A 48,394-nucleotide genomic window follows, 5' to 3' on the forward strand; every position below is an offset into this window, starting at 1 on the left:
AATCGGGCGCAATTCTGGAGTAAGGAAAGCCCGTTTTTTATTTATCTTGATATATTATAACCTCTAGGTTTAACTGGATATTTGTATGTTATAAGAATTGAATTAGTTGTGAGAAAATGTACCTATACTAAGGGCTAGTTGAGTTAAAAAGAGAAGTACGAAATGTGGTGATGTTATGAATGATAATTCTTCCTATCAATGTTGTTTTTGTGATAAGAGGATAATATCAAAAAAACCAGATATTACTTCAATTATAGTAGTATCTAATTGGGATAAGGCTAGTGATACTCAGCAGGAACAACAAATGTTTTGTCATATGGAATGTTTGAAGAAATCAGTTTCAGACAATTTCCCTTTATATATCGCTGATTTAGAAGATTAAAATGTGTGAAAATGAATTTAAACTATTTGGTTAGGGTAAACGTTCATTTTGATAATTATCTTGAATTCAAGTGTTCATGATAAGGGCGCAAATATGGAGTAAAGAGGATTTGCGCCCTATCTTATTTAGGGGAGAACTATTAATTATATAATTACGTAACAAAAATGGGGAACCTTTAATAACTGTTTCCCAAACGTTGTATGTTTGAAATAATTGGTATTAAAGTAGGTTTCTGATTGGTGGATGAGAGAACATGAGAAAAGGTGTTTACATAATAATTTTGCTTTTATTGATGATGGGCTGCTCCTTAAACGATGAACAAGAAACCTTGAAAAGTGAAATTAAGAATTCGTTTCCAGAGTCAATTCAAGTACAAAAAATACATCATATAGAAGTAGTAAGAGATGGTGTGCTTGTCTTTTATAGTTCCTTAAATAATGGATTGGATGCGGGGTTCCTTCGTAAAAAATCAAGCAAATGGAAGTGGGTTATGGGGGCAGGTACTGTTAGATTTGGGGAAGAATTCAATTGGATTATTTCTAACGATAAAGAAATCCCCCTTTCCTATGTATATGGTTTTATTAATAATCCTGATATTGAAAAGTTAACTATCGAATCAACAGAAGAAAAGAAGAAAGTTGCAAAGATCGTAACTCTTCAAAATGGGCAACGTGTATGGTTTGCATTTTATGAATATGGAATTGACGGTAGATTTGATTACGTTGGTTTGGGTGAAAATGGGGAGATTGTAAAGGAATATTGATATGTAAGATTTTTATTTAATCTTGAATTCAAGTATTCCGCACTAGGGTGCAAACCTAGAATAAGGTTGTGCCCTTTATTTTTGTATTGCTCGTATAATTAGGGGTTAATAAATGTTTTTTTATGTTAAAGTTTTAATTCGATTGTGAAGAAATCTATTTTGTATAACGAATAGGAATGTTTAAAAAACAACTAGACCTTCCTGGAAAGTTAAAGAGAATATTCTTTGAAAAGTTTGGAGGGAAATTTGGTGAAGAAATTAATTAGTCTTTTCTTCTTTTCATTATTGGTGCTACTCCTCTTAAGCGGTTGTGATTCAAATAATGTAAATAATGATATTTTTAAGTATAAAGGTTCGTACATAGGAGATAACAATGCAGTTGGAGACATTGTTTCACACTTACCAGGTGGTGACCTCTTACAAGGTTTTGAACTTAAAACTGATACAAGACCTTATGGAATGATTTTAATCTATCAAGGAATAAAGGGAGAAAGTTTTGTTAAAGAAAGGGCAATATGCAATGCAACCTTTATTTTTGCTTTGATTCAAAATGTAGAATGGATTACATTTAAGTTTGAACAACAGGAATATGAATTAACAAAAGAGAATTTACAAGATTGGTATGGTAAGGATTTAAGCGATTTTTCAAGTGAAAATGAGCTAAGAGAATTAACGCAAAATTATTTAGGAGATGAAAGTAAAGTAAATCAGTTATTTAACTAACGTTTGAATTAACTCGGACCATTATACGATCAAGACAAATAAAAAGTCTGAATGGAAATTTGTAGGAGCAGTAACACATGTGAGTGTTACTGCTCCATTTTTTTTGAAAAATAAATAGAGTTTTCCAAATAGGAGCTATATAGATAAGAGGGTTAATAGTCAGTTTTTAAAAATCCATACTTATCCTATTGTACTAGTCCAAGCGAAAATAGCATCTATGAAATACCTTAATAATAGGTCGAAGATTAATGGTATTGATGGGGGTATTTGGGTGATTTCAGGTGCGGGCGCAATATTTTAAAAAGGTTTTGCGCTTTTTTAAATGACTAGAATAACTCATCTCTAAATTTTATGGATAATTATGTTAAAATGAAGGGAGCTTTTGGGTAAATGCAAAATGATGGGATGAATGTTGAAGAAGTTTATGTTGCATCGAGCGTTAGAAGTGAATTTTCATACATATACTGGACAAAAAATGAAAGAGTTTCACAAATAAGGATATAAAAAAAGATAGGAGAGCCAGAAAGAAATGCTGTAATAGGAGCAGATTTTATTACTAGCATGTGTTAAATGCAATGAAATTAACTTTTATTTGGGGGGATTTTTTGAAGAATAATATAAAGAAAAATAGAAATCCAATATTTTGGGTGATTGTTATATTAATATTATTCTTAATATCATGCGACACTCAAAAAAAGACTAAAGTGGCTGAAACGAAAGAAATAACTACTACGAAGAAAAACAATTTAGATTTAGAAGAGCAAGAGGGGGAACAGAGCAACAATAATAAATCTTTGGATAAATTTTCAAAAAAATTATCCTTATCTAAAGATGATTTCTCTGACCTAGAGTTTTTAAAAGAAACACTTAGTGATAAACGAGTTGTTATGCTTGGGGAAAGCTCTCATGGTGTATCGGAATATAATGCAATGAAAACTCGATTAATAAAATTTCTTCATCAAGAAATGGGCTATCAAGTTCTTGCATTTGAAAGTCCTATGGCTGATGTGTGGACTGCTCAGCAAACAAGTAGCCAATACTCATCTAAGGAATTGGTAAGACGTTCACTCTTCGTTGTTTGGCACACAAAGAATGTGGATACTTTGTATGACTATATAAAAGGTTCTCATCAAAGTGAACCCCCTTTGAATCTAGTTGGTTTTGATATGCAAGCACCAATTGGAGCCTATGGTGTGTATTTTAAAGAGAAGTATAAAGGTACGAACCCTGAATTAGCTATGAGTGTTTACGAAAGTGAAATTCAATTTAGAGACTTATATAATAGAGGGGAATTAAATCAAGAGAAAATCAATTCCCTTATAAAAGGTTATAAAAAGATTGAGGAAATGTTACCCGATGCGCAAAATGAATTGGCGAACTTTGAGGTTCATAAACACTTTATTGAAGATAGAGTCAAAAGTTTAGAAGGTTATTATAGTTTACCTAAAGATTCAAACGATCGAAGTATCATCCGCGATAAAATCATGGCAGAAAATTTGGACTGGTTATTATCAGAGTTATATCCTGACCAAAAGATCATTGTATGGGCACATAATGAACATATTCGTAATAATGTTTCTAATGGTAAGAAAAATGCTTCCATGGGAGAATTACTAGAGCAATCCGGCAAATATTCAACATATACACTTGGCTTATATTTGGTGGACGGTGATCTGGCGAATAATTATGGGGAAATATATAGTGCAAGGGTATTTGACAAGAATAGTTTAGAAAAACGAATTGCTAAGAGTGGATACCCCATTACATTTTTGGACATCAATGGAGCGACAGAGTTTGAAGAGAATGGATGGCTGAATGATTGGACTACTACTTATATTGCTGGTAGAAAAATATCGAGTCTAAAACCTGCCAAGAATTATGACGGTGTTATAGTCTTCAATGAAGTGTCACCTCCGGAATATTTAATATTTGAGTAAGTAGTTGAATACAACTATTGCTGAGAAGAAAACAATTAGACAATATAAATCATAGATACAAACTATCGAAGAAAAGGAATAGGAAAAATACTAATAGAAGAAGTGGAAAGCTGGGCAGAAAAGCAAGGCGCTATTGCAATAACTTTAAACAGTGGAAACCGTTCAGAGAGAGCAGAAGCCCATCAATTCTATTCTAGTATGGGATATACCTCTAAAAGTATTGGGTTCGGAAAGAAGCTATTGTAAAAATACTGGGAGTGACGGCACTTTGAATGATTTATTTAAAGAAATGGAAACAGGTAATAAAAAACAACAAGAAGCTTATGCTGCAATAAAGAACCTAGATATTTTAAAACATTTAAAGAGTTACACTCCTGTGTTATGTGGAACACTGCCGATCGGTATAGATATCACGAGTTCGGATTTAGACATCATAATGGAAGTACATGACTTCAATCTCTTTGAAGAAAAAGTGAAAGCTCTATATTCTAATAAGAAAAATTTTAAAGTGAAAAGAATAACAATAAGAGGAAGGGAAGTAGTTAAGTCAAATTTCATATTTAATAACTTCGAGTTTGAACTGTTTGGGCAATCTACCCCTGTACATAAACAAAATGCGTATCTCCATATGATCATAGAACATAATTTGATGGAGAATGACCCCAGTTTAAAGGAGGAAGTGATAAAACTAAAAAAACAAGGCTACAAGACTGAACCAGCTTTTTGTAAGGTTTTAAACATTACCGGAGATTCCTATTCTGGTCTTATACAATTTGGTGTGAAGCAAGGAATTATAACAGATTAATTTTGTTAAAATTTGATTTAGATTGAAATGTTCTCAAGTTACTGTTACAGAAATGTTAAATAAGGAATGAGGTTCAAAATGATTTGTGAACTTGATAAAGATGAGTTCTATAAATGTAAAAAGTTAATAAATCAAGAAGGTCATTTGGAAGTTAAGGCAGTAATAGAAGGACGCAACCCTGGTCGAATTTTTGTAGATAATAATATATCACCTAGTACAGGAATGATTTGGTTAGGTAATAATGATGGTTTTTTCTTTATTGGAAATGAAGAGAATGAGGTATTTAATAATCATATAAATGATTTTATTGATAAGGTGATTTTTCCAGAATTAAAGAATTTGCGATCAAAGAATTTTATAGCAATTGGTAATCATTCAAAATGGGATAAGACCTTAGAAATTATCTTTAAAAATCACCAAATAACAAAATTGAATCAAAATGTTTATACTCTAGAAAATGGTGATTATAAAGGTAATACTGAACCTTCGATTGAACATGACTATAAAGTAAAAGTAATTAATAAAGCTCTTTTTAAGAATGAAAATAATACTCTAGAAAACATTGGGTTCCTACGCACGAAAATATCAGAATTCTGGTCTTCTCCCGATCATTTTTTTCAAAAGGGAATTGGTTATTGTATAGTCTATCAAAATAGAATAGTGAGTTTATGTTTTTCGGCATTTGTAGCCGGAAATGTTCATGGTTTAGACATAGAAACAATCGAGGCTCACCAAGGGAATAAATTAGGTCAAAAAGTAGGCCACTATGTGGTAAAAGATTGTTTGAGTAGCGGTATGGTTCCATACTGGGATTTTATGGATAATAACAAGCCTTCCAATATAGTTGCTAAAAAGATAGGGTTAGAAAAGTATTTTAATTATTCCGTGTATCTTTTTCCAATTGATTAAATCAACATCATTAACCAATTGGTAGAAAGCTATCTCAATTAGTCCCTGACTTTACTTTCTAGTTACCGTATAAATATAGAAATTCCACTGACAGATAACGTTAGTGGAATTTTTATATTTCTTTAAAGGACCCCGTTCTAAAAGTATATCGGGGGTTCTAAGATTCTAACTCCAGCACACAGGCAACCAGACTGATGTTTATCCCATAGTTTTACTAATCAAAGCCTTTTTCATTTACTTTACACAATCGACCATGATTTATGTTTTAACCTCAAGGGAAAGGGATAAAGTAACGTGAGGTAATGGAACGCTCTTCATCTATTCTCTTAACTACATAATAAATTGGAGCGATGACATATGTATGGGAAGCTCATTTCTTTTATTCTTCCTTCATTTAACGAAGAAGAAAATATTCCACTAATTTTTGAATCAGTTCACCAAGATACTTCACATCTTTACTACGAATATGAATTCATTTTTATTGATGATGGGAGCTCAGATCAAACGTTAGCTGCCATACAAGATCTTGCAAATGAACATCAGCATGTGAAATATATCTCGTTTACTAGAAATTTTGGAAAAGAAGCTGCTTTGTTAGCAGGTTTACAGAAAGCTAGAGGAGATGCAGTCATTGTTTTAGATGCTGATATGCAGCATCCGAGCTACCTTATTCCAGAGATGCTTGAAGGGTATGAAGAGGGCTATGACCAGGTGGTTGCCTGTCGTAATCGTGATGGGGAATCAACTACAAGAAAAACGCTTTCAACATTGTATTATAAATTTGTAAATAAACTTGTCGATGTGAAATTGAAAAACGGTGTTGGAGATTTTCGATTACTTAGCCGAAGTGTTGTGAATGATATTTTGAAATTAAGTGAAGGAAATCGATTTTCAAAAGGCTTGTTTTCCTGGGTAGGGTATGAAGAAAAGATCATTCATTATGATAACATATCGCGTAATGCAGGGGATTCGAAGTGGTCGTTTGGAAAATTATTAAACTATGCGATTGATGGGTTAGTATCTTTTAATACAAAACCCCTTCGAATTTGTTTATACGTAGGACTTCTTATATTAATGCTGTCGTTAAGTTACATTACGTTCATATTTGTTGAGATTATAAGAAACGGAATCGAGGTGCCAGGCTACTTTAGTGTGATCTCTTCCATTCTCTTTCTTGGTGGAGTCCAGTTGGTCAGTTTAGGCGTAATTGGAGAATATATAGGTCGTATTTATAATGAAGTAAAAGGTCGCCCTCACTATCTAATAAAGGAAACGAATGTACATGAATCTCAAAATCAAATCACTCAACAATGAATTAACTCGATTTATACTTGTCGGGGGCATTAACACAGTTAATTATTATATTGTGTTTTTGTTCCTTCATAATGTAATAGACCTACATTATATGGTCTCCCATATTACTGGCTTTTTAGTAAGCTATGTTATTTCTTTTTTTCTAAATACCTATTTTACGTACAAGGTAAAGCCAACTTTATCTAAATTTTTAAAATTCCCATTAACACAAGTCGTAAATATATCAACCTCCTCATTACTTTCAATCGTATTTGTGGAAGGGTTGCGAATAAATAGTAATGTTGCACCGATCATCGCTGTATTTTTTACCGTTCCCATTACATTTATCGTAACTAGTAAAATATTAAAACAATAATGGTGACTATTATGAGTAAAAGAAGCTGGATTGCATTAGTATCAGGAAGCTTAATGGTCTCCGTTCTCTCTCACCTTTTCTTTCTGTACAAATGGGGAGAGGGGAGTTTTATGACGGGACCGAATGATGGTTTAAATCAAATGCTTCCTTTTAAACAATTTATATATGAAAACTATACAAGTGGGAATCTCTTTTATTCTCTTCAGTTTGGATTTGGGGGAGATTTTTATGGTCAGCTTGGCTATTATTTCTCTACAAACCTTTTCTTTATCATGACGATTATCGTTGTATTTTTGTTGGAACTCCTTCATATCATTGAGCAGCCGGATGTTTTGTTCTGGGCTCAGGCTATAGTGTTCACGAGTATCATTAGGATGACCCTTGTTATTACATTAACAACATTGGTCTTTAAATATTTTTCATTCAGAAGTATGCCCGCATTTGTAGGAGCATCTCTTTATGGGTCCAGTGTGATCTATTTTAGACATGCTACATACTGGGAGTTTTTTGCGGATGCGTTTTTGTTCATCCCGTTACTGGTTCTAGGTGTGGAGAAAATTATTCGAGAAGGAAAGCCAGCATGGTTTGTTTTTGTCGTGGCAGCAACGATTTTTAACAACTTTTACTTTGCCTATATTAATTTTATCTTTATAGGAATTTATATCCTTTTCCGCTGGATGATTCCACTTAATGAAAACGAAAGCCATAAACTGAAACAGGTGAAGCTTTTCGCAACTTCTGGGGTTCTAGGTTTTGGTATTTCATCGATCGCCTTTATCCCAACCATCTATGCCTATTTTCAAAATTATCGTCCATCATTCAATCAGGAGATTCCTTTATTCGATCTTTCTGATAACATTTTACTGAATAGCTATACTTTTTTACTGTCTACCATTGTGGTACTTTTTCTGTTTATGTTTTCTTTTTACAAAAATAACCTGTTTCGTCTATTTGCTGCACTGACTTTGTTGCTGATCGTATTTCATTTTAGTCCTTTCATGGGAAGCGCGTTTAATGGCTTTTCCGCACCTAGGAACCGCTTTGAATACGTTGCCTTTTTTACGGCTGGAGGAATGGTAGCAGCCGGACTTCAACTACTGCAACAAACCAAACTATTACGTTTACTAATAGCATCCCTGCTGACTTGTGTGGCCTATATCTTGTGTGGCTTTTTTGATCAAACCTATAGCATAAGTACGATTTATGATCAGTACATGATTGCACTGCCTATTTTTATGATAACTGCTTTTTTTCTCCTAAACCTTCGTAACCAAAAGGTATGGATCACCGCGTGTGTATTAGTGTTACTAGCGAATGCGGGAATGGTGAACGTGTACCAATATGACAAAATATATAAAGCGGCAGGTGTAGAGGATACAACAAAACAATATATCACTAGTGATGGATACTATTCCGAAGCTCAAAGGGAGATCGTTGAACGTGTGAAGAAGCAAGATACATCTCCGTTTTACCGATTCCAATGGAGAGGAGCGGATGAACGAAATAATATTCCTCTAATCCAGGATTTTTATGGGACCAGTGTGTATTCAAGTATTTTGAATCAAAATATCCTCTTTTGGTATTACAAGGATTTAGAAATTGATATGAAGCATGAAAGTATTAGTAGATACTCTGGGTTTGGGGATCGCGCTAATGTATTTAGCTTGCTTCGGGGAAAGTATTTTATGGTGAAAAAAGGTGATGACCGAAACATTCCTTATGGTTTTGAGCACTATATGGAAAATCAAGAATATCAGGTCTATCGAAATACCAATATACTTCCTTTCGTACGAACAACAAGTACGGTGTATAGTGAAAAAACATTAGAAAAAGTCCCTATAGTAGCCAGGGAGCAAGCCATGCTTGATGGTGTGATTGTCAAAGATCCAGAGGGTAAGACAAAAAAGCCAAATCATCTCGTAAATTTATTGGATCAAGTTGAAGTCGAAGCTGTAGGGGCTACTTATGAAGATGGACAGCTTAAGGTTACTGAAGAAAAAGGTGGCATTGACCTAAATATATCTTCTCTTCCGAAAGAGGCAAAGGATCTGTATGTATCGTTCTACCTGCAAAACAATGACAAGGACGCTCCACTGTTTCATTTATCTGTAAATGATTTTGAAACAGCTAGGAAATCACGCTCGTCATTTTATCGTACTGGAATGAATGACATTACCATCAGAGTGCCTAAAGATGATCAGATCTCCATAAGGGTTCCAAAAGGCAGTTATACACTTGAGGAATTAGATCTTTATCATGAGAACTACCGTACCTTGGAGCGTGCTGCAAAGAAATCTAATCCGCCTTCTGATGTGAAGATCAATGGGAATCACATTCAGATCGAAGTAGAGAATAGCCAAAATGCCCGTTATCTCACTATCCCAGTTCCTTATGAAAAGGGCTGGCATGTAGAGGTAAATGGCGAGAAGAAAAAAGTCCAAGAAACGAATTATGCGTTTTTAGGAGTGAAGCTTGAACAGGGGACGAACCATATATCTTTTACCTACTACCCACCGTATTTTAAGGTCCTATTAGCAGTATCTATTCTATCCCTGGTCTGCTCCATTCTTTGGGTTTTAATGCGAAAATATAAAAGCTAAATAAACGATTTGCCGAGATCACTTTTATTTGAAATAATGGTTACTATTAAATCTACTCAAGTGTAACTGGGGTATAAACGAAATGGACATTTAAATGGGGGTTCTTAGCTTGGAGATCAATTTGAAACTAAGTAAGTGGAGGGAACAAGGTGTAAAGGGAAGAATAGGATTAATAATTCAAAATATAGGTGTTCTCGGCTTCTTTGGATCTTTAATACATAACTCTCTAAATTTGAATTTTGTTTCGTTCAGTTCTGTTTTACCATATGTGTTTTTTATTTTAGGTATTGTAGGTACTATAGTTGTGTTTTGTTTTGATAAAAAGAGAGAAATCGATGTTAAACCCTTAAAACGGCCAATAGATTAGAAAAATAACATTTTCACTACCAACATGATGAGGATGCGTTTATTTAAAAACGCGTCTTTTTTGTTTTCTTATTCTCTTAAAAGTATTTAGTTAAAAAATACTATTGAGGATATGTAAATTTTTTGTAACGATTGGTCTTAAGTTAATGTGGAAGTGTTAAGTAAATGTATAAGGGGTGCATTATGAATAAGAATATCGTATTTTCATTACTGATTGTATTTGTTTTAAGTGCTTGTACACAGTCGTCTAGTTACCTAGGTGAACAAGAAATTAAAAATAGTGATAAATTAAAAGAATTTAACCGTACAATTAAATTTCCGACTTACTCACCATTTGAAGTAGGTAAGACCTCTGTTGATATAAAATATAGAGGCCCTCAAGAGATTAAAGATGATAAGGTTATAAAATCAAAAGAAGGCGAACCTAAATTTCAAACAATAATAACTCGTTATACATCTAAAGATTCACCAACAACCATTCTGGAAATTGAACAAAGCAGTTCTTCTGTTTCTCCTTTAGAAGTCAATAGCCGTTATTCTAAAGACAATTTAATAGATATAGGAGATGGCTTGAAAGGTTTATATTACTTTAATGGAAGGGCACAAATACTCTCATGGGAAGATGAGGGTTCTACCTATAACATGTACGTAATGACAAAATCTAAAGAAAAACAAGAAAGAGAACCGGTCGATAAGAAAGAAATATTTAAAATAGCTAAGTCCTTTAAAACGTATTAATCTTATCAACTAAAGTAGTGATTAGTAGTGGGATAGAAAGTTTAGGTGATTGCTTAATGAAAAAATCCTTTTTGTTTATTTTACTAATATTTGCAGCTTCTATCCTTTTTAGCTGTAGTGATAGTAGCGGCAATAACGATAATGGCTTTAAAGGAGAAATAATAGAGGTTAAAACTATAAAAGAGCAAGAAGATGAGATTGACTATATCAAAATAAATCTTGAAAGTGGAAGTTTCAAGGGAGCATATACGTTAATTGTTAACATTCATGAAGAAGAATTGGAAATAGACATCAATAGATTAAAAGTAGGTCAAAAAGTAGAAGTGATTACTAATGGTATCATTGCTGAATCTAAGCCACCCAAAGTTCTAGCAAAAGAAATTAAGATTATCGAAAATGAATAATGTTTTTTTAGTGGCCACGCATTAAGTGTGGTCACTTTTATATGAGATTTTCTAACCAATTTGATAATTAAAAAGAAAGTATTGAGGAAATTACCTTTATTTGAAATAATTGGTATAAGATGAGCGGATGTGGATGTCATTATAAAATCATACCTATGAGGAGGCTAAAGTGTGGAAGTTATTATTGTTAATGTTGTTTTTGTAATTTTAGTTGTAACACTCATTGGCTTTATCATATACAGAGATCATAAGAGTAACAAACAAAACCCTTCAACAAACCATAAAGGGAAATCAAAAAGTGATGTAAATCAAGATAAAGAACATGCTGAAAAATTGACAGAAGCACAAAAAGGCAATGGTCGAGCTTGGTGACCTTTTTGGATTTTGGCTTGAAGGTGCAGATCTCATTTTTGGAAAGTTATTTTCGAGTAGTAAAGAGGTGTTTATATTAAGAAGAATATCATTTTTGTAATATTAATTTTATCTGGTTTATCGATCTTCATGCATTTATCAATATCGACATATTGGGATTTGAAAGAAGCTGAAGACAATGGGGTTTTGTCAACTACTCTAAGTATAAAACTAAGCTTATGGGTGTTTGTGTTTGGCGTTTTATTAGAATGGAAGAGCTTAAAGCGTTTAATCCAGGGACAATTTAAAATCACCTGGTTGTTCATTCCTGCGATCATTTTAACCGTGTTAAGCTTTATTCCAAGCTACCACTGGGTATCTTGGTTCGGAGTGGGGTATCCATTTTTTATAGAAATGTTCTATATTCCAAAAACACAACCATTACTAGATGCAGCATCTGGCATTCTATTTATTCGTTCCATCAGTGGGGAATAGAAGTAATTAATTGAGCTTTATGATGTATTGTTATGACTTTGAGAAAAGAGGCGTTTGTTTTATGGTCACTCTATATATCACCAGACATGGAGAGACAGTTTGGAACACAGAAAAAAGAATGCAAGGCTGGTCAGACTCCAAACTGACAGAAAACGGAGAACGAAATGCTGAATCCTTAGGGAATCGATTAAAAGATACTAATCTATCTGCTATATACTCGAGTCCTAGTGATCGAACGAAAAGAACTTCTGACTTAATAAAGGGAACAAGAGATATACCGATCTTTTACGATGACAATCTAAAGGAGATTAATATGGGGGAATGGGAGGGACAAACGCTACCAACCATTAAAGATACATTTCCGTTAGAATTTGACTCTTTCTGGAACACTCCTCATCTATTTACTCCAATTGGAGGAGAAACATTTGAACAAGTGAGAGATAGAACAATTGATTTTATAGATCATATTAGAAAAAACCATGAGTCAGGTAATGTGTTAGTAGTTTCTCACTCAAACGTGATCAAATGCATGTTTTCAATTTTTAAGAATCTCAAAACAGAAGATATATGGGCACCTCCTTATATACAGGATACAAGCTTGAGTATTGTAGAGCTTCATCAAAGTGAATGCAAAATCTTATTAGAAGGTGATGTTTCCCATAAGGAATACCTAAAAACCTAATTATAAGCATAGTTAAATTGTAACTCACTCATACATCTGGTGAATTAGGAAAGCATTTTCACCTAAAAAGGAGAGTTCAAGAGATTGAGAGATATTCAAGAAATGCAGCAACAACTTAAAGGTACCTTTAAAGTATTAAATGGACTTCCAGATTATATTCTAATTGAAGAAAAAGACGAATCGATATATGAACAATCAAAAATTCAGGAACAGCTGCAATATATAATTAACGCAGGTATATCCCTTGGTATAAAAAGGATAAGTGCTGTTATACATAGAAGTACCAAGCATTATCAAGAGCTCTCTAACCTAATGATCTCACATGGCTTTGAACCATATGCTAATAAAGTTGAAGTGTTTAAAGAGCTGATCGATCTGCCTAACGTAGTACATGATTATAAATGGCATTCAATAAGTGATCTCTCCATTTCTGAAGATGCATTTAAACACTATTGGGAGCAATGTATGAGCGATTCTGAAAATGAACCGTCAACTCTATCAATGGAGCAATATCTGGATTCAGTTAAAAGTGAACTAGGGGACTCTTGGAAGGAGACATGTAAGGTTGTTTTTCTTGAAGGTAAACCACTAGGAGTAACAATGCCCCATATTGAACCTGGTACAAATGATGAAGGTAGATTATTTTACTTTGGAATATTACCAGAAGAAAGAGGCAAGGGACATAGCACCCCCATTCACTATCAATCTCTTATTCATTTAAAAGAAATGGGAGCGACGTATTACATTGGTAATACTCACGAAGATAACGTAAAGATGCAGCGGGTATTTGAGAGGAATGGTTGTAAGGTAAGGGCAAGAACGGAATCCTATTATAAGTATTTTGAATAAAAGGAGAGATCTTTATCGAAGAATATGTCTATCATATGGTTCCTAAGAAGATGTTTGGAGATCAACTCATGCCTTTGAACAGATTAAAGGTGAAAGATGAAGAGCTTTATAAGAAATATATTAAAAAGTACGAAGATCATCCAAAACGTAAGAAATTACCTCAAAGGAAAATCCCTAAGCTTGATTGTTTATGGAACGGTGTCCTTCATTTTCTCCCTCTACACCCAAACCATGTATATGAAGCTCTCAAGACATTTGAAGTGAATGCAAGAACAGATTTACTCTTTTTTGAAATACCTATAGATAACCTATCAAACAACCAAAATGTTATATATCAAACTGATAAAACAAGTTATCGAGGCCCTGATAAAGTTATTCCTGATGAACATATACATACCATAGATACCCAGCAATATCATGAACTTACCTCAATCCCTCAAGACACAGTTGATTACTATAAAGAGGAAAGTGGAAAAGGGAACAAGTTTGGAATGTTTCAATTCATTCCACATCTCTTTAGTTATGGAGAAGTAGATATTTCGAATGCAGAAGTGGTTAATTGGAGTAATAAATTGCACTAATTATAATTTTTAAATTGCGTTATCTAAAATGGAGGAGTTCGCGTGAAAGGACTGCTAATAAGATCACCATGGATTGATCTAATCTTAGAAGGTAAAAAGACTTGGGAGATACGAGGGTCCAATACTAAAAAGAGAGGGAGAATTGGGTTAATCAAAAGTGGCTCAGGCATCGTTTATGGAACAGTCAATATTGTTGAAAGTAAAGAACTTACTTTAGATGAATATAAAAATGGTTCACATCTTCATTGCGTGAGTAGTGAAGACACTATCCAACTCCCATACAAGAAAACTTATGCTTGGGTTTTAGATAATCCAATCATTTATGACACCCCAATTCCATACCAGCATCCTATGGGGGCAGTAATTTGGGTTGATCTTTCAAAGGCTCTAAATATTAAATAGCTACTTGGATTAAAATATCCATTAATAATGATATGAAAAAAGACTTCCAGTTTTATAATATTTGGAAGTCCTTTTGTGTTATAGAATTAATTAAGTAAAGAATCCTGTCAGCAATATATTATTTACGACTCTGTAACATCTACCTCTAATGAATAAGGAATACCAAGATACGTGTATTTTATATTTAAGGTTTTAGGCACTTCATTACCAAATACCCGTAACCCATAATGTTTTATGATTTTTTTGTCACCCTTTTGATATAGCTTTCTTTGTTCATCAAGTGGTAACACAGGTTGAATTTCTAATTCACTAAGTTTGTGGAAAGTAATATATCGATCTTCATCCAGACCTCCCCCAGCAATCATATGATTTGACCTACTTACGCCCAATTCAACTTTTTCAGCTTTAAATCCATTAACTAATACATCTTTAAGTTTAAGATTTGCAAATCCGTTGTTTTCTATTTCCACAACTCTTTTTGTTTCATAATCTGCATAAAAGCTTACTCCCTTTGACGATAATGGTGGGTTAGATTTTAGATATATGAAGCACCCACATAACAAAAAGACAAAAATGAGACCAGTTATTAGAAGTTTTCTTCTCAGAATAATCACCTCTCTTCAAGGTATATGAAGTTGATATATGTATGGAAGTATAGTTACCAAATTGTAGCATTCGTTATCTAAATAAGATACCCTTCTGAATTCTATTATACTTTTTATCAATTTAGCTCCTTGAAATAACAATCATTTGTTATAGTATTAGTAAGAATATTATATAATAGTAAAATGTGAAAAGCATTAAACAAATGGAGTGTTCATATGCAAAAATTAGACAAGTTTTTAACCTACTTTTACATCATTTTAGGTGCTATCTTCGGAATATCATTCTTGTACACCCTATTTACCGCAGGGGAACTGATACTTATTGATGGCGCCTTTACTGTTGTGGCCTTTTTTGCAGCTTACATGGCAAAGAGAAGAAGAGAGAAAATGATGGGCGGAAATACCAACTAGGTTCTACTTCTATAAAAAGGACTCGTGAAGTTATGCTTTCGCGAGTCCTTTTAAAATACATTACTTATCTAAATTCTTCTCATAAAGGGGTCCTACATATTGTGCTGATGGCCTGAAGATTGTATTATCCTCTAACTGCTCCATAACATGTGTCGTCCATCCCACCATACGACTTGCAGTAAATGTAGCTGTGAACAGGTGACTTGGAATATTCAATTCTCTTAGAACAGCAGCTGCATAGAACTCTACGTTCGTGTAAAGTTTTCGGCCAGGCTTAAGTTCTTCTAATACCTCAATAGCTGTCTTTTCAACTTTTAGTGCAAGGTCAAACCAATCATCTTCCTTTTTGTTATCCTGAAGAGTCTCTTTAATTGCCTGCGCTCTTGGATCCATGGTTTTATAAACTCGATGCCCGAATCCCATAAGCTTTTCCCCGTTTTCCACCTTTTGTTGAATGCTTCCTCGAATATCTCCACTTTTAGCAATGTCATTTAATAGATCTATAACGCCAGAAGGAGCACCGCCGTGTAAAGGACCTTTCATTGTTCCAATCGCAGATGTTGCTGCTGACCCCAAATCAGACTCCGTTGAAGCGGTCACTCTAGCTGAAAAGGTAGAAGCATTTAACCCATGCTCCATGGTTAAAATCATGTAGGTCTCTAACGCTTTTACATAAGAGGGAGATGGCTCTTCTCCTGTTAACATATAAAGATAATAAGCAACGTGGTCTAAATCAGTTCGTTCCTCTGGATAGGTAGTGTTGTTTTGAATGGATTCTCGGTAAGAAATTATGGCAGGTACAAGTGAAGTCAGTGTAATGGCATCTTGGAGTGTAATTCGTTTTGTATCGTATAGTTCTATAGATGAGATAGCCGTTCTTAAAACACTTAACATCTCATGGTTAGCTGGAATATTGTCTATTATATTTTTTACGTAATTTGGAAGCTTACGTGATTGTTTAAACTGTTGTTTTGTGTTACTTAATTCTTCGGTATTAGGAAGCATACCATTCCAAAGTAAATAAGCTACTTCTTCAAATGAATGCTCTTTTGCTAGGTCTTGTGCCGAGAAACCCCGGTAAATTAATCTTCCTTTTTCTCCATCAATATGACTGATTTTAGTTTCTGTACAGACTACACCTTTTAATCCTTTTTGTATCATCATTGACCTCCTAAATATTTGCTTATTTTTAGTATAAAATGTATTGTGAATTTAGAAAATTAAATAAAATTAATGGAAGTGATTAAAAATATTAATGCATGAGGTGTGCCAATGGAATTATCATGGATGAATACCTTTATAACGGTTGCGGAGGAAGGGAGCTTTCGTAAAGCAGCCGATGTTTTATACGTCTCCCAGCCAACTGTAACGGTACATATTAAGTCATTGGAAAAAGAATTAGGGGTCAGTCTTTTTGAAAGGAATAATCGGTTTGTCAAGCTAACTGAGGAAGGTAGAAGGTTCATTAAACATGCTCGAAGGATGATTGATGCTCATCGAGAAGGTATTGAGGATATGAATTCTTTTGGTCAAGGGTATAGAAAGAAGTTGCGATTAGCCATATCTCCTTCCATAGCGGATACGATTATGCCAACTGTTTTAAAAGGGTTTTTGAAGAGCAATCCAGAAGTAGAGATTGACGTAGAAATTATGGAATCAACGAATATTGAAAAGGCAGTTAGCCATGAGGAAGTGGATATTGGTTTTTCACTACTTAAAAGCCAAGATGATCAACTGAACTGTGTTGAACTATATGAGGACCAAATCATTTTTTGTGTCCCGCATGACGGGTATGATTCTGAATCTGCACCTCTAAGCTATCCAGAGGAATTTTTAAAACATAACTATTTACTCACACACAATTATCCGGGCGTTTGGGACACTTTGCATCAAAAAATTAAGTCAAGATTTCCGAGAACAAAAACGATGAAAGTGTCTCAGGTTCATATTACGAAGCGGTTTATTGAAAGTGGTCTGGGGGTTTCGTTTCTACCCAAATCTACAGTGAGGAAAGAATTGCTGGAAGGTAGGATATTAGAAGTGCCTATCCCGCAAATTGATCTTCCTCAAGCACATACTTTTGCTCTAACGAAGTATAACCATTCTTTAGAAAACGATTTTATCTCATACGTTTCCAACCATCAGTTTAAATAACAAGGGTACAGTAGGAGGGGGAATATGAAAGAAGAAAAGGTGATGTGGCAAAGTAAAAGCCCTATTGGATGTGAATATCTTAAATTAATTCAATATCCTCAAGAAATAACCGCCCAAGGTACAGTGATATACGCTGATGAAAAGGATGCTTACAAGGTGATGTATCAAATAGAGCTAGAGAAAAATTGGGTGACGAAAAGTGTTGAAGTAGCTGTAGAAGGTAAAGACCACACGTTACATCTACGTTCAAACGGAATGGGCGATTGGTGGTCAAATGATACATATTTAGAGGGCATGCAGGGAGCTATCGATGTAGATATATCTGTAACCCCTTTTTCTAATTCGCTTCCCATCAATCGATTTGAATGGGCAGTAGGAGAGAGGAAGTCCTTTCATATGTTGTATATAGACGTGCCTTCACTAGAGTTATTACAGTTAAAGCAACATTATACGTTGGTTAATGAAGACGAGGGAAAGAGATTTTTCCAATACGAATGTCGAGACTATAAAACTACCATTCGTGTGGACCAGGACGGCTTAGTTGAAGATTATCCTGGATTATTTACTCGAGAATTTTAAGGTTCATCAGTATTTGAAAGGGGAGATGTATTATGAAAATGACCATGACACTTTACAGGGGACTAAATCAATCGAGGGTGAACGTATCACTACCCCTATAAACTACGTGATCCCATAAATAGGAGGATCATTACTTGGACAATTTAATTACGATAGAACTTGGGAGTTTAGAGTTTCAATTACAAGAACATCATGACTTCTCTTGGTTAGAGAATATGGGCGAAGTATTTTGTGTTTTTGATGAGCAAGATTCCGGTAATATAAGTTTTGGATTAAAAAGAGATAACCAGAAGTTTTTTGTGAAATACGCTGGTGCAAAACCAATGGAATATAACGGAAATCCTGAAGATGCTGTAAACCGGTTAAAAGAAGCTATACCCGTTTACCAGACCTTAGATCATCCTCATTTGATCAAGTTGGTTGATCATTTCAAAACAACAGATGGATTTGCAGCGGTTTTTGAATGGTTTAATGGGGAATGTTTGCATGCTCATTGGTCTTTTGGAGGAATAGCTAAATACACAAATCCAGCCTCACCTTTTTATCGTTTTAAGAGACTTCCGATTTCGAAACGATTAGAAGCATTAGATAGACTCTTCTCTTTTCATAGCTTTGTAGAGTCACAGGGGTATGTAGCTGTTGATTTTTACGACGGGAGTATTCTATATAATTTTGAAAATGATGAGGCAAAAATCTGTGATATAGATTTTTACCAAAAATCTCCGTCTGTAAATGATATGGGGGAGAGCTTCTGGGGAGCAGACAGATCAAAATCTCCAGAAGAGTATAAATTAGGGGCTCCCATTGATTCCATAACGAATGTATATAATTTAGGAGCTATTGCTTTTGGATTGTTGGGTGGAGAAACCGATCATTCATTTTCAAAATGGGAAGCGGATGAAAATCAATATTATGTAGCTATTAAAGCAACTTCAGAGGATAGGGACGCACGTTTTTTATCTGTTAAAGAATTTTATCAAGCTTGGCAAAATGTTTAATCTAAGAGAGAAGGAAGATAGACACAAACCCATGTGACAGGTTTGTGTCTTTTTTTCTATACAGAAGGATTACATAAATACATATAGAAGAGGTTTGAAATGGAAATTCCCTTACATCATGAAACTTTATATTTTTTTAGTAGGTGATGACTTGAATGGATGGATAAGTAAGTATGTGCTCCTGCTCTCTGGAGTAGGGATATCTTATCTAGGTAACTGGATATATCTGATCGCCATTAATATTACAATTTTAAACTTAACGGGATCTGCAGCAGCTGTAGCTGGCCTCTATATTATCAAACCTATTGCACTCTTAATCACGAATTTCTGGTCTGGAAGTGTCATTGATCGAGTAAATAAAAGAAAGCTCATGATAATAGTGGATATTGTTAGAGGGATTTTAGTTTTTTGTATTCCTTTTGTAGGCTTTCTATGGGGGATATATGGATTGATCTTTCTTATCAATATCGTGGGAGCTTTTTTTGGTCCTAGCTCTGCGGTCTATATAACAAAGCTTATTCCACCAGAGCGGAGACAGCGATTTAATTCCATGATGAGCATGACTAATTCAGGTGCATTTTTGTTGGGGCCTGCTATTTCTGGCATTCTTATCATGTATGTCGGTACTGAATTATGTATAATCATCAATGCTTTTTCATTTATTGTTTGTGCCTTTTTCATTTTCCTTCTTCCAGATGTGGATGAAGAGACTGGTGAAGTTCGTGAACCTATAAAATGGAAGACTCTTTTAAAGGATCTAAAAGCTGTAGTCGATTTTTCAAAGAGGGCTACTTTTTTTATAACAGTCTACTTGCTATTTCAAATAGCTATGCTGATTGGGTTTGCATTGGATTCACAAGAGGTTACTTTTATCAAACAAAACTTAGAGCTTTCGGAACGTGATTACGGCCTTATTGTAAGTATAACTGGAATCGGCGCTCTTCTTGGAGGGAGTGTAGCTGCTGTTCTGTCGAAAAAGATACAGCTTCGCTTTTATATTGGTGGAGGGATTCTGCTTTCATCAGTTGGTTATGTGATGTTTTATTCTTCCTTTAACTTTATCTCAGCTACTTTTGCATTCGTTTTCTTAGGATTCTTTATGGCGTTTGCGAATACTGGCTATGCTACCTTTTTTCAAAACAGTATCCCAGTCGATCTTATGGGGAGGTTTGGTAGTATTGCGAATATGGTTCAAGGATTGATTCAAATAGGATTTACATTATTATTAGGTCTAACTTCTGAGTGGTTTTCTCTTCAAATCGTATGTTTGATTTTTGCTAGTGTAGGAACATTAATTGCAGCGATCCTATTTTCAATCTTTTTATTTTCAGAAAAAGCCAAATTTGATAAGGAACAATCAAATGCGTTTACGAGCTAAAGTAAGAAAATAAATCAAACACCTATTGAACTATCATGCCCTCCATGATAGGATGTACTGACGTTTACCTTACAAGGAGGGGAGAAAAATGAATCGGATCTACCTAAGAATCCTGTATTACACACTTGGCATTGTGATTTTAACTGCAGGAATCTCTTTAACCATCCTTGCCAAATTAGGGACTTCTCCTTTTGATGCCCTGCTTGTGGGTTTGTATCGAACATTTGGCTTAACGATAGGAAGCTGGGAAATTGTTGTTGGCTTAAGCATGATTCTGTTTAACTCAGTAGCAGAAAAACGCAAACCTGAGATCATTGCTATATTTACATCCTTGCTTACGGGAGTAGGGATTGATTTTTGGGTCCATTTATTTAGTGGGTGGATTGCACCACAGTCGATTGTGTACCAAATCATATGTTCTTCACTTGGATTGATCATTTCTGCTTTAGGTATTGCGATCAATCTTCAAGCGGATTTTGCCCCTAATCCTTTTGATCGTATGATGCTTGTTGTTAAGAATTTAACGGGTAAATCAGTCTCATTTGCTCGAGCTTTAATTAGCATTGTTTTAGTGATCATTGCTGCCTTTTTTGGGGGAGCAATTGGTATAGGAACGTTGATCATCGCTTTTACAAGTGGAATGGTTATTCACTTGTTTATGAAGGGCATGTATCATATCGACCAACGACTTTTAAGTTATAAACCAAGTGTAAGTAAATCATAAGACGTTTTCCTTGTTTTAAGGAAAGCGTCTTTTTTTACGAAAAAGGATTGAGTTAAATGGTTCCTTTTGAAATAATTGGTATTAAAGTGAAGTATTGGAGTGTGATTTTATTTATAAAAAAATTGCTTTACATGCAGCATTAATTGTTGGAGCTCTGATTCTTCTTTATCTAATGGTAGATTCCTATGATGATTTGAAGGAAGCTAATAATAGAAATGATAATATAAGGTTTTTACTTACAAAAATGACACTTTGGGGTTGTTTATTTGGAGTTCTTTTGGAATCCAAAAGAGTAATCGCATTAATTCTAGGAAACATCAGACTAAATTGGTTACTTGCACCGGTTATTATTCTATTAGTGTTAGTATTCATACCTCGAACTTACGTATTGCATTGGTTTGGAGTAAATGAGCCGTTTTATATTTGGATGTTCCTGGTGCCAGACACACATATGGCACTCAGTATTCTATCTGGAGTACTCCTTGTGAGGTCTTTGAGTCCTAATGAATAAAGAAGGGGATGGAAAACGATCAAAACGTTTATTCAATATGTTGTTGTGTTTTTAACCGGTTTAATCATCTTAAATACTATAGCAGATATTTTGAGAAGCATGGCGATGAATTCGGAAGCAATTGCGAGAATAGATGCGAAGAGGTTATGGATTTACTTTTCTATCTCACTACTTAGCATATTATTCGGGATTCTTATTGAGTGGAAGCGGGTTTTGAAGATTTTGAAGGGTGATCTTAAGATTAATTGGCTCATGATCCCTACAGTTATTTTGCTAATGATCAGCCTAACTCCATATACTTACACATTTAAGTTCGTTGGTATTGCTTCTTTTCGTCACATTCCATTTGGGATTTTATTCGCCCCCATGCAACAAACCCATGTTTTATTAATGATTGGGATTCTTACAGGGATTATGTTGGTTAGATCTTTAAAGAATGATTCTGTAACGTAATAAAATCTTTTGATAATGGAATGAGGTGTGGAACTTGAAGAAGCGTTATATAAAGGATTTACTTATATTTCTTTTCTCCGGATTGGTAGTCGTACTGGGGGGAATGGTGTTTCAACATAATAAAGTAGAACGTGAAAATTATGAAGAAGCAGCTAAGGTGTTCTATCACAATCTTCATCATGCAGACCTATATTTGCAAAAATCTTTAAATAGTAAAGAGGGTGAGGACCAATTTACTAAGCATGTCCATAGCTCGGCCATGTGGCTCAAAGGAACGGTTACAGCTTATAGAGGTTTGCGTTACGAAGCAGCAAAGGAAGGGATTGCATTTAATCGAGATGTAGAGGAAGTGTTTGTTTTAACGAATCTCGATCAATTAATTGATATGAAAACGAATAGCCCTTCAAATCTAGAGCGGATTAATTCACTTTACGAAGAGATCCATAAGATTAAAGTAGGGTTGAATGATTCTATCTTACTTCATAAAAAACCTAATGAGATTCAAAAGGCTATTCATGAGGTGAGCAGTGCGATTGATTAATTAGAAGGGCTATTGATGGTCAGTTTCTTTAAATCGGCATCATTGAAACAATTTGCTGAATACGTACAAAGAAAAGAGAGTCTCCAGCTTGTAGCACAATGTGGTCAGGTTGAACTTCTACTAATTCCCCTCTAATGGTATCTTTCGTTGTTTCAACAATTAAATTCTCTCCCCGTAATAATTGCAGTCGAACGACTACAAAGGGATCGATAACCGTTGTATATTGAGGATTCATCCATTGGTTATCATGTTGAGGTTGCTGACGATAATACATATACATTCCCCCGGTTTTAGTATCTGTATAACTTATGCATGGGGAATGGGTGTAGTGAACGATAAGATAGGCTATCTAGGAATCTATCACATAAAATTACATTAGTGTAGGAGGAGGGAAGTGTACATGCGATCCATTCTAATACCTATAGTATTGATAGCTACAATGATCATGACATCTTGCTCCACTAGTACTAACAATACAAAAGAGTTTCAAAAACTAAATGAAAAGATTACAGAACTGCAAACACAACAAGAAGATTTGCAATCTAAGCTAGAAAAAAGTGAAAAACGTCTATACATACTACAGTCTAAAATGGTAAAACAATCCGACATCTTAGAAATCAAGGAAGACACTACATATATAAAAAGCATGGTTGGAAATTTAGAGGGAATTTATATATCTGAAGGAGCAGCCCGTAAAAAAGCAGAATCCCTAACAAGTAATGAGGTTGAAAAGTGGTCTGTGACGTTTAACGAAGATTACGACTATGATGAAAATAATGAAGATAACTTAGTTCGAGATGTGTGGGTTGTTAAAGCCTTTCATCCACCTGGTAATAAAACTATATATTACATCGACGCTATTACCAAAGAAGTTGTAAATTTATCTGAAATAGAAAGTAAGCACTAGGGGTAATTCCTTTGAAAAACTACGTATTGTTTTTCGAGCAGATACAATGTTCTTTATATATTAATGAATGCTAGGAGAGAGTTAAGATGCACAGGAATGGGATAGCAAATGCTTTGACAGTCTTTGGGGTAGTGGAAATGATCGCAGGAGTTATAATAGGTTTGGTATTAGGGGATGAATTCGGAGCAACATTGGGATTTAGTGTTTTTATAACTTCTATCGTTAATGGGTTTTTGTTTTTAGGATTTGCCGAGGTTATCAAGTTATTAGAATGGTCAAATGAGAATAATTACAGCAATAATAAAGATATAGCTAAAAAACTTGATAAGCTTATAGAGTTACAAGAGCAAAATAGTTCTCAAGAGAATGAGGATAACCTAAAAAACAAATCCAAATATAATACGAAGGATACAATAGAAAAAACTACTGAAATAGAAGGAGAACCAGATGAATACTTTAATGCTCCTTCACAAGTAGCACTTACTATTAAAAGTAATTATCCTAAACAATGGGATGGAATGAAAGCTGTTAAGGCAACGCCATTCAAGTCTTATTATGTAACCGTATTCAATACATATTTTGAAATTGTAAAGCTTGATGAACATACGCCTAAGATTATAGATCAAAATACAGACAGTAACTATGAAGAAATTCATAAATGGATTGAACAAAATAAAAATAAATTTTAATCGCCATTAAGAAAAAAGCTGGTACTAACGAAGTAGTAAGGTGAGGAAAGGAAGAAATGAATTGAAAAAAGTTTTGTGGAGAGTCTTATTTTCATCATCTATTATGCTTTCTTTAGCAATTGGTGACTATTTTCTAGATGGGTGGATGAAATTTATACCTATGAGTTTACTATTTGGATTTTTGGTTCCTTTTAAGAATGAAAAAGGAGAACTAGGTGAAGTCAATGAATAAGAAAAATAAAAACAAATGGGAAAAGGTTAGAGAAAAAGGAAAAAAGCATTTTATAATTTACTACGGTGTTTTTGGATGGGGATTATCGGCAGGAGTATTATCTTTCATTCTAGGTGAAGTATTTGATCATGGAATTATGGTTTCTAGATACTTCACTGGTGATTGGGTAAGAGAACTTATTATATGGTTATTTTCCTTTTTACTATGTGGAATCCTTTTTGGTTATTTAATGTGGGGAGTAAATGAAAATTTCTATCATGATGAATATTCTCAAAAAAGTGGTAATGCAGAGTAAGAGCTATGAAAGGGAGAGGTAACATAGTTTTATTTCAATTAAACGATCTTGAAATAGTCCATCTATATAAGAATCAAAAATAATAATATATGAGTTTGAGAGTTCGGGGGGGGGGGCTTTAAATGGAGTATGAGATTTGGATCTTTATAAGTTTAATTTATCTACTCATTTTGTTTCTAATTATTAGAGCTGCAGTTTCAAAAGGTATAGATGACTCGAAGTTGCTAAGAGAATTAAGAAAAGAAATAAAAGAGTTAAAAAAGCAAAATTCCGAAGAGCAATTTAACAACGAATCTAAGCACATTATTAATAGAAAAGCGTAAATCGATACCAAAGATTTTTGGAGGAGTAAAATGAATTTAATACAGAAGTCTAAAGATATGGCAGAAATTTATAGGCAAAACCCAAAAATAGAAGCAATTATTCTTGCTGGCTCGGTTTCAAAAAACTTGCAGGATCAACATTCAGATATTGAGTTACATATTTTATGGTCAGCATCTCCAGAAGATGAAGATCGCCTTGGACCGATTCATCTAGTGGGTGGGAGCATTTTGGGATACCACCCTTATGAGGAGGAAGAGTGGTCCGAATCTTACCTTACTGAAGATGGAATTAAATTAGAAATTAGTAATTTTTTATCTTCAACAGTTGAACGTTTTATCTCTGATGTGATTGATAAGTACGAAACGGACTATGATAAACAATGTATTGTAGCTTCCATTTATGATGGAGTGAGCTTATATGGTGAGGAAACAGTTCATGAGTTAAAATCTAAAGTTGCAGAATATCCTTTAGAGCTTTCTAAACAAATGATATCCAAAAATCTTTGGCTTGGTAACCGCTGGAATAACCGAGAAGCTCTTTTAAATAGAAAAGATTGGCTTATGCTCTATGATGTAATATGTGACGTACAAAAGAAATTATTTGGTGTTTTGTTCGGTATGAATCATATGTATGTACACCACCCCACATTTAAGTGGATGGAGTTCAACATAGAAAAAATGAGAATTAAGCCTGAGAACCTCTATGACCGACTAACCAATACATTAATAGGAAATCCAGAATCTAGTGTGAAGGAGTTGGAATCCCTAATTGAAGAGGTGTTAGTTTTGGCAGAGAAACACACCCCTGAATTAAACATTACTGAACAAAAGAAGCATATTGGGTTTGCAAAGTAAAAGATATCGAGTCTTTAGATATAAGGCGCAATCAATAGTAATGATTGTGCCTTTTTAATGAGTGGAGAAGGAAAAATTAGGATTTGATCGAAGTTATTAAAATGAATTTCTTAATCAAAAAAGGAGGGGGAATATGTGGGAGCAAAAGTTTGTTAATACAGACAGAGGACGATTTGAAGTATTTGTTTCAGGTAGCGGAGAACCGTTATGTGTAACACATTTGTATAGTGAGTTTAATGAACGTGGGAATTACTTTGCAGATATGTTTTTAGATTCGTTTCGTGTTTACCTGGTTAATTTAAAAGAAGCGGGTAATTCGAGTCGGATCGAATACAAAGAAGAGTTAAGTATGAATGAAACAGTACATGACTTAGAAGCCATACGTAAAGCTTTAGACTTAGATAGGTGGAGCTTTGCGGGCCATTCAACAGGTGGAATGTTGGGGTTGGTGTATGGTTTCACTCACCCCCATTCTTTGAATAGATTGTTAGTTGGAGGGGCTACTGCTACAAATAGTTATATGGAACATGTAGATAGCATTTATAGTGAGAAAAATCGAAAGAATAAGAGGCTTAAAGAGATATTTTCCATTCTAAAATCCAATGATTATACACGAGAAGAAAGAATACAAGCAGGAAGAGAATGGACTGAAATGTCACTCTATGATCCAAGTAGATTTGATGAATACTTTTCAAAGCCGAGTAGTGGCAAAGTAGTTCATAAACGGTTGGACTACTACTCATATAAAGAACTACCTGGTTATGACATTAGAGATGATATTACTAACATCATTACTCCGACAATTATTTTTTGCGGCAAGCATGATTCCCAATGCCCGCTGGTTTATTCGCAGGAAATCCATCAACTTGTTCCGGAATCGCAGCTTTATGTTTTTGAGAAAAGTAATCATATCCCTTACTTAGAAGAAAAAGAAAAATTTACTCAGTTGGTCAATGATTATTTAAATATAGTTTGATCATACATTAAAATTATTAAATGATAGGTATGCCATTAGAAACCATAAAGTCGAGTAGCCTCCTTACAGACCAACTCGACTTTTATGATTAAACCTCTCGTCCCGTTGCACCTGGGTGTTCTGTTGATTCATTAGGGTTATTTGTTTTCTTATCTTTATTTTCGCCACGTTTTCCATTGCCAAGATATGTCGTTTTTTCTTTTTCTTGATACTTCACAAACTTATCAAAGTCTTCGTTAATCATTAGGAAACCCTCCTTCTTTCAATAAAATACCCAATTGCTTGTACATTCATTTATTTAAATTTGAAAGAAAGCAATATCTTTTATATGTGCCGTTAACTAACAAAAAACACATGCGATTTCTTATAAAGAAACCACATGTGTTCTTCTTTTAGCTATTTTGCAACTTTTTCTTCTTACGTGCTTTTTCTTTTTCAATCTGCTTACTGCGTAGCTGACCGCATGCTGCGTCGATATCTGTGCCGTGCTCGGTACGAACACCGCATTTAATGCCACGGTCCATTAGGGTTTCATAGAACGTTAAGATGGATTCTTTTTCACTACGTTCATATGGGTGGTCTGCTACTGGGTTGTAAGGGATTAAGTTAACGTAAGATAAGTGACGTTTGTTCTTGAGCAATCTTGCAAGTTGTTCAGCTTCCTCTTTATGGTCGTTAACATCCTTCAATAAGATATACTCAAACGTAATACGTCTGTTTGTCTTCTCTAAATAATAATCAATGGCTGGCATTAGATCTTCTAATGGGTAAGCCTTGTTGATCTTCATAATTTTAGAACGTAATTCGTTGTTCGGTGCGTGAATGGATAGGGCTAAGTTAACCTGAATTCCTTCATCTGCAAAGTCGTACATTTTCGGTGCAATTCCGCTTGTAGAAACCGTAATGTGACGCGCTCCGATTGATAAACCTTTTTGATCGTTAACCACGTTTAGGAAATCCATTAAGTTGTCATAGTTATCAAATGGTTCACCGATACCCATAACAACGATGTGACTTACACGCTCATCTTTACCTTGCTTATCCAAGTGTTGTTGTACTTGCATAATTTGTTCAACGATTTCGCCGCCTGATAAGTCACGGTTTTTACTCAAGATACCACTTGCACAGAATGAGCAACCGATATTACAGCCTACCTGCGTTGTTACACATACCGACAGTCCATAGTTAAAACGCATGAGTACTGTTTCAATAACGTTACCGTCTGCAAGTTTAAATAGGAATTTGATCGTTCCGTCTTCGGATTCTTGTTTTAATTCTTCTGCTAAGGTCTCAATGGTAAAATGTTCATCTAAAAGATCGATACAAGATTGGTTCAAGTTCTTCATTTGGGAGAATTCTGTTACACGCTTTTGATAAAGCCAATCCCAGATTTGCTTCGCGCGGAACTTCTTCTCACCGTGCTCTATAATCCAGTTCGTCAGTTGTTCGAACGTTAACCCGTAAATGGATTGTTTCATATATTATAGACTCCTCTTTAAAAAATTCGCTATTCCTATATTAAGGGATTTGCGCTCTGTAAACAACAGTATGAGCAATATTGTAATTTTCTCGCAATTTTGCTCAATCTGTTTTAGCTAAAGTAGGGAAAAGAATAAACAGGATGAATACTGTAAACATGAGAGGTAATGAACTCCAAAGCATGATGGTGTTGATCTCAATTCCTAGTGAAAGTAAAAAGGACGTTGTGGCAAAAGATAGCGGCCCAAGACCAAATGCAGCCATTTTGATTAAAGCCATTACTCTACCCAATTTTTCCTGATCCACTTTTTCTTGTAGAAGCGCAATAATGGGAATGTTAATGATAGGGTTACACATTCCAATCAATGATATAACAAAGATTGCCAACCATAAGAAGGGAAGTTGACTAAAGGAAAACATTAGAACTCCCAATACGCCCATAAAAATCATTGCAACCAAACCACGTTTCTTTTGTAAATTGAGCCATCCAATTAGAATAGACCCTACGATCATTCCTAAAGTTAAGCCACCTTCAACCATACTGAAATGGATGGCCTCACCTTGAAGAATGTTTTTTACAAAAATGGGAAGGCCCATGAATAAAGGTCCGGACATAAAGAAGTTCACCACTAAAGCAATGATAAATAACGCTTTAATTAATGATGAATCCCACGCGTATTGAAGTCCTTCTTTTAATTCTTTGAACATATTTTCATGAGTACGCGCTTCAGATGCGTCCTTACTTTTCGCAATGAATTTTATGCTGATTGCCCCTATTAGTAGACATATTCCAACCCCAATAAATCCAGTCGTGTAAGTAAAAAAGCTGATCATAACACCACCTATAAGAGGACCAGAAAACATAGCTACTTGCATGGAACCTTGTATTACGGAATTCGCACGCGTGATTTGGTCTTGGTTTACAACAGTGGGCAAAATGGAGTCACGTGAAGGTTCAAACACGCCACCTAATGTGCCAAACAATGCTGCTAAAATCATTAATCCCCATATGGGTAATGTGGGCACGATGAATAGTAAAACCGCAAACACAATGGCAAGCATTCCTCTGGACAAGTCTGAATAAAACATAATTCGTGCTTGATCAAAACGGTCTGATAGAACACCGCCAAATAACATGGAAGCAATACGAGGAATAGATAATGATATAAGTACGATTCCTAATACAGCTTCAAGACCTAATCCTTTTACGACGTACCAAGATAAAAGAAAATTGAACATAGACATGCTAAGAGTAGATGCAAGCGTTGCAATCCAGAGCATCAAGAATGACCGAGAACGAAATAAGTTTACCTGCTTATGTTCAGTTTGGTTCATGATTAGTTCACTCATGAAAAACCACCATCCTTAAATAAAATTTACACCGTAAAATAATTTTTACCGTTAGTCTGAAAAGAAAAGCCTTTTTAGAAAGGCTTATTCTTTATCATTCTGTTTAAATTCTTCAAACAACGTGTCATCTACTTGGAAACCTAAAGTATGGATGAAATAGGATTTTGCATCTTCTGTTGGAGCATCCTTCTGAATTTGTGCTAATTCTTTCATAAGCTCATTGTACTTTTTGAGAAAGTTTTTAAAATCTTCTTCAGTAGCTTTTATATTGTAATAAACATTGTGATATTTCCAATCGGTAAAATCTTTAGATCCTGTATCTTCTTGGAAGGATTCATTTGGAGCGGAAATCACTCTTTGTTTGGTGCGTTCCAGCATATTTACAATCATTAGTTTAACAGGTTCTGACACATCTTCAATGTAAGGGAGCAGTTCCTTGTCAGCTACAAACCCTCTTGAAGTGCTTTGGTAGAACTTCTGAACAATTCCGTTCTTTTCTTGCTTCTTCACAACTTCAACTAAATCGTTCTTTTCTAACTCCTTCAAGTGATAATGGATACGAGCTCGTGACAATTCAAAGATTTCCGAAAGCTGTTGTCCGGTAAAAGGTTTCTCCATCAGTCTTAGCATGAGATCCGAACGAAAAGGGTCACTTAGAGCTTTTAGTTGTGCATGGGTTGTTATGACTTTAATATCCTGCATCAGTAAACTCCTTCAACTCGGTAAAATTTATTTTACCGTAGTATATGTTACTTTTGTGGAAAATGCAACCAAAACATGACAAACTAACATTATATTCATGCTAGCTGTGTAAAGGGGAGTAGGAGATGGACTTACAAAAGAACTTTGTAGACTCAGTAAACTTATTTTTTAAAGAGAAAGGGAAAGAATGGTTAGATTCTTTACCTGAGCTAATTTCGTATTGTGAAGAAAAGTGGTCACTTTCTATGAGAGATCCCTATACTTTATCTGTTAATTATGTGGCACCGGCTATCAAAGAGGATGGCACAGAAGTTGTCGTAAAAATATGTATTCCGGGTGAAGGTTTCTTAGACGAACTTGAGGCGTTACGTTTATTTAAGGATCAGGGAATGGCTTCTTTATTAGATTATGATCAGGAAAAGGGGATCTTCATTTTAGAAAAGCTCTCACCAGGCCACACGCTAGCAGAAATCTCTGACCATGCAGAAGCATGTCGGTGTGCAGCTCATGTAATGAGTAACATAATTGTTCCAGCACCTTCAGAAACAAGACTACCCACTACAAAAGGTAGAGAAGAAAACTTAAGAAGAACCTTTAATCAGAACCCAAACGGATTTGGGCCATTTTCAAAAGAAACACTAGAGAAAGCTTTGAATGTTTTTACATACTTGAACCAAACGATCGAAAAATATTGGCTACTTCATGGCGATTTTCATCATTACAATATCTTAGCATCAGAAGGTGACTGGTTAGCAATAGATCCAAAAGGCGTAGTGGGGGAAATTGAGTATGACCTTATTCAGTACATGTTAAATCGTTTGCCGGATCATAATGTTTATGATGTTACAAAAACACGTGTAGACGTGTTTACTGAAGAACTGAATCTAAATAAAGAACGCTTAATCTTATATGGCTATTGTCACACGGTTTTATCAACGACTTGGACGGTTGACGTTGATGGTTCGTATGAAGGGAACTTTCATCAATTTGTAGCCATCTTTGAAAAGATGTATGCGTCCACATTTGGGAAGAGTATTGAAGATAGGTTATTAGAGGATGAGTTCTAGTCAGTTTATATATAACGAATTGTCATAAGTTAGAGGGACTAGTATAGTGAATGAGCGAGAATAATGACAGAAAGCAGGTGAGGTCCATGCAAATGAGTAAAAAAGGAGAATGGCTTGAAATCACTATTCCACAACATTGGGTAGGGCATTCTATTGAGTCGGTTTTAAAGAATGAATTGCATGTTCCTAAGAAGTTATTGCACCACATTCGAATGAGTAAAGGGGCCAAACAAAACAGTAAGGAAGTTCCTTGGTCAACAGTTCTACAAAAAGGGGATAAGCTCCAAGCTCTTTTGTTCCAGCCTGAAGAGTTAGGCGTAACTCCTACATATATGGATATTGAAGTGTTATACGAAGATGACCATGTACTGGTCGTAAACAAGCCTGCTGGAATGAACGTACACCCCAATGAAGAGAGGCAGACCAATACGTTAGCAAACGGAGTGGCTTATCACTACCAAAGTCAGGGGTTAGCGGTGAAAGTCCGTCATATTCACCGACTAGACCAAGATACAACAGGAGCAGTTGTGTTTGCCAAGCATCCATTAGCAGTGGCCACAATGGATCGGCTGCTAGAACAAAGGTCCATTAAACGAACCTATTTGGCTTTAGTCCATGGTAAGCTGAAGAAGAAAAAAGGAGTCATCAATGAACGGATTGGCAAGGATCGTCATCACCCTTCTAGACGAAGAGTTTCTCCGACTGGTCAAGAAGCTGTAACCAACTATGAAGTCCTTAACTATATGAGTAAACACGAGCTCTCTATAGTGAAAATTCAATTAGATACAGGGCGTACGCATCAAATTCGAGTGCACTTAGGTCACCTTGGTCATCCTCTGTATGGTGATAGCTTGTACGGAAGTAATATTAAGGGTTCCCGTCAGGCTTTACATGCAGCAGAGGTTACGTTTCCGCATCCGATATCTGGAGAGGTTATTGACTGTGTAGCTCCTTTTATAGGTGGAGATAATTTATTCCCAGGTTCAGTACGGGATTATATCTAGGAATCTTTATACCAGATTTGAAAAAGCTTGGAGGCAGCTCCAAGCTTTTTTATGTATCTACAAAAGGTTTCACATTTGAGAAGGAGGAAAAAGAGTAGATATAGAAATATATTACAATCCGATGCTATGGAGAGGTGTCCATTCATGAGAGTTGAAGAACAAATTGTTGTTGTTAAGGAAAGAAGTATTCCATATACACATATTCAAAACAACGCCAGAAAGGTTTGCTTTATGTTTTCAGGAGCAGCATACACCTATAATAAACCCTTGCTTTACTATTCCACTATGATAGCGTTAGAAAATCACTTTGATGTTGTGCATATTCATTATTCTTATACTGAAGAAGAGTTAAGCCAACCATTGGAGCAATTTGTTGAACTTATAGTAGGTGACGTGAAACCAGTAGTAACAGAAGTACTAACGAAAAATAAGTATGAAGAAACGATCTTTATAGGAAAGTCGTTGGGCACAATTCCGATCATTCAAGAGTTTCTAAAGGATAATGATTTTGCCACCTCTAAGATGGTTCTGCTCACTCCTTTACTAAAAAGACAACAACTCTTCGACTCGTTACCCAGATCGAAGGGTGACATTTTTATTGCAATTGGTACACAAGATCCTCACTACATACCAGAAAAAATAGAGGCATTAAGAAATATCCCTTCTATATACTTACAAGAGTTAGAGGGTGCAAATCATTCTTTAGACATAGAGGGATTTGATACAAGAGAATCCCTTTCTTTTTTATACTCAACCATGGAAAGCTTAAATCATTTTCTTAGAGAGGGGTAAAATCTATGGAGAAATATGCAGCCTATGATCCGTTTGCATGGATCTACAACAAATATTGGGGTCGCATGCCTAAAGGAATAGAACCTATTATTGATAAACTATTTTTCACAAGTTTGCCTCAGAAAGCTTCCGTACTTGACCTATGCTGTGGGACAGGCCAATTAGCTCAAATTTTAAACGAAAGAGGTTATGAAGTCACCGGAATTGATGGTTCAAGAGAGATGCTGAAATTAGCGCAAGAAAATTCTCCATCTAGTACGTTTCTGGAAGATGATGCAAGATCATTTAACGTAGATAAACAGTTTGATGGAATTATTTCTACTTACGATAGTTTAAATCATATCATGAGCCTTGAGGAACTACAGGCCGTTTTTCGTAATGTCAATGAGTTCCTTGTAGAAGATGGTTTATTTTTATTTGATATGAACATGGAATCTACTTATAAGGGACACTGGAATGGTTCCTTCAATATCGTAGAAGATGATCACGTATGTGCAGTCCGCTCAACCTCTAAACATGAAGATAGATTAGCTCAAATGGACATCACGATGTTTATGTTGGAGGATCAGCAATGGAAGCGGTCTGATCTAACTTTAGAACAAACCTGGTACCAAAAAGAAGAGGTTATTCACTTGTTAATCGAAGAAGGATTCAGGGAGATCAACGCCTATCCTTCAGAGGATTTTCGTATGCAAAAAGGGAGAATGTTTTTCTTATGTGAGAAGTAATGTAGGTAAGGTTGTGATATTCATTAATAAAATTATACTGATTGGTTCAGGTGGTTCTGGGAAGTCCACGCTCGCCAGAAAAATGGGGGAGAAGCTTAACATTGAAGTGCATCACTTGGACTTACTTTTTTGGAAGCCTGGATGGGTAGGAGTTCCAAAGGATGAACAAAGAAAAATACAAAATGATTTAGTGGAAAAAGGACAATGGATCATAGATGGAAACTATGGCGGAACGATGGATATACGAATACGTGCAGCGGATACGATTATATTCTTAGATATGCCAAGGTTGTTGTGTGTTTATAGAGTATTTAAAAGGTGGTTCCAATATCGAAATCAAACGCGACCTGATATGGGAGCTGGAACTGAAAGAGTTAGGCTAGAATTTCTGAAATGGGTTTGGCACTATCCTAAAACGAAAAAGCCTCAGATCTTAGAAAAACTTGAGGGATTGTCTGATGAAAAAGATATTATCATTCTTAGGTCACCACAAGAAGTTCGTAAATTTCTTCAAAACATATAATAATAAACATGTAATCTTGAGAGTAAGTACATATGGTCATGTAAGATGGTATGACGGGGAGGTGGAGGAATTGGTGAAGCGATTATTGCATAGCGAAGGGTTAGTTGTATTTATTCTTTCAATCTACTTTTATTCACAAATAGGGGAAAGTTGGTGGATGTTCTTCCTTCTATTATTAGCACCTGATTTATCCATGCTAGGTTATTTAATTAATAACAAATTAGGCTCGGTTACATATAATGTGTTCCATTCCTACAGCGTTCCATTACTTTGTTTGCTAGTAAGTGTAATACTAGAAAGTCCGCTTTTCATTGGCATCGGAATCATTTGGGTTGCTCATATCGGTATGGACCGTACAGTAGGGTATGGATTAAAATATCCTACTCAATTTAAGGATACGCATTTACAGAAGATTGGTTAAAACTTATAGGGACCGGCATTTTATAAACTCTAGAAAAGAAAGTGGAGGATACAAATTGATCCAATACAAAACCAACAACATAACCGTATTTCAAAGTACATTATACAAAACATCCTCAGCCATTATTGAAACCAAACATTCCATGGTTATGACCGATCCGAATTGGTTGCCTGAAGAGGTGGAATCCATAAGGCAATATGTCATGAAACATATAGGAGATAGGGAACTATATATCATCTATACACATAGTGATTTTGATCACATTATTGGCGCAGGTGCATTCCCAGAAGCCAAAGTTATTGCTTCAGAAGAATTTAATGAAAATCCTCATAAAGAAGAAATCATAAAACAAAATTATGATTTTGATCAAAAATACTATCTCCAACGCTCTTACTTACATACCTATCCAACAGTGGATATTGGCATATCAGAAGATGGGCAAACCCTGGAGTTAGAAGATATTACATTAAGCTTTTTCAAAGCCCCTGGCCATACTAATGATAGTTTATTTACCGTTGTTGAACCTTTTGGCATTTTCCTCTCTGGAGATTACTTATCTGATGTAGAGTTTCCATTCATATTTAGCAGCTACAAGGATTATGTTGATACAATTGAAAAAGCCGCAAACGTGTACCAAAACTACGATATTACGATACAGGTTCCCGGTCATGGGTACACAACCGATAATCAACAAGAGATGAGGGATAGACTTGTCTTTTCTCAGTATTATCTACAGAACCTTTTAACAAAGAAACAAGCGTTAGTGGATGAGTTATCTAAGAAGTACACATTTTTTGAAGGTATGAAGGATATTCATGATTCGAATGTTGAGTTAGCCAATCAAGAACTAGAATCGTAAAAGGCGAGGAATCAATTGGTAATGAAAAAAGTAATTTGGATTGGTGGATCACCAGATTCAGGTAAAACTACAGTTGCAAAAGCATTGGTGAGAAAGTATCAAATGGATTACTATGATTATGATCTATATGAAGACAAGCATCATCAATTAATGGCAAGTGGTTCAAAGGAAGGCGAGATAGAAATCCCCTCATCTCCTGAGGATGTATGGCTTCACACGTCAAAAGAAAACCTCTTGAGTTGGGCTCATCAGTCATTCAATGGGCGGTTTCCTTATGTTTTAAGAGATCTCTCCAAATATCAGACATCTTCGACTATTTTAGCAGAAGGTTTTGGTCTTACACCTGAACTGGTTTTTCCTTACCTTGATCATCCTAAAGATGCTGTTTGGATAATCTCTAGTGAAGAAAAGAAAAGAGAAATGATGCTGAAAAGAAACAAAATGAACGGGATGTTTAATGACCCAGAAAAAGAAATTCAGGCAGAAGAAAACATGCTACAACGGGACCTTAAAATAGGGAGCATGATTAAAGAACAGGCCGATGAGTTAGGACTTAGCGTGATCCATGTAGATAAAAATACATCAATAGAACAAGTTTATAATACTGTTGAAAAACAATTTGAACGGATTTTACATTGTTACTAGAAAAACATATGTCAGCTATAAACGAAAAAATAGTTGACCAACTTCTCACCTCACTGTTATGCTAGCTTTTATTAGAAGAAAACAAGGTTCCATGAGGACTTATTGAACAGCTTCTTATAACAAAATATAAATGCTATGAAGGTTATGGGTAACACTATAACTGGAGCACATTCTGGAGAGACTACATTTTGTAGCGCCGAAGGGTTCACAATCTCAGGCAAATGGACAGAATCGTTGTAGCACGTGTATGAATATGTGTTAAACGTTTTTGCTGAGATTGGATACTGTCCAATCTTTTTTTATTGGCTTTTTTTGCTAATACCCATAAAGATTGGCCTAGATAATGAAACATATTTTAACGACCAGAAGAGGTGGACAACATGGAAAATAGACGCGCAATCGTTAGTGTTATCGGTAAAGACCAAGTAGGGATTATTGCCAAGGTAACTCAAGTGTTGGCAAGTAAAGAGATTAATGTACTTGATATTAGTCAAACCATTTTAGAAGAGTTTTTCACAATGATGATGATTATAGATGTATCTGATAACGAACAGTTGGATGACATCCGACATAAGCTTCAAACTGTTGGTGATGAAATGGGACTAAAAATTAACCTGCAGCTTGAAGATGTTTTCCAAGCAATGCATCGTATTTAAGGAGGTACCATCATGACTAGAAATATTGGCTTACATGAAATGACAGAAACGATCCGAATGGTTCAAATGGAAAATCTTGATATACGTACGGTCACGATTGGTATCAACCTACGCGATTGCACGGATCCGAACTTTGAACAAATGCAAGAACGTGTCTATGAAAAAATACTTCAATATGCCAAAGACTTAACAAAAGTGGCGGAATCTGTTGAAAGAGAATATGGCATTCCTATTATCAATAAGCGAATTTCTGTAACTCCTATTGCAGAGCTTCTAGGTCAAGCCACTGTTGAACAAGCTATAGCACTGGCAAAAACATTAGACGAAGCAGCAAAAGATCTAGGTGTTGATTTTATTGGTGGATATTCAGCTTTAGTACATAAAGGCGTTACCAAGGGAGAACAAACGCTAATAAATGCTTTACCTGAAGCCTTAAGTGTAACTGAACGGGTATGTGCTTCTGTTTCCGTTGCAACAACGAAAACAGGGATTAATATGGATTCAGTACAACAAATGGGCAAAGTGATCAAAGAGGCATCCGAAAAGACTCGTGACCAAAACGGCCTTGCGTGTGCGAAACTAGTCGTTTTCGCTAACCCAGTAGAAGACAACCCATTTATGGCAGGAGCTTTCCACGGTACCGGTGAAGGTGAAGCAGTACTTAATGTCGGAGTAAGTGGACCGGGCGTTGTGTTAAATGCATTGAAGCGTCATCCAAATCCGAATGCAGACCTTGGTTCTGTGTCTAGCGTCATTAAGAACACTGTCTTTAAAATCACTCGTGCCGGAGAGTTTCTAGGACGTGTTGTCGCTGAACGTATCGGTGTTCCGTTTGGCATAATGGATTTATCCTTAGCTCCGACAAATGCATTAAACGATAGCGTTGCTGAAATATTAGAAGAAATCGGACTTGAACGCGTCGGTACACATGGAACGATCGCAGCCCTCGCCCTGATGAATGATGCTGTAAAAAAAGGCGGAGCGATGGCAAGTGAATATGTCGGTGGCCTAAGCGGCGCTTTCATACCTGTTAGTGAAGATAATGGGATGATAAAAGGGGTTTCTGATGGCGCATTATCGTTATCAAAATTAGAAGCGATGACATGTGTATGCTCTGTCGGCTTAGATATGATTGCGATCTCAGGAGATGCCCCAGCTACTACGATTGCAGGTATGATTGCTGATGAAGCAGCCATCGGAATGATTAACAAGAAAACAACCGCAGTCCGCGTCATTCCTGTTCCAGATAAAGAAGAAGGAGAAATTGTTGAATTTGGTGGACTTCTCGGTCGCGCACCTGTAATGGGCGTCAACCCTTATGGATCTGACAAACTTATCAACCGTGGTGGACGCATACCAGCTCCTCTCCAGGCTCTAATCAACTAGAATAAGCACACTTTTATAAAAATAAGAAAAACGCACAACGAGCAGGTCTTATCCCCTCGTTGTGCGTTTTTTATGCAAAATATTCAATTCTTCCTTAATAGAGCCATCCTATTTGTATTATAAGATGCTTTTAATCTTATAATAATGTTAGTAAAATATGGTATATAAAAAGAAGAGAGGGTGATATACATGAAAAGAGTCGATGTAGCGTACGTAATTCTTTTTGATGAAAGTGAACAAAAGGTGTTGATGGTTAAAAATAGCGGAAGTCCTACTTCTTACTATACTTTACCAGGAGGAGCAGTCGAAAAGGGTGAAACACTTCAAGACGCTGCGATAAGGGAAGTTAAAGAAGAAACGGGCCTTGATGTGGAAGTCGAGGGAATGTTTAGTGTCAGCGAAGCCTTCTTTGAAGACAGAGGGCATCATGCAATCTTTTTTACATTTATAGGAGAGATTATTGGGGGAGAGATTTCCATAACTTATCCTGAAGAAATAGAGGAAGTGGTATGGATGGATGCTCAAGAAGCGGAAAAGCATATGCGCATTCCTAGTGATTTGGAAGGTTTGTTATTCAAGCGTGATTCGGTTCCTTATATGTTTCAAGGAAGTATTGTTCATACATAGCGTATTAAAAAGATCTCTACATGAATCGCAGAGATCTTTTTATGAATTCATTTGTTTAGATTATGATTCAGATGATTTCTTGCCTGGTGCAAACCATCCGATTAATGCAATAGCCACTAGAACACCATAGAAAGTCAGTGTCCAAAGTGTACTGTGAGGGAAGTCGTGATCCAAGACACCAATATCATCATGGGCAAGCGTTATAACAGCTAATTTAACTCCGACCCAGGCGACAATTGCATAGGCTGTTGTTTCTAACGCTGGGCGCTTGTCAAGTAGCTTTACAAACCAAGTTGCAGCATATTTGATTAAAATAAGCCCTGCGATTCCACCAAGCACAACGACAATAAATTTACCGCCATCCATGCCACCGAAATCTCCGAGTGGGGAATCTGGAAGGCCGAGTGCAAGAGCAACAGCAGCTAGAATCGAGTCAATTGCAAAAGCAAGATCTGCTAGTCCGATCTTACCTACTGTTGGCCAAAAACCTTTTCCTGCAGCTTCTTCTTCTACTTCGTTTTCAATATTTTCATTTTCTTTACCAAACTTCGCTTTTATCACATGTTTTAAACCTAAGTAAAGAAGATAAGCGGCTCCGATAGCTTGTATTTGCCATATATTCGCAATAAACGATATTGCAAAAAGAGCTATAAACCGAAAAGCAAATGCCATGAATATTCCATATTTAATCGCTCTTTCTTTTTGTTCTTCCGGTAAGTGCTTGGCAATCACCGCTAGAACAAGCGCATTATCCGCTGATAATAATCCTTCTAGTCCTATTAGAATTAATAAAGTCCAACCGTATTCTAACCAAATTGATTCCAAACTGATTCTCCTTTCTAACAATAACTTGTGTCATCTTAGGCTTATTAAGGTTTTTGGATATCGAGAATCAATATAAACAAGGTAGTTATATTATTACCTTTTTAACAAAGATTCTATGAGTAACAATACCTTACTACAATTTACCATAAACTTTATAGTTAAATCATCCAATGGTTATCTTTCCAACCTTAAACAAATTCATTCTTATATTGTGTAGTAGTTGTGGTTTTCGTTTTGTTTTGAAATAATTGGTATTAAATTCAATTGCTCATTTTAATGTAATTTATGAAACGGTTAGTTAATAAAAAAGGGGGGATCTATATGTACACATATTTCAATGGATTCATTATACGAGAAGGTATAGATGGTTTTGATGAATCAGCCTTGAAAGCATTATATATTGATGCAGGTTGGGTAGGTAATAACACCCCGAAATGGCAGGATGAAAAATTCAAATTAGCTTTTGAGAACTCTACATGGGCATTTACTGTTTGGAATGATGAAGAGCTTGTGGGAATGGTAAGAGTTTTATCAGATAAAATCATGTTTGCTACGATTCTGGACTTAATCATTAAACACCCCTATAGAAAGCATGGAATTGGGAAAAAGCTAGTTGAATCTTGTATGAGTAAATTGCCACATGGCACTTGGTATGCTCATACAACTTCTAATAATTATAGTTTTTATGAGAAATGCGGGCTAAAACTACAAAACCCTAGTGAAAGTGGTAATTGTGTTTATTTTGGGAGGAGAAAGGCAAGAGAGGAAGGTCATTTATAAAATAGCGTTAAAAAACTCTCATCCTGAACCATTTACAGAATGAGAGCCTAAATTAAGCTGTTTTTTTATGATTTTTATAGAATTGATATAAATCCAACACTGTGACTTTTACAACTGCATACAACGGGATTGCAATGAGCATTCCGATAAATTTATATAAGGCTGCAGCTACTAGTAGAAGGAGGATGATTGTCAGTGGATGGATATTTAACTTGTTCCCTAATACCAGAGGTGCGACTAAATTCCCTTCTATTTGCTGGACGACAACCAATGTAATCAGAACATAAATGATCATACTTGGTTGTTGTGTTAAAGCTACAACAAGTGCAGGCAGCACTCCGAGGATTGGGCCAAAAAACGGGACAACTGCTGTGATTGTTACAAATATGGCTAGTAATAAAGCGTAAGGCAGTCCAATAATGGCATAACCAATATACATAAGAACACCATCAACTATAGCGACAGTAATTTGTCCGATGATGTACCCTGATAGTTTCACACTTATATCTTGAAATACTTTGGTACCTTCATCTCGGTGTTTTTTTGGAATGAAATTAAGTATGAATGGAATGAAGCGGTTATCATCCTTAAGAAAATAAAATAAAACAAATGGCACAACGACTAGAACTGTAGTAGCTCCAGTCAAAGCAGATGCAATTTGGCTAATATTTTCCCCTAAGTTTTGAGTAATTCCACTTAAATAAGAGCTTGCTTCTTGACGTAGTTGATTGACGGACAACATTCCCATATCATGCTTATCAATCGTTTCTTGGGCCTTATTTGCTGTTTCTTTTAATTGTTTAGGAAGCTTTTGCGTAATATTAGAGAATTGGGTACTAATTTTTTGTGCAAATAATCTTCCTGCTAAAAACAGAAGTCCTGCAATAGCTGCGAACACAGACAAAATAGCAACCTCTTCAGGGATGAATTTTATTTTTCGTATCAGACGCACAATCGGTTTTAGTATGTAATACAAAAATCCAGCAATTAAGATTGGAAAGAATAACGTGCTAATGGCTGTCTTAAAAGGCGCTAATATATTTAATAAATTCAAGAAATAAATCAGGATTAAGAATAGAATAGCTCCTGTAACGAATTTAAAATAAGGATGTTTGATCCACATATGCCTTCCTCCTACATCGTCTTAACTTACTATTTAATACCACGCACGCGATATGATGTAACATCCTTTATTTGGAGAGGACTGTTTATAGGATTTGTATAAGGAACTTTCATATGCAGTTGGATGAAGGTTTTTTTGAATAGAATCTGGAATATTAAGGGATAGAAAGTGATGTTTAAGAAAAGAGGGATAGCATTCGTTATAAATCGTTCATACTATTATTTGTTTTAATCTTGGTCACTTCCTGCTCAGTTGATGAAACAAAAACACTAAGTATAGAAAAAACAGATGAGTTTAAACAAGTAATAATTCAAAAAGTGGATACGGAAAAGTCTATATTTAACTTCACTAGTGAAAAAACTTCACTTATTTCGGAGATTATCGAATTGGTTAATAAGAAGTCTGTTAAACGGTTGAAAGATACAGAAGGTCATTTTAACGAATTGAAAGATAAGAGTTACTATTCCTTTACTTTTATAGATGAAAAGGGGGAGGTTCAAGATCTTCATCCTGAATTTGCTTTCTTGATTCTGGAGGATGGAACGCTTCTCTATTCCGATCAAGAGAGAGAAGATAAACAACTTTCACTGATTAGTATAGAAAAGCATCCAAAAGTGCTGGAGGATTTAAAAAAGGTCATTGATGTTACTAAACAATAGGCTTTTACGGACATCAAACCTAATAGCAGATTTGATGTCGCTAAAGCTTCTTTATTATAAGATTTTCTCCAAGAAATCCTGTGCTCTTTGGGTTTCTGGTTTACTGAAAAATGTGGATGGAGGGGAGTCCTCAACTAACTTGCCATGGTCTAAGAAGAAAACACGATCAGCTACTTCTTTTGCAAACCCCATTTCGTGAGTTACCACAGCCATTGTCATTCCGGACTTAGCCAAGTCTTTCATTACGTCTAGTACCTCATTAACCATCTCAGGGTCCAGGGCAGATGTTGGTTCATCAAATAGCATGATTTCAGGTTCCATAGCTAGCGCACGAGCGATAGCAACACGTTGCTTTTGTCCACCTGATAAATTATTCGGATAGGCGTTCGCTTTATCAGTTAGTCCTACCTTCTCCAAGAGGGACTTTGCTTTCGTCTCAGCTTGATCAGCTGTTTCACCTTTTACTTGTTTAGGTGCATACGTTATATTATCGATAACCGTTAAGTGTGGAAACAAATGAAAATGCTGAAAGACCATACCAATATGCTCTCTAGCTTTAAGGATATTGGTTTTAGGATTCGTAATTTCATAGTCTTGTATCCAAACACTTCCGTTTGAAGGTGTTTCTAGTAGGTTTAAACAACGTAGGAAAGTGGACTTTCCTGAGCCTGATGGACCTACAATAGAGACCACCTCACCCGAGTTCACCTGTGTAGAAATATCACTTAATACCTCTGTTTTACCAAATGTTTTGGATAGATCTTCTACTTTAATCACTGACACGTAACCTCCGTTCTAATAGCTTACCAAGCATCGTTAATCCCATAACTAATAGATAATAAATAAGTCCAACAAATAAAAGGGGCTCAAAGTTTCTATAAATATCAGAGCCAACTACCTGTGCACGACGCATGAGATCTAAGTAACTGATGGTCGACACAATAGCTGATTCCTTTGTGAGTGTAATAAATTCATTCATCAATGCTGGTAAAATGTTTTTTAATGCCTGAGGTAAAATCAAGTCTTTCATCATCGGACGATAGGGAACCCCAAGTGCTTGAGCAGCTTCTGTTTGCCCTTTCTCAACAGCTTGAATTCCTGCACGGATGATCTCAGATATATAGGCAGAAGAATTTAGACCAAAAGCAAGAACAGCCGCAAAAAATGGTGGAATATTATATCCCGTTAATTGTGGGATAGCAAAATAGATAATCATAAGCTGTAGAATTAATGGCGTCCCTCGAAATACGGAGGTGTATGCATCAGCTAACCCAACCATGAATTTTATTCGACTGATTTTAATTAAAGCTATTAATGTTCCTAAGATAAAACCAAATATGATTGATACACTTACAAATCCTAACGTTACCCATATTCCTTCTAGCATAAAAGGAATATAAGGCACGATTTGGGTAAAATCCAAATTCATGCCTTCACCTCATTTCTAAATCGTGATGTTATAGTTTATTCTAAGTCTTCAAGCCATTCTTTCTTTAATTCCTCAAGTTTTCCGCTTTCTTTCATCTCTTTCAATACCTTATTTACGTCTTCTTTAAGGTCACTACCTTTTGGAAAAGCGACAGCCATTCCTGGAGAACTAGAAGTAGGGTCTTCAAAGCCACCAAGATTTTGTTCTTTGATATAACCTTTAGCTGCTGCTTTGTCCATATATGCAACATCAATACGGTTAGTTTTTAATTCCTGAATAAGTGTAGAGCTGGTATCTACTTGTTTCATCTTAAAATCTACTTTTTCCTGAATTTTTTTAGCGCCTTCTTCTTGAATCGTTCCAAGCTGTACGCCTACCGTTTTACCTTCTAGTTGTTCTAGTGAATCAATGTTTGCATCTTTATTCGTAACGAACATTTCACCGGAGTGATTATATTGAGTAGAAAAATCTACGTTTTGGCTACGCTTTTCTGTTGCAGACATGCCAGCTAGAACCATATCTACTTTCTCTGTTTGAAGAGCTCCAATTAATCCATCAAATTTCATATCCTTAATTTCAAGGTTGTAACCTAGTTCGTCAGCAATATATTTCGCTAAATCAATATCGAATCCAACGATCTCACCAGATTCATTTCTAGATTCAAATGGAGCAAAATCTGCTGATGTTCCCATAACCAATGTTTTCTCATTTTCACTTGCTGAAGAATTACTACATCCAATTAACCCAATTGATAAGATAATCATTAGTGCGCTTACTACAAATTTGTTTTTCATGACTTTTCCTCCTAGATAATTATAAGTGTTCATGTATTTTTATTAGTATTTAGAATACTAACACACATAATTATTCATTAAAAGAGGTTATTTATAAATTATTATACATTCTTATGCATTTATTTGTTTTTGAGGTTGGATAATAAGATTTTTAAGTCCGTGATCAAGGGGTTAAGTTTTTCTAGATAAATAAAAAAAGGAGTGTATAATTTTAAGAGAGAAAAAGTCTAATAGTAGATCAAAGTACCTTTGCAATAGTGTTATAAATGGAGGTCACGGTGTGAAAAAGAAAGGAAACGTAAAAAGAAGTCAAGATCAAAGAGCCAGACGGTATAAAGTAAGAGAATCAACGACTTTACTTCCGTTTTTACAACAGGTTCTATCCCATCTGAGTCGTAATGCTGTTAAATCTGTCCTTACTAGTGGGAATGTAGTGATAGAAGGAAATGTAGTTACGAAGCATAATTATCCACTTCAACAGGATCAAGTGGTGGAAATTCACAAAGATAACGTGCGATCTGAACATACGTTGAAAGGACTTACAATTCTTTATGAGGATAAGGACATCATTGTAGTAGAAAAGGATTCAGGTCTTTTATCTATTTCTTCAGGTAAAGAGAAAACTTTAACGGCTCACCGCCAGCTTTCTGATTATGTTAAAACGAGTCATCCTAAAAATCGCATTTTCATTGTTCATCGGTTAGATCGAGATACCTCTGGTGTCATGATCTTTGCAAAGTCAGAACAGGTGAAAAACAAGCTGCAGAATGCATGGAAAGACATGGTGAAGGAGCGAACTTATATAGCTCTTGTAGAAGGGAAGATGCAAAAATCAGAAGGTGTGATAACATCTTGGCTAAAAGAAACAAAAACACATGTCATGTATTCTAGTAAGAAACCAAACGATGGTAAAAAGGCTGTAACCCATTATAAGGTGTTGCAGTCGAATCTAAATGTCTCCTTAGTTAAACTTAACCTTGAAACTGGGAGAAAGAATCAAATCCGCGTACACATGAAGGATATCGGCCATTCGATTGTTGGGGATAAAAAGTATGGAGCCACAAGTAATTCATTAGGTCGGTTAGGACTTCATGCAAAAGAAATTGCGTTTAAACACCCTTCCCGAAGTGAGATTTTACACTTTGAATCACAAGTGCCTGAAGTGTTTTTGGAGAAGTTCTAAACATTGTGTGAAAAGAGAAGATAGGAAGGCAATACAATAGTATATTTAAAGGCTTAGAGAAAGTTTATCTCTAAGCCTTGTTTTTATATCCCCAATATGTAGTTGAAAAAGAGTTCTCTGTATTATTTTGTGTAGATTTTTATTGATCAGTCTTCGTCTTAAGGGCCAGATTGTGGAAGACTCAGTTTCGAAATAAATATTGAAATATATATACTAAAATGAGACTACTTAAAAATAATAAAGATTAGATGTACTTTGTACGATATTATCAATGAAAACATAAATGTTATATAGAACAATTGTTGTATAGTTGTCCTAATTAAAGGTGGAATACTATGAGTTTTCAACAAACAGACATTAATAAGGGATTTGTTTATAAAGTTCAACATATTCCCACTGGTGAGTATGTTTCTGAAAGTGGTGTATTGGAAAGTAACATTGAATTTGACCAATTAGCAAAGTTTAGAAGTAAAGAAGAAGCTAACTATTTTATAAATACCTTTATAAAGATAGGTGAAGGAGATCAACCCAATCAATTTAAATTAGTAAAACACAATACATTTTTATTGGATATTGATATTCCGTTCATGAATGACTTAAGGGATACAGATTTTCATAGCATTTCTGTTTTTTTTAAGCAAAAGGTGAAAAAGTTTAAACGCTTTAAGAATAAATGGATGAAGAAGTAGATAGCTGTCAATTAAAAAAATAAGAGTTAGGTTATAGGGGGAGATACTACTGCTATATGTTTTAATAGGAATTATATTAGGTTCCATTAAATTAAAACACGTCTTTAAAGCAAAAACTAAGTATAAAAAGTATCAACAATCAGGTTTTGTAGTGTTTTTCTATGGTCTTGCTGTAGTCAATTCAATATTTTTCTTTAGTGAAGATGAGCAAATTAACCAACTCTTTATATATGTATTTCTTTTGATCATAATGATTTCCTGTATCCCTTTATTTATTGATGAAAATATACTAAATAAAATATCTAGAACTAGGTCACGTGGGAAACCTAAGAAGGAGGATATAGGAAAGGACGTTAAATGAAAATATTACGATATCAATCCTTCATGATAAGGGCGCTATTCTGTAATATGAATAGCGTCTTTTTTACACAGTAACTTGAGAGTAGCCAGGTACTTTTTCTATAGTAAGAAGTGGCTGTTATATTATAGTAGAATTGAAATTAATTTAAATAAACAAGTTTACGAACGATATTAAAAGTATTAAGCAAACGTTAGAGGGGGGACAATATTGTTTAAACAAAGAAAATTTTTATCACTACGACAATATGAACTTCAAAAAGATGGAGTAAAAGTTAAGGCAAAAGGTATCACAAATAATCATGAATATAAAATAAATTTTGAGACGCTTGGGAGAGATATAGAGTACTATAAAAACGGAAGTCTAGGTTGGCTGATAGGGGCTATAATTACTACGATAGTCCCGCTAGGCGTTTTAATAGAGGACTTCTTTCTGGGGACAGAAGAGGCTAGTTTTGGAGCGGGATTTTTTTATTTATCTATCTCATTTATATGTTTTACTGTATATTTTTCAAAAGCGAAAAATTATCTCATTATAACTGGTGGAAGCCATAATCTTGCATTTTTTAAAAATAAGCCATCTTCATATGACTTAAGTGAATATATAGAAGATATTCTTCTTGCAAGAAAAGATTACTTAAGAGACAAATATACTAAAATTGATATAGGTTATTCATTTGAGGATCAAGTAAACATTTATAGAAGGTTACGAGAGGAAAAAATTATTACAGAACAAGAGTATGAGAACTTAGTAAAAGTTCGTATTGATTACGAGGAACAACCCAAGGAGAAAGCAGGGTTCATATAGGATAGGTAATTGAGAACTCATCAATCTCGTTACACAAATAAAACTATATAATTCAAATCATACCAAACAATACAAGCCACCTGACTAAATTGAATTGAGCTTTGAAAGTTATCTCGAATTCAAGTCTTCCACATAAGACCAGCTATAAAAAGTCAAGTATCTAAATCAATGTTTCTTTAGGTTTAAAGGAATAAAATTTGGCATGCCAAATAAACCTCACG

General features: G+C 35.2%; 62 protein-coding genes and 1 riboswitch. Of the genes, 50 read left to right on the top strand and 12 right to left on the bottom strand.

Annotated features, from left to right (window positions below; translation table 11 throughout):
* Positions 1 to 175 precede the first annotated feature (175 nt).
* The 19 genes from H514_RS24660 to H514_RS0110305 all read left to right on the top strand — a co-directional run bounded on the left by H514_RS24660 (position 176) and on the right by H514_RS0110305 (position 14,656).
* Positions 176 to 382, top strand: a complete 207-nt coding sequence (locus tag H514_RS24660; protein WP_027447685.1) for a hypothetical protein — start codon at positions 176 to 178, stop codon at positions 380 to 382.
* Positions 383 to 635: 253 nt separating this feature from the next.
* Complete coding sequence (locus H514_RS0110225; protein ID WP_027446886.1) at positions 636 to 1,145, top strand: hypothetical protein; 510 nt, start codon at positions 636 to 638, stop codon at positions 1,143 to 1,145.
* Between the two features lie 249 nt (positions 1,146 to 1,394).
* Positions 1,395 to 1,868 (top strand): DUF4825 domain-containing protein, encoded by a 474-nt coding sequence (locus H514_RS0110230; RefSeq protein ID WP_027446887.1) that lies wholly within the window; start codon positions 1,395 to 1,397, stop codon positions 1,866 to 1,868.
* Between the two features lie 605 nt (positions 1,869 to 2,473).
* The gene (locus H514_RS0110235; RefSeq protein ID WP_027446888.1) at positions 2,474 to 3,805 is read left to right on the top strand and encodes an erythromycin esterase family protein; all 1,332 of its coding nucleotides are present in this window, start codon (positions 2,474 to 2,476) and stop codon (positions 3,803 to 3,805) included.
* 51 nt (positions 3,806 to 3,856) lie between these two features.
* On the top strand, positions 3,857 to 4,051 hold the full coding sequence (locus H514_RS24325) for a GNAT family N-acetyltransferase (protein WP_267879771.1): 195 nt from the start codon (positions 3,857 to 3,859) through the stop codon (positions 4,049 to 4,051).
* Positions 4,052 to 4,094: 43 nt separating this feature from the next.
* Positions 4,095 to 4,610: a DUF4269 domain-containing protein gene (locus H514_RS0110240; RefSeq protein ID WP_036842274.1), complete on the top strand. Its 516-nt coding sequence runs from the start codon at positions 4,095 to 4,097 to the stop codon at positions 4,608 to 4,610.
* A 78-nt stretch (positions 4,611 to 4,688) separates the two neighbouring features.
* Positions 4,689 to 5,519: a GNAT family N-acetyltransferase gene (locus H514_RS0110245; RefSeq protein WP_027446890.1), complete on the top strand. Its 831-nt coding sequence runs from the start codon at positions 4,689 to 4,691 to the stop codon at positions 5,517 to 5,519.
* Between the two features lie 357 nt (positions 5,520 to 5,876).
* Positions 5,877 to 6,833, top strand: coding sequence for a glycosyltransferase family 2 protein (locus tag H514_RS0110250; protein WP_027446891.1), 957 nt, complete (start codon positions 5,877 to 5,879; stop codon positions 6,831 to 6,833).
* Positions 6,802 to 7,188 carry a GtrA family protein gene (locus tag H514_RS24330; RefSeq protein ID WP_081672993.1) on the top strand — a complete coding sequence of 129 codons (387 nt, stop codon included), beginning with the start codon at positions 6,802 to 6,804 and terminating at the stop codon, positions 7,186 to 7,188. Before H514_RS0110250 ends, H514_RS24330 begins: the two co-directional genes overlap by 32 nt.
* A gap of 11 nt (positions 7,189 to 7,199) precedes the next feature.
* A complete protein-coding gene (locus H514_RS0110260) occupies positions 7,200 to 9,788 on the top strand; it encodes a YfhO family protein (protein ID WP_027446892.1) in 2,589 nt (862 codons plus the stop codon).
* 109 nt (positions 9,789 to 9,897) lie between these two features.
* Positions 9,898 to 10,155 carry a hypothetical protein gene (locus H514_RS0110265; RefSeq protein ID WP_027446893.1) on the top strand — a complete coding sequence of 86 codons (258 nt, stop codon included), beginning with the start codon at positions 9,898 to 9,900 and terminating at the stop codon, positions 10,153 to 10,155.
* A gap of 182 nt (positions 10,156 to 10,337) precedes the next feature.
* Positions 10,338 to 10,892 carry a hypothetical protein gene (locus tag H514_RS0110270; RefSeq protein WP_027446894.1) on the top strand — a complete coding sequence of 185 codons (555 nt, stop codon included), beginning with the start codon at positions 10,338 to 10,340 and terminating at the stop codon, positions 10,890 to 10,892.
* Between the two features lie 56 nt (positions 10,893 to 10,948).
* Positions 10,949 to 11,296 carry a DUF3221 domain-containing protein gene (locus H514_RS0110275; RefSeq protein ID WP_027446895.1) on the top strand — a complete coding sequence of 116 codons (348 nt, stop codon included), beginning with the start codon at positions 10,949 to 10,951 and terminating at the stop codon, positions 11,294 to 11,296.
* 171 nt (positions 11,297 to 11,467) lie between these two features.
* Positions 11,468 to 11,668, top strand: a complete 201-nt coding sequence (locus H514_RS0110280; RefSeq protein ID WP_027446896.1) for a hypothetical protein — start codon at positions 11,468 to 11,470, stop codon at positions 11,666 to 11,668.
* 129 nt (positions 11,669 to 11,797) lie between these two features.
* A complete protein-coding gene (locus H514_RS0110285; RefSeq protein ID WP_027446897.1) occupies positions 11,798 to 12,142 on the top strand; it encodes a hypothetical protein in 345 nt (114 codons plus the stop codon).
* Positions 12,143 to 12,203: 61 nt separating this feature from the next.
* Entirely contained in the window at positions 12,204 to 12,824 is a 621-nt protein-coding gene (locus H514_RS0110290; protein ID WP_027446898.1) for a histidine phosphatase family protein, read from the top strand.
* An 84-nt stretch (positions 12,825 to 12,908) separates the two neighbouring features.
* Entirely contained in the window at positions 12,909 to 13,673 is a 765-nt protein-coding gene (locus tag H514_RS0110295; protein WP_081672994.1) for a GNAT family N-acetyltransferase, read from the top strand.
* 68 nt (positions 13,674 to 13,741) lie between these two features.
* Positions 13,742 to 14,254: a group-specific protein gene (locus H514_RS0110300; protein WP_231566598.1), complete on the top strand. Its 513-nt coding sequence runs from the start codon at positions 13,742 to 13,744 to the stop codon at positions 14,252 to 14,254.
* 42 nt (positions 14,255 to 14,296) lie between these two features.
* Positions 14,297 to 14,656, top strand: coding sequence for an ASCH domain-containing protein (locus H514_RS0110305; RefSeq protein WP_027446901.1), 360 nt, complete (start codon positions 14,297 to 14,299; stop codon positions 14,654 to 14,656).
* 122 nt (positions 14,657 to 14,778) lie between these two features.
* Here H514_RS0110305 and H514_RS22875 read toward each other — a convergent pair whose 3' ends face one another.
* Complete coding sequence (locus H514_RS22875; RefSeq protein WP_051255107.1) at positions 14,779 to 15,126, bottom strand: hypothetical protein; 348 nt, start codon at positions 15,124 to 15,126, stop codon at positions 14,779 to 14,781.
* Between the two features lie 351 nt (positions 15,127 to 15,477).
* Between H514_RS22875 and H514_RS0110315 the strand changes: the two genes are divergently transcribed.
* Complete coding sequence (locus tag H514_RS0110315; RefSeq protein ID WP_027446902.1) at positions 15,478 to 15,672, top strand: hypothetical protein; 195 nt, start codon at positions 15,478 to 15,480, stop codon at positions 15,670 to 15,672.
* Positions 15,673 to 15,732: 60 nt separating this feature from the next.
* On the opposite strand, the gene H514_RS0110320 is transcribed toward H514_RS0110315, so the two are convergent.
* Complete coding sequence (locus H514_RS0110320; protein WP_036842250.1) at positions 15,733 to 16,833, bottom strand: citrate synthase/methylcitrate synthase; 1,101 nt, start codon at positions 16,831 to 16,833, stop codon at positions 15,733 to 15,735.
* A 111-nt stretch (positions 16,834 to 16,944) separates the two neighbouring features.
* Between H514_RS0110320 and H514_RS0110325 the strand changes: the two genes are divergently transcribed.
* The 7 genes from H514_RS0110325 (at position 16,945) to H514_RS0110360 (ending at position 23,010) form a co-directional block, all read left to right on the top strand.
* Positions 16,945 to 17,826 carry a LysR family transcriptional regulator gene (locus H514_RS0110325; RefSeq protein ID WP_027446904.1) on the top strand — a complete coding sequence of 294 codons (882 nt, stop codon included), beginning with the start codon at positions 16,945 to 16,947 and terminating at the stop codon, positions 17,824 to 17,826.
* Between the two features lie 24 nt (positions 17,827 to 17,850).
* The gene (locus tag H514_RS0110330) at positions 17,851 to 18,405 is read left to right on the top strand and encodes a putative glycolipid-binding domain-containing protein (RefSeq protein ID WP_051255108.1); all 555 of its coding nucleotides are present in this window, start codon (positions 17,851 to 17,853) and stop codon (positions 18,403 to 18,405) included.
* Positions 18,406 to 18,539: 134 nt separating this feature from the next.
* Positions 18,540 to 19,403, top strand: coding sequence for a protein kinase family protein (locus H514_RS0110335; protein ID WP_027446906.1), 864 nt, complete (start codon positions 18,540 to 18,542; stop codon positions 19,401 to 19,403).
* A 118-nt stretch (positions 19,404 to 19,521) separates the two neighbouring features.
* A complete protein-coding gene (locus H514_RS0110340) occupies positions 19,522 to 20,781 on the top strand; it encodes an MFS transporter (RefSeq protein WP_051255109.1) in 1,260 nt (419 codons plus the stop codon).
* Between the two features lie 88 nt (positions 20,782 to 20,869).
* Positions 20,870 to 21,505, top strand: a complete 636-nt coding sequence (locus H514_RS0110345; protein WP_027446908.1) for a YczE/YyaS/YitT family protein — start codon at positions 20,870 to 20,872, stop codon at positions 21,503 to 21,505.
* Between the two features lie 616 nt (positions 21,506 to 22,121).
* On the top strand, positions 22,122 to 22,469 hold the full coding sequence (locus H514_RS0110355; RefSeq protein ID WP_027446910.1) for a hypothetical protein: 348 nt from the start codon (positions 22,122 to 22,124) through the stop codon (positions 22,467 to 22,469).
* Positions 22,470 to 22,503: 34 nt separating this feature from the next.
* Positions 22,504 to 23,010, top strand: coding sequence for a hypothetical protein (locus tag H514_RS0110360; protein ID WP_154657363.1), 507 nt, complete (start codon positions 22,504 to 22,506; stop codon positions 23,008 to 23,010).
* Between the two features lie 28 nt (positions 23,011 to 23,038).
* Here the strand turns inward: H514_RS0110360 and H514_RS0110365 are convergent, their stop codons facing one another.
* Positions 23,039 to 23,284 (bottom strand): DUF2642 domain-containing protein, encoded by a 246-nt coding sequence (locus H514_RS0110365; protein ID WP_231566597.1) that lies wholly within the window; start codon positions 23,282 to 23,284, stop codon positions 23,039 to 23,041.
* Between the two features lie 126 nt (positions 23,285 to 23,410).
* On the opposite strand from H514_RS0110365, the gene H514_RS0110370 reads away from it, so the two are divergent.
* From H514_RS0110370 to H514_RS0110405, 7 genes are all read left to right on the top strand, one after another.
* Positions 23,411 to 23,917: a hypothetical protein gene (locus H514_RS0110370; protein WP_027446913.1), complete on the top strand. Its 507-nt coding sequence runs from the start codon at positions 23,411 to 23,413 to the stop codon at positions 23,915 to 23,917.
* An 86-nt stretch (positions 23,918 to 24,003) separates the two neighbouring features.
* Positions 24,004 to 24,606, top strand: a complete 603-nt coding sequence (locus tag H514_RS0110375; protein WP_027446914.1) for a hypothetical protein — start codon at positions 24,004 to 24,006, stop codon at positions 24,604 to 24,606.
* 61 nt (positions 24,607 to 24,667) lie between these two features.
* On the top strand, positions 24,668 to 24,838 hold the full coding sequence (locus H514_RS24665; protein WP_154657364.1) for a hypothetical protein: 171 nt from the start codon (positions 24,668 to 24,670) through the stop codon (positions 24,836 to 24,838).
* Positions 24,831 to 25,133 carry a hypothetical protein gene (locus H514_RS22880; RefSeq protein WP_051255110.1) on the top strand — a complete coding sequence of 101 codons (303 nt, stop codon included), beginning with the start codon at positions 24,831 to 24,833 and terminating at the stop codon, positions 25,131 to 25,133. Before H514_RS24665 ends, H514_RS22880 begins: the two co-directional genes overlap by 8 nt.
* Before the next feature lie 122 nt (positions 25,134 to 25,255).
* Positions 25,256 to 25,456 carry a hypothetical protein gene (locus H514_RS0110395; RefSeq protein WP_027446915.1) on the top strand — a complete coding sequence of 67 codons (201 nt, stop codon included), beginning with the start codon at positions 25,256 to 25,258 and terminating at the stop codon, positions 25,454 to 25,456.
* Positions 25,457 to 25,486: 30 nt separating this feature from the next.
* The gene (locus H514_RS0110400) at positions 25,487 to 26,311 is read left to right on the top strand and encodes a DUF4037 domain-containing protein (protein WP_027446916.1); all 825 of its coding nucleotides are present in this window, start codon (positions 25,487 to 25,489) and stop codon (positions 26,309 to 26,311) included.
* Between the two features lie 133 nt (positions 26,312 to 26,444).
* Positions 26,445 to 27,287 (top strand): alpha/beta fold hydrolase, encoded by an 843-nt coding sequence (locus H514_RS0110405; protein WP_027446917.1) that lies wholly within the window; start codon positions 26,445 to 26,447, stop codon positions 27,285 to 27,287.
* An 88-nt stretch (positions 27,288 to 27,375) separates the two neighbouring features.
* Here H514_RS0110405 and H514_RS24670 read toward each other — a convergent pair whose 3' ends face one another.
* The 4 genes from H514_RS24670 to H514_RS0110425 all read right to left on the bottom strand — a co-directional run bounded on the left by H514_RS24670 (position 27,376) and on the right by H514_RS0110425 (position 30,818).
* Complete coding sequence (locus H514_RS24670) at positions 27,376 to 27,531, bottom strand: hypothetical protein (RefSeq protein ID WP_154657365.1); 156 nt, start codon at positions 27,529 to 27,531, stop codon at positions 27,376 to 27,378.
* Positions 27,532 to 27,679: 148 nt separating this feature from the next.
* On the bottom strand, positions 27,680 to 28,765 hold the full coding sequence (rlmN, locus tag H514_RS0110415) for a dual-specificity RNA methyltransferase RlmN (protein ID WP_027446918.1): 1,086 nt from the start codon (positions 28,763 to 28,765) through the stop codon (positions 27,680 to 27,682).
* Between the two features lie 103 nt (positions 28,766 to 28,868).
* Positions 28,869 to 30,116, bottom strand: coding sequence for an MFS transporter (locus tag H514_RS0110420; RefSeq protein WP_027446919.1), 1,248 nt, complete (start codon positions 30,114 to 30,116; stop codon positions 28,869 to 28,871).
* A gap of 84 nt (positions 30,117 to 30,200) precedes the next feature.
* Positions 30,201 to 30,818: a winged helix-turn-helix domain-containing protein gene (locus tag H514_RS0110425; RefSeq protein ID WP_027446920.1), complete on the bottom strand. Its 618-nt coding sequence runs from the start codon at positions 30,816 to 30,818 to the stop codon at positions 30,201 to 30,203.
* A gap of 125 nt (positions 30,819 to 30,943) precedes the next feature.
* Here H514_RS0110425 and H514_RS22885 point away from each other — a divergent pair, with 125 nt between their 5' ends.
* The 11 genes from H514_RS22885 (at position 30,944) to H514_RS0110480 (ending at position 39,526) form a co-directional block, all read left to right on the top strand.
* Complete coding sequence (locus H514_RS22885) at positions 30,944 to 31,885, top strand: aminoglycoside phosphotransferase family protein (RefSeq protein ID WP_051255111.1); 942 nt, start codon at positions 30,944 to 30,946, stop codon at positions 31,883 to 31,885.
* An 86-nt stretch (positions 31,886 to 31,971) separates the two neighbouring features.
* Positions 31,972 to 32,889 carry an RluA family pseudouridine synthase gene (locus H514_RS0110435; protein WP_027446921.1) on the top strand — a complete coding sequence of 306 codons (918 nt, stop codon included), beginning with the start codon at positions 31,972 to 31,974 and terminating at the stop codon, positions 32,887 to 32,889.
* A gap of 144 nt (positions 32,890 to 33,033) precedes the next feature.
* Positions 33,034 to 33,681 (top strand): alpha/beta hydrolase, encoded by a 648-nt coding sequence (locus tag H514_RS0110440; protein WP_027446922.1) that lies wholly within the window; start codon positions 33,034 to 33,036, stop codon positions 33,679 to 33,681.
* A 5-nt stretch (positions 33,682 to 33,686) separates the two neighbouring features.
* The gene (locus H514_RS0110445) at positions 33,687 to 34,409 is read left to right on the top strand and encodes a class I SAM-dependent DNA methyltransferase (RefSeq protein WP_027446923.1); all 723 of its coding nucleotides are present in this window, start codon (positions 33,687 to 33,689) and stop codon (positions 34,407 to 34,409) included.
* A 22-nt stretch (positions 34,410 to 34,431) separates the two neighbouring features.
* Positions 34,432 to 34,932, top strand: coding sequence for a DNA topology modulation protein (locus tag H514_RS0110450; protein WP_027446924.1), 501 nt, complete (start codon positions 34,432 to 34,434; stop codon positions 34,930 to 34,932).
* Positions 34,933 to 35,002: 70 nt separating this feature from the next.
* Complete coding sequence (locus H514_RS0110455) at positions 35,003 to 35,353, top strand: DUF4260 domain-containing protein (protein WP_027446925.1); 351 nt, start codon at positions 35,003 to 35,005, stop codon at positions 35,351 to 35,353.
* Between the two features lie 55 nt (positions 35,354 to 35,408).
* A complete protein-coding gene (locus H514_RS0110460; RefSeq protein WP_027446926.1) occupies positions 35,409 to 36,212 on the top strand; it encodes an MBL fold metallo-hydrolase in 804 nt (267 codons plus the stop codon).
* A gap of 21 nt (positions 36,213 to 36,233) precedes the next feature.
* On the top strand, positions 36,234 to 36,857 hold the full coding sequence (locus tag H514_RS0110465) for a hypothetical protein (RefSeq protein ID WP_027446927.1): 624 nt from the start codon (positions 36,234 to 36,236) through the stop codon (positions 36,855 to 36,857).
* Positions 36,858 to 37,019: 162 nt separating this feature from the next.
* Positions 37,020 to 37,096: riboswitch (glycine riboswitch) on the top strand.
* 141 nt (positions 37,097 to 37,237) lie between these two features.
* Positions 37,238 to 37,513 (top strand): ACT domain-containing protein, encoded by a 276-nt coding sequence (locus H514_RS0110470; protein ID WP_027446928.1) that lies wholly within the window; start codon positions 37,238 to 37,240, stop codon positions 37,511 to 37,513.
* A 12-nt stretch (positions 37,514 to 37,525) separates the two neighbouring features.
* The gene (locus H514_RS0110475) at positions 37,526 to 38,899 is read left to right on the top strand and encodes a PFL family protein (protein ID WP_027446929.1); all 1,374 of its coding nucleotides are present in this window, start codon (positions 37,526 to 37,528) and stop codon (positions 38,897 to 38,899) included.
* A gap of 189 nt (positions 38,900 to 39,088) precedes the next feature.
* Complete coding sequence (locus H514_RS0110480; protein WP_027446930.1) at positions 39,089 to 39,526, top strand: NUDIX hydrolase; 438 nt, start codon at positions 39,089 to 39,091, stop codon at positions 39,524 to 39,526.
* A 60-nt stretch (positions 39,527 to 39,586) separates the two neighbouring features.
* Here H514_RS0110480 and H514_RS0110485 read toward each other — a convergent pair whose 3' ends face one another.
* A complete protein-coding gene (locus H514_RS0110485; RefSeq protein WP_027446931.1) occupies positions 39,587 to 40,351 on the bottom strand; it encodes a TerC family protein in 765 nt (254 codons plus the stop codon).
* A gap of 321 nt (positions 40,352 to 40,672) precedes the next feature.
* Here H514_RS0110485 and H514_RS0110490 point away from each other — a divergent pair, with 321 nt between their 5' ends.
* On the top strand, positions 40,673 to 41,131 hold the full coding sequence (locus tag H514_RS0110490) for a GNAT family N-acetyltransferase (protein WP_027446932.1): 459 nt from the start codon (positions 40,673 to 40,675) through the stop codon (positions 41,129 to 41,131).
* Positions 41,132 to 41,183: 52 nt separating this feature from the next.
* On the opposite strand, the gene H514_RS0110495 is transcribed toward H514_RS0110490, so the two are convergent.
* Positions 41,184 to 42,254 carry an AI-2E family transporter gene (locus H514_RS0110495; RefSeq protein WP_027446933.1) on the bottom strand — a complete coding sequence of 357 codons (1,071 nt, stop codon included), beginning with the start codon at positions 42,252 to 42,254 and terminating at the stop codon, positions 41,184 to 41,186.
* Positions 42,255 to 42,640: 386 nt separating this feature from the next.
* Here H514_RS0110495 and H514_RS0110500 point away from each other — a divergent pair, with 386 nt between their 5' ends.
* Complete coding sequence (locus H514_RS0110500; RefSeq protein WP_027446934.1) at positions 42,641 to 42,913, top strand: hypothetical protein; 273 nt, start codon at positions 42,641 to 42,643, stop codon at positions 42,911 to 42,913.
* Positions 42,914 to 42,967: 54 nt separating this feature from the next.
* On the opposite strand, the gene H514_RS0110505 is transcribed toward H514_RS0110500, so the two are convergent.
* From H514_RS0110505 to H514_RS0110515, 3 genes are read right to left on the bottom strand one after another with little or no spacing between them, the layout of a single operon-like run.
* Positions 42,968 to 43,690, bottom strand: coding sequence for an amino acid ABC transporter ATP-binding protein (locus tag H514_RS0110505; RefSeq protein ID WP_027446935.1), 723 nt, complete (start codon positions 43,688 to 43,690; stop codon positions 42,968 to 42,970).
* On the bottom strand, positions 43,683 to 44,342 hold the full coding sequence (locus H514_RS0110510) for an amino acid ABC transporter permease (RefSeq protein ID WP_027446936.1): 660 nt from the start codon (positions 44,340 to 44,342) through the stop codon (positions 43,683 to 43,685). The genes H514_RS0110505 and H514_RS0110510 overlap by 8 nt, the downstream gene beginning before the upstream one ends.
* Positions 44,343 to 44,377: 35 nt before the next feature.
* A complete protein-coding gene (locus H514_RS0110515; protein WP_231566600.1) occupies positions 44,378 to 45,106 on the bottom strand; it encodes a transporter substrate-binding domain-containing protein in 729 nt (242 codons plus the stop codon).
* A 310-nt stretch (positions 45,107 to 45,416) separates the two neighbouring features.
* On the opposite strand from H514_RS0110515, the gene H514_RS0110520 reads away from it, so the two are divergent.
* The 3 genes from H514_RS0110520 (at position 45,417) to H514_RS0110530 (ending at position 48,173) form a co-directional block, all read left to right on the top strand.
* Positions 45,417 to 46,319, top strand: coding sequence for an RluA family pseudouridine synthase (locus H514_RS0110520; RefSeq protein WP_027446938.1), 903 nt, complete (start codon positions 45,417 to 45,419; stop codon positions 46,317 to 46,319).
* A 335-nt stretch (positions 46,320 to 46,654) separates the two neighbouring features.
* Positions 46,655 to 47,008, top strand: a complete 354-nt coding sequence (locus tag H514_RS0110525; protein ID WP_027446939.1) for a hypothetical protein — start codon at positions 46,655 to 46,657, stop codon at positions 47,006 to 47,008.
* A 568-nt stretch (positions 47,009 to 47,576) separates the two neighbouring features.
* Positions 47,577 to 48,173, top strand: coding sequence for a hypothetical protein (locus H514_RS0110530; protein ID WP_027446940.1), 597 nt, complete (start codon positions 47,577 to 47,579; stop codon positions 48,171 to 48,173).
* Positions 48,174 to 48,394: the final 221 nt, after the last annotated feature.

The sequence above is a fragment of the Pontibacillus marinus BH030004 = DSM 16465 genome (genome assembly GCF_000425225.1).
Classification (GTDB): Bacteria; Bacillota; Bacilli; order Bacillales; family BH030062; genus Pontibacillus; species Pontibacillus marinus.

Coding starts and splice junctions, on each gene's coding strand:
- H514_RS24660 (WP_027447685.1), top strand. CDS start 176: ATGAATGATAATTCTTCCTATCAATGTTGTTTTTGTGATAAGAGGATA.
- H514_RS0110225 (WP_027446886.1), top strand. CDS start 636: ATGAGAAAAGGTGTTTACATAATAATTTTGCTTTTATTGATGATGGGC.
- H514_RS0110240 (WP_036842274.1), top strand. CDS start 4,095: ATGGAAACAGGTAATAAAAAACAACAAGAAGCTTATGCTGCAATAAAG.
- H514_RS0110245 (WP_027446890.1), top strand. CDS start 4,689: ATGATTTGTGAACTTGATAAAGATGAGTTCTATAAATGTAAAAAGTTA.
- H514_RS0110250 (WP_027446891.1), top strand. CDS start 5,877: ATGTATGGGAAGCTCATTTCTTTTATTCTTCCTTCATTTAACGAAGAA.
- H514_RS24330 (WP_081672993.1), top strand. CDS start 6,802: ATGAATCTCAAAATCAAATCACTCAACAATGAATTAACTCGATTTATA.
- H514_RS0110260 (WP_027446892.1), top strand. CDS start 7,200: ATGAGTAAAAGAAGCTGGATTGCATTAGTATCAGGAAGCTTAATGGTC.
- H514_RS0110270 (WP_027446894.1), top strand. CDS start 10,338: ATGAATAAGAATATCGTATTTTCATTACTGATTGTATTTGTTTTAAGT.
- H514_RS0110275 (WP_027446895.1), top strand. CDS start 10,949: ATGAAAAAATCCTTTTTGTTTATTTTACTAATATTTGCAGCTTCTATC.
- H514_RS0110285 (WP_027446897.1), top strand. CDS start 11,798: ATGCATTTATCAATATCGACATATTGGGATTTGAAAGAAGCTGAAGAC.
- H514_RS0110290 (WP_027446898.1), top strand. CDS start 12,204: ATGGTCACTCTATATATCACCAGACATGGAGAGACAGTTTGGAACACA.
- H514_RS0110300 (WP_231566598.1), top strand. CDS start 13,742: ATGCCTTTGAACAGATTAAAGGTGAAAGATGAAGAGCTTTATAAGAAA.
- H514_RS0110315 (WP_027446902.1), top strand. CDS start 15,478: ATGCAAAAATTAGACAAGTTTTTAACCTACTTTTACATCATTTTAGGT.
- H514_RS0110320 (WP_036842250.1), bottom strand. CDS start 16,833: ATGATACAAAAAGGATTAAAAGGTGTAGTCTGTACAGAAACTAAAATC.
- H514_RS0110325 (WP_027446904.1), top strand. CDS start 16,945: ATGGAATTATCATGGATGAATACCTTTATAACGGTTGCGGAGGAAGGG.
- H514_RS0110330 (WP_051255108.1), top strand. CDS start 17,851: ATGAAAGAAGAAAAGGTGATGTGGCAAAGTAAAAGCCCTATTGGATGT.
- H514_RS0110340 (WP_051255109.1), top strand. CDS start 19,522: ATGAAACTTTATATTTTTTTAGTAGGTGATGACTTGAATGGATGGATA.
- H514_RS0110345 (WP_027446908.1), top strand. CDS start 20,870: ATGAATCGGATCTACCTAAGAATCCTGTATTACACACTTGGCATTGTG.
- H514_RS0110355 (WP_027446910.1), top strand. CDS start 22,122: ATGAATTCGGAAGCAATTGCGAGAATAGATGCGAAGAGGTTATGGATT.
- H514_RS0110365 (WP_231566597.1), bottom strand. CDS start 23,284: ATGTATTATCGTCAGCAACCTCAACATGATAACCAATGGATGAATCCT.
- H514_RS0110370 (WP_027446913.1), top strand. CDS start 23,411: ATGCGATCCATTCTAATACCTATAGTATTGATAGCTACAATGATCATG.
- H514_RS0110375 (WP_027446914.1), top strand. CDS start 24,004: ATGCACAGGAATGGGATAGCAAATGCTTTGACAGTCTTTGGGGTAGTG.
- H514_RS22880 (WP_051255110.1), top strand. CDS start 24,831: ATGAATAAGAAAAATAAAAACAAATGGGAAAAGGTTAGAGAAAAAGGA.
- H514_RS0110395 (WP_027446915.1), top strand. CDS start 25,256: ATGGAGTATGAGATTTGGATCTTTATAAGTTTAATTTATCTACTCATT.
- H514_RS0110400 (WP_027446916.1), top strand. CDS start 25,487: ATGAATTTAATACAGAAGTCTAAAGATATGGCAGAAATTTATAGGCAA.
- H514_RS0110405 (WP_027446917.1), top strand. CDS start 26,445: ATGTGGGAGCAAAAGTTTGTTAATACAGACAGAGGACGATTTGAAGTA.
- H514_RS24670 (WP_154657365.1), bottom strand. CDS start 27,531: ATGATTAACGAAGACTTTGATAAGTTTGTGAAGTATCAAGAAAAAGAA.
- rlmN (WP_027446918.1), bottom strand. CDS start 28,765: ATGAAACAATCCATTTACGGGTTAACGTTCGAACAACTGACGAACTGG.
- H514_RS0110420 (WP_027446919.1), bottom strand. CDS start 30,116: ATGAGTGAACTAATCATGAACCAAACTGAACATAAGCAGGTAAACTTA.
- H514_RS0110425 (WP_027446920.1), bottom strand. CDS start 30,818: ATGCAGGATATTAAAGTCATAACAACCCATGCACAACTAAAAGCTCTA.
- H514_RS22885 (WP_051255111.1), top strand. CDS start 30,944: ATGGACTTACAAAAGAACTTTGTAGACTCAGTAAACTTATTTTTTAAA.
- H514_RS0110435 (WP_027446921.1), top strand. CDS start 31,972: ATGCAAATGAGTAAAAAAGGAGAATGGCTTGAAATCACTATTCCACAA.
- H514_RS0110440 (WP_027446922.1), top strand. CDS start 33,034: ATGAGAGTTGAAGAACAAATTGTTGTTGTTAAGGAAAGAAGTATTCCA.
- H514_RS0110445 (WP_027446923.1), top strand. CDS start 33,687: ATGGAGAAATATGCAGCCTATGATCCGTTTGCATGGATCTACAACAAA.
- H514_RS0110465 (WP_027446927.1), top strand. CDS start 36,234: ATGAAAAAAGTAATTTGGATTGGTGGATCACCAGATTCAGGTAAAACT.
- H514_RS0110470 (WP_027446928.1), top strand. CDS start 37,238: ATGGAAAATAGACGCGCAATCGTTAGTGTTATCGGTAAAGACCAAGTA.
- H514_RS0110475 (WP_027446929.1), top strand. CDS start 37,526: ATGACTAGAAATATTGGCTTACATGAAATGACAGAAACGATCCGAATG.
- H514_RS0110480 (WP_027446930.1), top strand. CDS start 39,089: ATGAAAAGAGTCGATGTAGCGTACGTAATTCTTTTTGATGAAAGTGAA.
- H514_RS0110490 (WP_027446932.1), top strand. CDS start 40,673: ATGTACACATATTTCAATGGATTCATTATACGAGAAGGTATAGATGGT.
- H514_RS0110495 (WP_027446933.1), bottom strand. CDS start 42,254: ATGTGGATCAAACATCCTTATTTTAAATTCGTTACAGGAGCTATTCTA.
- H514_RS0110510 (WP_027446936.1), bottom strand. CDS start 44,342: ATGAATTTGGATTTTACCCAAATCGTGCCTTATATTCCTTTTATGCTA.
- H514_RS0110515 (WP_231566600.1), bottom strand. CDS start 45,106: ATGATTATCTTATCAATTGGGTTAATTGGATGTAGTAATTCTTCAGCA.
- H514_RS0110525 (WP_027446939.1), top strand. CDS start 46,655: ATGAGTTTTCAACAAACAGACATTAATAAGGGATTTGTTTATAAAGTT.